The 57,339-nt window shown below is 43.9% G+C and carries 57 protein-coding genes (2 of these 57 running past the window's edge); 37 read left to right on the top strand and 20 right to left on the bottom strand.

Annotation, left to right across the window (positions count from 1 at the left end; all coding sequences use genetic code 11):
* On the top strand, positions 1–121 hold the 3' end of the coding sequence (locus NFU07_RS14770; RefSeq protein ID WP_251479394.1) for a YitT family protein. It extends 737 nt beyond the left edge of the window; 121 of the gene's 858 nt are visible here — the last part of the coding sequence; its start codon lies beyond the left edge, outside the window; its stop codon occupies positions 119–121.
* 355 nt (positions 122–476) lie between these two features.
* Here NFU07_RS14770 and NFU07_RS14765 read toward each other — a convergent pair whose 3' ends face one another.
* A complete protein-coding gene (locus NFU07_RS14765) occupies positions 477–1,841 on the bottom strand; it encodes a YjiH family protein (RefSeq protein ID WP_251479393.1) in 1,365 nt (454 codons plus the stop codon).
* Positions 1,842–2,021: 180 nt separating this feature from the next.
* On the opposite strand from NFU07_RS14765, the gene NFU07_RS14760 reads away from it, so the two are divergent.
* From NFU07_RS14760 to NFU07_RS14745, 4 genes are all read left to right on the top strand, one after another.
* Positions 2,022–2,519, top strand: a complete 498-nt coding sequence (locus NFU07_RS14760) for a pyridoxamine 5'-phosphate oxidase family protein (RefSeq protein ID WP_251479391.1) — start codon at positions 2,022–2,024, stop codon at positions 2,517–2,519.
* A 392-nt stretch (positions 2,520–2,911) separates the two neighbouring features.
* Positions 2,912–4,294: an NADP-specific glutamate dehydrogenase gene (gene gdhA, locus NFU07_RS14755; RefSeq protein ID WP_251479389.1), complete on the top strand. Its 1,383-nt coding sequence runs from the start codon at positions 2,912–2,914 to the stop codon at positions 4,292–4,294.
* 379 nt (positions 4,295–4,673) lie between these two features.
* Positions 4,674–5,411, top strand: a complete 738-nt coding sequence (locus tag NFU07_RS14750; protein WP_251479387.1) for a glycoside hydrolase family 16 protein — start codon at positions 4,674–4,676, stop codon at positions 5,409–5,411.
* 24 nt (positions 5,412–5,435) lie between these two features.
* Complete coding sequence (locus tag NFU07_RS14745) at positions 5,436–7,010, top strand: glycosyltransferase family 2 protein (RefSeq protein WP_251479385.1); 1,575 nt, start codon at positions 5,436–5,438, stop codon at positions 7,008–7,010.
* Between the two features lie 94 nt (positions 7,011–7,104).
* Here NFU07_RS14745 and NFU07_RS14740 read toward each other — a convergent pair whose 3' ends face one another.
* A complete protein-coding gene (locus NFU07_RS14740) occupies positions 7,105–7,611 on the bottom strand; it encodes a DUF2798 domain-containing protein (protein ID WP_251479383.1) in 507 nt (168 codons plus the stop codon).
* Between the two features lie 384 nt (positions 7,612–7,995).
* Between NFU07_RS14740 and NFU07_RS14735 the strand changes: the two genes are divergently transcribed.
* From NFU07_RS14735 to NFU07_RS14725, 3 genes are all read left to right on the top strand, one after another.
* Positions 7,996–9,195 (top strand): Bcr/CflA family efflux MFS transporter, encoded by a 1,200-nt coding sequence (locus NFU07_RS14735; RefSeq protein WP_251479382.1) that lies wholly within the window; start codon positions 7,996–7,998, stop codon positions 9,193–9,195.
* 86 nt (positions 9,196–9,281) lie between these two features.
* Entirely contained in the window at positions 9,282–10,244 is a 963-nt protein-coding gene (locus NFU07_RS14730; protein ID WP_251479380.1) for an Abi family protein, read from the top strand.
* Positions 10,245–10,264: 20 nt separating this feature from the next.
* Positions 10,265–10,813 carry a DUF1697 domain-containing protein gene (locus NFU07_RS14725; protein ID WP_251479378.1) on the top strand — a complete coding sequence of 183 codons (549 nt, stop codon included), beginning with the start codon at positions 10,265–10,267 and terminating at the stop codon, positions 10,811–10,813.
* Positions 10,814–10,990: 177 nt separating this feature from the next.
* Here NFU07_RS14725 and mug read toward each other — a convergent pair whose 3' ends face one another.
* On the bottom strand, positions 10,991–11,497 hold the full coding sequence (gene mug, locus NFU07_RS14720; RefSeq protein WP_251479376.1) for a G/U mismatch-specific DNA glycosylase: 507 nt from the start codon (positions 11,495–11,497) through the stop codon (positions 10,991–10,993).
* 160 nt (positions 11,498–11,657) lie between these two features.
* Between mug and NFU07_RS14715 the strand changes: the two genes are divergently transcribed.
* Positions 11,658–12,218: a DUF488 domain-containing protein gene (locus tag NFU07_RS14715; protein ID WP_251479375.1), complete on the top strand. Its 561-nt coding sequence runs from the start codon at positions 11,658–11,660 to the stop codon at positions 12,216–12,218.
* A gap of 47 nt (positions 12,219–12,265) precedes the next feature.
* On the opposite strand, the gene NFU07_RS14710 is transcribed toward NFU07_RS14715, so the two are convergent.
* Positions 12,266–13,015, bottom strand: a complete 750-nt coding sequence (locus NFU07_RS14710; protein ID WP_251479372.1) for an SDR family NAD(P)-dependent oxidoreductase — start codon at positions 13,013–13,015, stop codon at positions 12,266–12,268.
* Positions 13,016–13,200: 185 nt separating this feature from the next.
* On the opposite strand from NFU07_RS14710, the gene NFU07_RS14705 reads away from it, so the two are divergent.
* Positions 13,201–14,094: a macrolide 2'-phosphotransferase gene (locus tag NFU07_RS14705; protein ID WP_251479370.1), complete on the top strand. Its 894-nt coding sequence runs from the start codon at positions 13,201–13,203 to the stop codon at positions 14,092–14,094.
* Between the two features lie 47 nt (positions 14,095–14,141).
* On the opposite strand, the gene NFU07_RS17785 is transcribed toward NFU07_RS14705, so the two are convergent.
* On the bottom strand, positions 14,142–14,432 hold the full coding sequence (locus NFU07_RS17785) for a DUF3953 domain-containing protein (RefSeq protein WP_397443738.1): 291 nt from the start codon (positions 14,430–14,432) through the stop codon (positions 14,142–14,144).
* 139 nt (positions 14,433–14,571) lie between these two features.
* On the opposite strand from NFU07_RS17785, the gene NFU07_RS14700 reads away from it, so the two are divergent.
* A complete protein-coding gene (locus NFU07_RS14700; protein ID WP_251479368.1) occupies positions 14,572–15,933 on the top strand; it encodes a VWA domain-containing protein in 1,362 nt (453 codons plus the stop codon).
* 61 nt (positions 15,934–15,994) lie between these two features.
* Here NFU07_RS14700 and NFU07_RS14695 read toward each other — a convergent pair whose 3' ends face one another.
* Entirely contained in the window at positions 15,995–16,432 is a 438-nt protein-coding gene (locus NFU07_RS14695) for a VOC family protein (RefSeq protein ID WP_251479366.1), read from the bottom strand.
* 233 nt (positions 16,433–16,665) lie between these two features.
* Between NFU07_RS14695 and NFU07_RS14690 the strand changes: the two genes are divergently transcribed.
* Positions 16,666–17,541 (top strand): AraC family transcriptional regulator, encoded by an 876-nt coding sequence (locus NFU07_RS14690; RefSeq protein WP_251479364.1) that lies wholly within the window; start codon positions 16,666–16,668, stop codon positions 17,539–17,541.
* Between the two features lie 52 nt (positions 17,542–17,593).
* Here the strand turns inward: NFU07_RS14690 and NFU07_RS14685 are convergent, their stop codons facing one another.
* The gene (locus NFU07_RS14685; RefSeq protein ID WP_251479362.1) at positions 17,594–18,058 is read right to left on the bottom strand and encodes a BsuPI-related putative proteinase inhibitor; all 465 of its coding nucleotides are present in this window, start codon (positions 18,056–18,058) and stop codon (positions 17,594–17,596) included.
* Positions 18,059–18,481: 423 nt separating this feature from the next.
* Between NFU07_RS14685 and NFU07_RS14680 the strand changes: the two genes are divergently transcribed.
* Positions 18,482–19,081: a YdcF family protein gene (locus NFU07_RS14680; protein WP_251479360.1), complete on the top strand. Its 600-nt coding sequence runs from the start codon at positions 18,482–18,484 to the stop codon at positions 19,079–19,081.
* Positions 19,082–19,122: 41 nt separating this feature from the next.
* Here the strand turns inward: NFU07_RS14680 and NFU07_RS14675 are convergent, their stop codons facing one another.
* Entirely contained in the window at positions 19,123–20,025 is a 903-nt protein-coding gene (locus NFU07_RS14675; protein ID WP_251479358.1) for an oxidoreductase, read from the bottom strand.
* A 144-nt stretch (positions 20,026–20,169) separates the two neighbouring features.
* Here NFU07_RS14675 and NFU07_RS14670 point away from each other — a divergent pair, with 144 nt between their 5' ends.
* From NFU07_RS14670 to NFU07_RS14660, 3 genes are read left to right on the top strand one after another with little or no spacing between them, the layout of a single operon-like run.
* Positions 20,170–20,898, top strand: coding sequence for an ABC transporter ATP-binding protein (locus tag NFU07_RS14670; protein WP_251479356.1), 729 nt, complete (start codon positions 20,170–20,172; stop codon positions 20,896–20,898).
* Complete coding sequence (locus tag NFU07_RS14665) at positions 20,895–21,044, top strand: hypothetical protein (protein ID WP_251479354.1); 150 nt, start codon at positions 20,895–20,897, stop codon at positions 21,042–21,044. The genes NFU07_RS14670 and NFU07_RS14665 overlap by 4 nt, the downstream gene beginning before the upstream one ends.
* Before the next feature lie 15 nt (positions 21,045–21,059).
* Entirely contained in the window at positions 21,060–21,626 is a 567-nt protein-coding gene (locus NFU07_RS14660) for an ABC transporter permease (RefSeq protein ID WP_251479353.1), read from the top strand.
* Between the two features lie 45 nt (positions 21,627–21,671).
* On the opposite strand, the gene NFU07_RS14655 is transcribed toward NFU07_RS14660, so the two are convergent.
* Entirely contained in the window at positions 21,672–23,060 is a 1,389-nt protein-coding gene (locus NFU07_RS14655; RefSeq protein WP_251479351.1) for a bifunctional metallophosphatase/5'-nucleotidase, read from the bottom strand.
* 143 nt (positions 23,061–23,203) lie between these two features.
* Between NFU07_RS14655 and NFU07_RS14650 the strand changes: the two genes are divergently transcribed.
* Complete coding sequence (locus NFU07_RS14650; RefSeq protein WP_251479349.1) at positions 23,204–24,391, top strand: aminotransferase-like domain-containing protein; 1,188 nt, start codon at positions 23,204–23,206, stop codon at positions 24,389–24,391.
* Between the two features lie 54 nt (positions 24,392–24,445).
* Here the strand turns inward: NFU07_RS14650 and NFU07_RS14645 are convergent, their stop codons facing one another.
* Positions 24,446–25,336: a fructose bisphosphate aldolase gene (locus NFU07_RS14645; protein ID WP_251479347.1), complete on the bottom strand. Its 891-nt coding sequence runs from the start codon at positions 25,334–25,336 to the stop codon at positions 24,446–24,448.
* Between the two features lie 316 nt (positions 25,337–25,652).
* Between NFU07_RS14645 and xylE the strand changes: the two genes are divergently transcribed.
* Both xylE and NFU07_RS14635 read left to right on the top strand, forming a co-directional pair.
* Positions 25,653–27,089 carry a D-xylose transporter XylE gene (xylE, locus tag NFU07_RS14640; RefSeq protein WP_251479345.1) on the top strand — a complete coding sequence of 479 codons (1,437 nt, stop codon included), beginning with the start codon at positions 25,653–25,655 and terminating at the stop codon, positions 27,087–27,089.
* A gap of 180 nt (positions 27,090–27,269) precedes the next feature.
* Positions 27,270–27,773 (top strand): VOC family protein, encoded by a 504-nt coding sequence (locus NFU07_RS14635; RefSeq protein WP_251479343.1) that lies wholly within the window; start codon positions 27,270–27,272, stop codon positions 27,771–27,773.
* A 447-nt stretch (positions 27,774–28,220) separates the two neighbouring features.
* Here the strand turns inward: NFU07_RS14635 and NFU07_RS14630 are convergent, their stop codons facing one another.
* Positions 28,221–29,384: a hypothetical protein gene (locus NFU07_RS14630; protein ID WP_251479341.1), complete on the bottom strand. Its 1,164-nt coding sequence runs from the start codon at positions 29,382–29,384 to the stop codon at positions 28,221–28,223.
* Between the two features lie 144 nt (positions 29,385–29,528).
* Positions 29,529–30,434: an oxidoreductase gene (locus NFU07_RS14625; RefSeq protein ID WP_251479340.1), complete on the bottom strand. Its 906-nt coding sequence runs from the start codon at positions 30,432–30,434 to the stop codon at positions 29,529–29,531.
* Between the two features lie 198 nt (positions 30,435–30,632).
* Here NFU07_RS14625 and NFU07_RS14620 point away from each other — a divergent pair, with 198 nt between their 5' ends.
* The 8 genes from NFU07_RS14620 (at position 30,633) to NFU07_RS14585 (ending at position 38,610) form a co-directional block, all read left to right on the top strand.
* Positions 30,633–31,532 carry a 3-hydroxyacyl-CoA dehydrogenase gene (locus tag NFU07_RS14620; RefSeq protein ID WP_251479338.1) on the top strand — a complete coding sequence of 300 codons (900 nt, stop codon included), beginning with the start codon at positions 30,633–30,635 and terminating at the stop codon, positions 31,530–31,532.
* Between the two features lie 148 nt (positions 31,533–31,680).
* The gene (locus tag NFU07_RS14615) at positions 31,681–32,472 is read left to right on the top strand and encodes an alpha/beta fold hydrolase (protein WP_251479335.1); all 792 of its coding nucleotides are present in this window, start codon (positions 31,681–31,683) and stop codon (positions 32,470–32,472) included.
* Entirely contained in the window at positions 32,469–33,104 is a 636-nt protein-coding gene (locus NFU07_RS14610; protein WP_251479333.1) for a CPBP family intramembrane glutamic endopeptidase, read from the top strand. Before NFU07_RS14615 ends, NFU07_RS14610 begins: the two co-directional genes overlap by 4 nt.
* A 155-nt stretch (positions 33,105–33,259) precedes the next feature.
* Complete coding sequence (locus NFU07_RS14605; protein WP_251479331.1) at positions 33,260–33,820, top strand: MEDS domain-containing protein; 561 nt, start codon at positions 33,260–33,262, stop codon at positions 33,818–33,820.
* Between the two features lie 109 nt (positions 33,821–33,929).
* A complete protein-coding gene (locus NFU07_RS14600) occupies positions 33,930–34,619 on the top strand; it encodes a response regulator transcription factor (RefSeq protein ID WP_251479329.1) in 690 nt (229 codons plus the stop codon).
* Positions 34,612–35,628 carry a sensor histidine kinase gene (locus tag NFU07_RS14595; protein ID WP_251479327.1) on the top strand — a complete coding sequence of 339 codons (1,017 nt, stop codon included), beginning with the start codon at positions 34,612–34,614 and terminating at the stop codon, positions 35,626–35,628. The genes NFU07_RS14600 and NFU07_RS14595 overlap by 8 nt, the downstream gene beginning before the upstream one ends.
* A 245-nt stretch (positions 35,629–35,873) precedes the next feature.
* Positions 35,874–36,641, top strand: a complete 768-nt coding sequence (locus NFU07_RS14590) for an ABC transporter ATP-binding protein (protein ID WP_251479325.1) — start codon at positions 35,874–35,876, stop codon at positions 36,639–36,641.
* Positions 36,634–38,610 (top strand): FtsX-like permease family protein, encoded by a 1,977-nt coding sequence (locus NFU07_RS14585; protein WP_251479323.1) that lies wholly within the window; start codon positions 36,634–36,636, stop codon positions 38,608–38,610. Before NFU07_RS14590 ends, NFU07_RS14585 begins: the two co-directional genes overlap by 8 nt.
* A 50-nt stretch (positions 38,611–38,660) precedes the next feature.
* Here NFU07_RS14585 and msrB read toward each other — a convergent pair whose 3' ends face one another.
* Together msrB and NFU07_RS14575 are read right to left on the bottom strand one after the other, a co-directional pair.
* Positions 38,661–39,773: a peptide-methionine (R)-S-oxide reductase MsrB gene (gene msrB, locus NFU07_RS14580; protein ID WP_251479321.1), complete on the bottom strand. Its 1,113-nt coding sequence runs from the start codon at positions 39,771–39,773 to the stop codon at positions 38,661–38,663.
* 20 nt (positions 39,774–39,793) lie between these two features.
* Entirely contained in the window at positions 39,794–40,318 is a 525-nt protein-coding gene (locus NFU07_RS14575; protein WP_251479320.1) for a TlpA family protein disulfide reductase, read from the bottom strand.
* A gap of 380 nt (positions 40,319–40,698) precedes the next feature.
* Here NFU07_RS14575 and NFU07_RS14570 point away from each other — a divergent pair, with 380 nt between their 5' ends.
* Positions 40,699–41,820 carry an NADH-dependent flavin oxidoreductase gene (locus tag NFU07_RS14570; RefSeq protein WP_251479318.1) on the top strand — a complete coding sequence of 374 codons (1,122 nt, stop codon included), beginning with the start codon at positions 40,699–40,701 and terminating at the stop codon, positions 41,818–41,820.
* A gap of 130 nt (positions 41,821–41,950) precedes the next feature.
* On the opposite strand, the gene NFU07_RS14565 is transcribed toward NFU07_RS14570, so the two are convergent.
* The 6 genes from NFU07_RS14565 to NFU07_RS14540 form a co-directional block, all read right to left on the bottom strand.
* Positions 41,951–42,196 carry a hypothetical protein gene (locus tag NFU07_RS14565; RefSeq protein ID WP_251479316.1) on the bottom strand — a complete coding sequence of 82 codons (246 nt, stop codon included), beginning with the start codon at positions 42,194–42,196 and terminating at the stop codon, positions 41,951–41,953.
* On the bottom strand, positions 42,186–42,692 hold the full coding sequence (locus NFU07_RS14560) for an RNA polymerase sigma factor (protein WP_251479578.1): 507 nt from the start codon (positions 42,690–42,692) through the stop codon (positions 42,186–42,188). Before NFU07_RS14560 ends, NFU07_RS14565 begins: the two co-directional genes overlap by 11 nt.
* A gap of 10 nt (positions 42,693–42,702) precedes the next feature.
* Entirely contained in the window at positions 42,703–43,080 is a 378-nt protein-coding gene (locus tag NFU07_RS14555; RefSeq protein WP_251479315.1) for a group-specific protein, read from the bottom strand.
* A 252-nt stretch (positions 43,081–43,332) separates the two neighbouring features.
* Positions 43,333–44,253: a DMT family transporter gene (locus NFU07_RS14550; protein WP_251479313.1), complete on the bottom strand. Its 921-nt coding sequence runs from the start codon at positions 44,251–44,253 to the stop codon at positions 43,333–43,335.
* A gap of 111 nt (positions 44,254–44,364) precedes the next feature.
* Positions 44,365–45,282: an AEC family transporter gene (locus tag NFU07_RS14545; protein ID WP_251479311.1), complete on the bottom strand. Its 918-nt coding sequence runs from the start codon at positions 45,280–45,282 to the stop codon at positions 44,365–44,367.
* Positions 45,283–45,426: 144 nt separating this feature from the next.
* Entirely contained in the window at positions 45,427–47,259 is a 1,833-nt protein-coding gene (locus tag NFU07_RS14540; protein ID WP_251479309.1) for an LTA synthase family protein, read from the bottom strand.
* Between the two features lie 234 nt (positions 47,260–47,493).
* On the opposite strand from NFU07_RS14540, the gene NFU07_RS14535 reads away from it, so the two are divergent.
* From NFU07_RS14535 to NFU07_RS14495, 9 genes are all read left to right on the top strand, one after another.
* On the top strand, positions 47,494–47,940 hold the full coding sequence (locus NFU07_RS14535; protein WP_251479307.1) for a putative immunity protein: 447 nt from the start codon (positions 47,494–47,496) through the stop codon (positions 47,938–47,940).
* 192 nt (positions 47,941–48,132) lie between these two features.
* Positions 48,133–49,266 (top strand): sugar ABC transporter substrate-binding protein, encoded by a 1,134-nt coding sequence (locus NFU07_RS14530; RefSeq protein WP_251479306.1) that lies wholly within the window; start codon positions 48,133–48,135, stop codon positions 49,264–49,266.
* A gap of 88 nt (positions 49,267–49,354) precedes the next feature.
* Positions 49,355–50,875 (top strand): sugar ABC transporter ATP-binding protein, encoded by a 1,521-nt coding sequence (locus NFU07_RS14525; RefSeq protein ID WP_251479303.1) that lies wholly within the window; start codon positions 49,355–49,357, stop codon positions 50,873–50,875.
* A 12-nt stretch (positions 50,876–50,887) separates the two neighbouring features.
* A complete protein-coding gene (locus NFU07_RS14520) occupies positions 50,888–52,063 on the top strand; it encodes a sugar ABC transporter permease (RefSeq protein ID WP_251479301.1) in 1,176 nt (391 codons plus the stop codon).
* A 137-nt stretch (positions 52,064–52,200) separates the two neighbouring features.
* The gene (locus NFU07_RS14515; RefSeq protein ID WP_251479299.1) at positions 52,201–53,178 is read left to right on the top strand and encodes a sugar ABC transporter substrate-binding protein; all 978 of its coding nucleotides are present in this window, start codon (positions 52,201–52,203) and stop codon (positions 53,176–53,178) included.
* Positions 53,175–54,623, top strand: coding sequence for a sensor histidine kinase (locus NFU07_RS14510; protein ID WP_251479297.1), 1,449 nt, complete (start codon positions 53,175–53,177; stop codon positions 54,621–54,623). Before NFU07_RS14515 ends, NFU07_RS14510 begins: the two co-directional genes overlap by 4 nt.
* Positions 54,616–56,175 carry a response regulator gene (locus NFU07_RS14505; protein WP_251479295.1) on the top strand — a complete coding sequence of 520 codons (1,560 nt, stop codon included), beginning with the start codon at positions 54,616–54,618 and terminating at the stop codon, positions 56,173–56,175. The genes NFU07_RS14510 and NFU07_RS14505 overlap by 8 nt, the downstream gene beginning before the upstream one ends.
* Positions 56,176–56,193: 18 nt before the next feature.
* On the top strand, positions 56,194–57,282 hold the full coding sequence (gene xylF / locus NFU07_RS14500) for a D-xylose ABC transporter substrate-binding protein (protein WP_251479293.1): 1,089 nt from the start codon (positions 56,194–56,196) through the stop codon (positions 57,280–57,282).
* Positions 57,212–57,339, top strand: the 5' portion of a protein-coding gene (locus NFU07_RS14495) for a hypothetical protein (RefSeq protein ID WP_251479597.1). 367 nt of this gene lie beyond the right edge of the window; 128 of the gene's 495 nt are visible here — the first part of the coding sequence; the start codon lies at positions 57,212–57,214; the stop codon falls past the right edge of the window. The genes xylF and NFU07_RS14495 overlap by 71 nt, the downstream gene beginning before the upstream one ends.

Genomic DNA, 57,339 nt, shown 5'->3' with positions numbered 1-57,339 from the left:
GCTTATTAAAGAAGTCGATCCCGACGCATTTGTAAGCATCAGTGAGACAATGGAAGTCATGGGAAATTTCCGCAGAGACGATAACTTTAAGAAAGTTCCAGGACATCCTCAATCGATGTAAAATGTGTTCCTTTTAAATGCAGCTCCGGTCCAAATGGGTCGGAGCTATTATTTTTCTCCTTAAGAAACAGAATATTTAAAATATAATGGTTTGAACTTTAGCAATTAGGAGTTATGATATAAGAAAAAGGAGGGGAACGAAAATGGATGCCACCTTCGGCCTTGTGCCGATGCTTGTCATTTCCATCATCGTGGTCGCTCTCATTTTGGCCTATTTCGTCTTCCACAACTGGGCTAAATGAAGAAGCAGAAAAACCGCAGTGAGCAACTGCGGTTTTTCAATTTTGAAGCTTTTGTTAAGTGAACTCTGTACATAAAAAACGATCCATTTCCTTAAAAAAAATGGATCGTTTCATTTAGACGAATAAATGAGCGAACAACACAAGAATCGGTAGAGTGATGATCGTGCGCAAGATGAAAATTACGCCAAGTTCCCAAAACTTAACCGGGATGTTCGAACGCAAGATTAAAATCCCAATTTCAGACATGTAGATGATTTGAGTCAAAGAAACGCCAGCAAGAACAAAGCGCGTCAATTCACTTTCAATTCCGCTGCCAAGCACTGCAGGCAAGAACATATCAGCGAACCCGACAAGTAAAGTAGAGGCAGCTTCAGCCGCTTCAGGCAATCCGAACAATGTCAGCACAGGAATCAGTGGGTACGAGATAATTTTAAAGAGTGGCGTGTGTTCCGCTACTATCAAGGCTGCCGTCCCGAGTGCCATGACGAGCGGGATTAAAGCAAGCCAGATATCCAAAACGGTTTCAACTCCGGTTTGAACCAGTTTTTTCGGGCTTGCTGCACGGCTCGCTTTTATGCGGGCTTCGTCAAATCCCCATTTTACGAGTGATACACCTTCCGGAATCGTGTCATCCACTTGTTTGCCCACCGGCTCGTAGTAAATATCTTTTTTGCGGGACAAGGGTGGAATTCTCGGCATGATGACAGCGGCGACTATGCAAGCGACAGAAACAGCCAAGTAAAAAGGCAGGAATAAATGGCCGATGCCGACGACATTCGCCACGACCAAACTGAAAGCGACAGAAGCAATCGAGAACGTGGTAGCAATAACCGCGGCTTCGCGTTGCGTATAATTGCCTTCATCGTATTGCTTCATCGTCACCAATACACCCACTGGGGCAGCGCCCATCCATGAAGCCATGGCATCGATAGAAGAGCGTCCTGGCAGAGTAAAAACAGGGCGCATGAATTTATTGAGCAAAGCTCCGACGAATTCCATCAGGCCGAATTCGACGAGTAGAGGCAATAAGATTCCTGCGAACAAGAACCAGGTAAGCAAGACCGGTGCTAGATCATAAAGCACCACGCCGCCAGTCGCCCGGGAAGAAATCACTTCCGGACCGATTTCGTAAAAAGTCATCAGCCCAAAAACAAAAGCAAGCACGCGGACAATCAAACCAAAAGGCCCGTTAATAAAAGTAGCGCGAAGGAAAGGCGAGTTTTTCACAAATGCAGGTTTTAATGCAGTTGCTGCCAAACTCGCAATCGCTGAGAACCCAAGCAAGAACACGATGAATGCCGGAATCGCTTCGCCGAAAGTGGATTGGAGGAAAGATGCCAGAATGCCGACGCCGATGGTCACTTCGCCGTTATAGGAAATCGGGCATAAGAACAGCAAGGCTCCTATGAGGGAAGGAATTAAAAACTTCCAAGTGTCAGAAGGAGAAATCGTTTTTTTATTGTTTTGAATGAGAGCCATATGTCTTCCTCCTAGATGTCAGTTAAATCAGATGTATTTAATATACGACTAAATGCGTAATTATACAATAGCTTATTTTTTTAGAATACCTTGGGAAAGTTTAGGGTGCTGTTAAGAAGGGAATTTAATCTGTATTGCAACTTATTTAAATCTGGAAAATCTCAAGGAGGAATTTAATCAATGGAAAACGTTTCAACTCATGAAGAAGCAGTAAAAACAGTGAATGATTTGATCAAAGATGTGGAAGTCGCAATGTTGACAACCATTACAGATGGCAAAGCTGTATCGAGACCGATGCAGACCCAAGAGGCAGAATTTGACGGAGAGCTATGGTTCTTAACCTTAAAAGATACAGCAAAATATTTGGAGATTATCGCTAACCCTTCAGTAAACCTTGCTTATGCTGGAAAATCCTATGTTTCAATCAGCGGAACTGCTGAATTCTCAGAAGATCTTGAACGGAAAAAGGAATACTGGAATCCAATATTCGAAAAAATGCTCGAGACGACTTATGACGATCCAAACGTTGTGCTGATCAAAGTTACAGCTGATACGGCAGAGTATTGGGAATCGGGCAATAAATTAAAAGCAGTGAAAAAATTCGCGAAAAAGCTCACGAGCAATGAAAAAGTGGGCGATGATGAAGAGATGAATGAAACTGTAAAATTTAATAACTGAATCTGCAAGGAAGCAAGCGCAGCGATGCAACTCTTTTTCATGTCTCGAAGCTAGCGCAGCGATGCAGAGACAGAGACAGAGACTATTTCTCCTGCTTTTTATTAGAAACACGGGGCTGTCCCATAAGTCATTAATCGACTTATGGGACAGCCCTTTTTTGAAATGAGAAATTTTGCATAAAATACATGGCTGTGTAAGATGTGAATAAGCTTTCGCTGAAAATATTGAAGAGAAATAAACCAAAATAATAGAGACTTGTAACATATTTCTATACTTAATCCTTGTTTGCAACTTGGTGTTTCAATTTGTATAATGGAATTTAATATTGATTTTTTCGCATAATTATTCATAACTATTAGATCAATTAGTATGCAATCGAGGGGGAGAATAAAGTGAAAGCAGTAACCGAAAGCATTCAGACAAAGGAGCAATCCGCTCACGAATACATAAAAGCTATACACAAGAAAGTGAAAGACCGCAATCCAGGTGAGACAGAATTTCTGCAAGCGACATGGGAAGTTTTTTCTTCGCTGCAGCCAGTGTTTGAACAGCATCCGGAATATATAGAAGAAGGTATTTTAGAGCGAATTTCTGAACCGGAGCGATTTATTGCATTTCGGGTGACGTGGGAAGATGATCATGGAAATGTGCATGTAAATCGCGGCTACCGTGTGCAATTTAACAGTACGCTAGGGCCATTTAAAGGCGGCCTTCGTTTCCATCCGACCCTTACCGGAAGCGTTGTGAAATTTCTTGGATTTGAACAGATTTTCAAAAATGCTTTGACTGGTCTGCCAATCGGAGGCGGTAAAGGCGGCTCTGATTTCGATCCGAAAGGGCGTTCAGACCGCGAAATCATGCGCTTTTGCCAAAGTTTTATGACAGAACTAAGCCGCCATATCGGACCGGATATTGACGTGCCGGCTGGTGATATCGGTGTTGGAAAACGCGAAATCGGTTATTTATTCGGTCAATATAAGCGAATCCGCAATGCATTCGAAGCTGGGGTTTTTACAGGAAAAAACCCCGACAATGGGGGAAGTTTGATCCGGAAAGAAGCTACAGGCTATGGGACGGTCTATTTTGTGGAAGAAATGCTTAAAGACGAAGGGCTTTCATTTGAAGGCAGTAAAGTCATTGTTTCAGGATCTGGGAATGTCTCTATTTATGCGATGGAGAAAGCGATCGAGTTCGGTGCAACCGTAGTCGCTTGCAGCGATTCGGAAGGATATATTTATGATCCCGAAGGAATTGATGTAAATACAGTCAAACAGCTCAAAGAAGTGGAACGCAAACGAATCTATCATTATCTGGAGCATCATCCGAAAGCACGCTTTGGGAAGGATAAATCAGATATTTGGAAAATTCCTTGTGACATCGCACTTCCGTGTGCGACCCAAAATGAGATTGGCCGTGAAGATGCAGAGGCGTTGGTCGAGAATGGGGTGAAAGCCATTGGGGAAGGAGCCAATATGCCATGCAATGAAGAAGCTGTTCGCGTTCTGACGAATAACCAAGTATTGTTTGCTCCTGCAAAAGCTGCGAATGCAGGTGGAGTTGCTGTATCAGCTATGGAAATGTCCCAAAACAGCATGCGTTATTCTTGGACTTCTGAAGAAGTTGATGAAAAGTTGCATCAAGTCATGAAGAATATTTACAAAAACTGCATCGAAACTGCAGGGAAATATGGTGCACCTGGAAATTTAATTGCCGGCGCAAATATTGCCGGATTTAAAAAAGTGGCGGATGCCATGCTCGAACATGGATTAAACTAACTTAAATTTCATATTGCTTGCAAAAAACGCTTAGACAAAAAATGTCTAAGCGTTTTTTTATGGATTTTATCGCCATTGCCCCTGTTATTTATGTCTTCGATAATACCCATTTTTTAAGAAACTTTGTAAAAAAGCGGAATTCACATATTTTTAGCATAAAACATTCTAAATATTAAGAAAATTTAACTCAATTTTAACCTTAGAACTATATTGTAACCTCTATGACTCAGAAAATAAGGTTTAACTAGTCATATAGTATTAGATGTCAAAAATAAACAAGTTTTTTATTACTTTTAGGCAGGGTGATGGAATGAACGTTTTGAGCGGCACAATTTGTGCATTAATGGCGCTATTTTGTTTAGCGGGAGGAGGAACGTATATGGATTATTTGCCGCCGCCATCATCAGAATCTCCATTAGTGAATAACGGGGGAGTGTTGGAAGATCACAATACAGTACCCTGGAAGATCGTCTGGAATGAAGAGTTTGATGGGGAAGCGCTCGATCCAGCTCGTTGGAATGTATTGGACGATCCTTATGGATACGGAAACAGAAGCCAGCATTACAAGCCTGAAAATGTGGAGGTGAGTGCGGGCGATTTGAAAATCCACACAAAAAAGGAGATGTCTCAAGGATTTCCATATACGTCAGGGGCGGTCACAACAAAAGGAAAAGTCGTATTTAAATACGGGAAACTCGAGGTGAGAGCGAAATTTCCAGCAGGGACGGGATTGTTGCCTGCCATATGGCTTTGGAACAATGCTGGGAAGGCTTTTCCGGAAATCGATATCGTAGAAATACTCGGCCAACAGCCAGGGCAAGTTTGGAGCACAATCCATTATGAAGTGAACCGGATATATGGAAAGGATTATAACCTTTCGGATTTGCCGAATTTGACGACAGATTATCATACGTTCGGCATTGAATGGTATCCCGAAAAGATTACATTTTTTGTTGATGGAACGCCTCTGTATACAAGCACGACTTTTGTACCTGATGAAGAAATGTACTTATTCATCAATACGGGGGTGGGAGGCGATTGGGTCGGAGAACCGGATGAAACTACACCATTTCCAGCACAGCTGCTCGTCGACTGGATTAGATATTACCAAAAATAAAAATAGAGTTAAGGGGATGGAATTATGAGTGTGTTTTTAATCATATGTTTAATACCGTGGGCCGTATTCTTCACGATTCAATTATTGTACTTGGTTTTAGCGTTAAAAATGACGAAAAAAGATACGACCATCAGGAAAGATATAGAGGAATCGAAAATGTCGATTCTTGTGCCCGCCTATAACGAAGCAAAAGTTTTAGCGAGTTGCTTTACAGGTTTTCAAAATTTGGATTATAAGAATTTCGAATTGATTTTAATAAACGATGGTTCAGATGATGAAACAATGAAATTATTAGCGGATTTATTGGATTTGAAGGAAGAATTGCTCTTAGCAAAAGACAAATTGGCTTATAATCCAGTCATCCGTACCTTTGTTTCTGCCACTTATCCTCATGTAAAAGTGCTCGATAAGGTGAATGGAGGAAAGGCGGATGCATTGAATGCAGGAGCAGACTATGCTTCTGGCGACATCATCATTACTTTGGATGCGGATAGTATTTTACAAAAAAATGCCTTGACCCATATAAATGAAGCGATGCAAGATCCGAATGTAATCGCGGGAGGCGGTATGGTGCATGTTGGGCAAATGTATAAGGAATCGAAACCGTCTTTTAAAGGCAACGGACTGACTCGCTATCAATTGTCTGATTATATGCTGTCGTTTTACGTCAAACGATTTGTGCAATCAAAATTCGGAGTAGTTTCTGTCGTATCCGGAGCGTTTGGTGCATTTAAGGCTTTTGCTTTATATGAAGCGGGAGGATATAAAAAGACAATTGGAGAAGACATGGAAATCACGCTCAGAATGCAGCAATTGATCAAAAACACCTATACAAAAGGCAAGTTGGTTTTTGTGCCGAAAGCGGAATGTTATACAGAAGTGCCGGGCGACTTTAAAAGTTTATCCAAGCAGAGAGTTAGATGGCAAAAAGGCTTTATCGATGCTTTGAAGATGTATCATAAGGGGAAAGTGGAAAAGCTGGGCTTCAAACTCGTTTTCTTTATCTTTATTGATTCATTGCTTCCGGGAGTGGCTGGCATTTTCACAACGGCGTTTCTTGCTTACGGCTTCATAACAGCTACAGTGTCGGATTTGACACTTTTGTTATTAGCCATGACCGCAGTGCTTCAAATTACGCAGCGCGTCGGATCATATGTGGTTTCAAACAGATATGGGCATGCCTATCCGAAATTCGATTACTTCAAAATCACTTTATTTTCCGCTATCGAATTGGTTAGTTACCGTCTATTGGATGCTTATTATTTCTTATATGGTTCAATCGCATACGTACTTGAACGGGAACATACGTGGAACAAGCTAGAACGGACGGGAATCGTTTCCATCTATCCAACTGAACCTACTATCTCTACGCCGCTTCCGCTAGTTGGGGCTTTGCCGATTAAAGAAGTGGCGATGGAAATAGCAGCCGTCATTACTCCGACGCCTGATTTCCAAGAAGAGCCAGAAACGGTGCCTGAGTTGCTCCAAGAACTAGTCACGAAAACAGTGCTGGATCCGATCGAAGATTTAGTGGCAGAGGTAAGCCAAGAAAGTTTCCATGCGGCTCAGGGAGATGAACAACGCATGAATCTGCACTAAAATATCTGAAATTTCAGTTATCTATTATTGATTTTCTTTTATTTCTTCATGAATATAGAAAACTCCCGGACTTTTACAGTCTGGGAGTTTTTTATTATCCTGCAATTGAAGCTAGCGCTTTTTTATCTTGTGCGTCATGCATTTTAACCATCACGAAACGGGCGATCGGCTGAATGACTAAGCTTTCAGCAGCAAGGACAATCAGAAAATTGCGCGGCCAATACTGCAGCCAATTGCTGAAGATTTCAGCATGGAATCCATTTCCGACAAGGTCGCCAAGGAAAGTCATAGCCGCTGACATTCCGAGGACCGTGAAAAGGATGCGAAAAAGAATTTTTGAATTGAAGCTATCAGTGGGCTTAGTGAATTTAGCTGTCAATGCTTCAGCAAGGCGCCCAAAAATAGCAGGTTCGATAATCATTACGATGATCCACATGATGGGCACCATTTTTAAAATTGAAAAGGCGATGTCTCCGTTGAAAGTTCCGGCAAAATAGATCGTACTGAATGAGGTCATGAACAATACCGTCATCGTGGAAATCAAGGTGCCGTATAGCAAGCCTTCTTTCGGGTTTCTTGGCAGTCTTTTTTCTTGTTGCATGTTTTACTTCCTTTCAAAAATCATTTTTGACTGCATATTCCAGTAAGTCTTATCTAAATAAAGCATTCGTTCCGGCAATGGAAAAAAGCTTGAAGTGCATCAAAGGAAAAAAGCATAGAATAGAAAGTGAAATATTCTTGTTTGCATCCGCTATATTCACCATTGTTAACATACACTTTTGTGAACCTGGCAATCAGGAGCACACTCAATTTAAAGACATTAATTGGTTCAGTCTGTTTACTACAATACCAATATGGCTAGTTTCGAGGTAAGTGTCCATTTTGTGTCTTTTTAAGTTCCTGAAGAAAAATGAAGAAATTGCTGAAACTGTTCCTGTAATTCATGTATAGTTAATTAGATAATTTAGTGAGAGGTGTTTTATACATGCTGCATAATCCAAAAGGAAGAAAAAGATTGGGGCTCGCTTTGCTTCTCAGCATGCTCGGGGTATTGGCTCCTTTAAATATTGATATGTATTTGCCTGGTTTTCCTTTAATCGCACAAGATTTGGACGCTCATATATCATCAGTCCAGCTTAGTTTGACTGCTTGTTTGATTGGACTGGCGGCGGGGCAGATTGTGGTCGGGCCTTTGAGTGACGCCCATGGCAGAAGAAAACCGTTGATCATTTCGGTCATTCTCTTTGCGTTGTCATCGCTTCTTTGTGCTGTTGCTCCGACGATTGAGTTATTGATTGCCGCTCGTTTTCTGCAAGGTTTTACAGCTGCAGGAGGAGTGGTCTTATCAAGAGCTGTAGTCAGCGACGTTTTTACGGGAAGGGAAATGACGAAGTTCTTTGCTTTACTGATGGTCATCAATGCCGTTGCACCTATGGTGGCACCGATTGCAGGAGGAGGCATTCTTGCATTGCCCTTCGGAGGCTGGGAAAGCATTTTCTACTTTTTAAGTTTGCTTGGATTGATCATGGTTGTGATTGTCACACTGCGGCTGCCCGAAACCTTGCCCTCTGAGAAGAGGATGCCAAGTTCGATTGGAACTTCCATTCGGACAATGGGGAGTTTGTTCAAAGCGCGGCCTTTTATCGGCTATGCGCTTGTCGTCGGCCTGATTCATGGAGGAAGTTTTGCTTACGTGGCAGGGACGCCTTTTGTTTATCAGGAAATATACGGGGTCTCACCGCAAGTGTTCAGCGTGCTCTTCGGTATTAACGGTATCGCTATGATTTTAGGCAGCACAATCATCGGGAAGTTCGGCGGGATCGTCTCTGAACATCGCTTATTGCAAGGTGCTGCATGGGTTGCTGTTGCCGCGACATTGATATTATTCATTATGACGATCATCGAAGGTCCGCTCGCAGCACTTGTCATTTCGATTTTCATCTATATGATCGCAGTCGGCATGACGTTCACGAGTTCGTTTACACTCGCCATGCGAGACCAAGGCCACCGGGCAGGGAGTGCCAGTGCCGTTGTCGGCATGCTGCCGCTCGTTATCGGTTCGATTGTATCTCCGCTAGTCGGCATTAACGAATTATCAGCAGTTCCGATGGGAGCGATTCTATTTGGATCATCTGTTCTTGGACTGCTTGCATTTGCCGCGTTGACTGGAAAGCCTAAAGCGTAAAGGAGCCGCATTCATTGCGGCTCCTTTTTATGGTTTATTTCTTTGGCGCGCTCGATTAAAGTAAGAGAAAGAAGTATTTATAGAGGATGAGAATTGTGAAGTTTTTTGCAGACCATGATGAACAAATACAGATTTTGCGCGACCGGGGGTTGATCGTAAAAGACGTGGCCCGGGCGAAACGGATTTTGTCCCGTGAGAATTATTACGCCTTGATTGATGGCTACAAAGAACCGTTCATGGAACACGATGAGCGTTTAAATCCGTATGGGCAGGAGCGCTACCGGGAAGGGACGGAGTTCAGCCATATCTATGCGCTCTACCGTTTCGATCGGGAATTGCGCATCTTGATGCTGAACGAACTGCTGAAATTTGAAAAGAATATGAAATCAAAGATCGCTTATCGTTTCTCTGAGAAATTCCAGGGCAAGGATAGCTTTTTAGAGCCTGGAAATTATAGCGAAAACAGGGAGCATCACCACGAACGCGACCGCGTCATTTCGACGCTCGCGAACTTGATCAAAAGCCATAAAAAGCGCGATCGCGTGAGGTATCCAGCTATCCGAGATTTTTTCGACAAGCATCGAAATGTGCCGCTCTGGGTGCTCGTCAACTTTTTATCGCTCGGACAAATCATTAACTTTTATCAAGTAATCGATGAGGAGCTGCGGGAAAGGATTGCCCAGAACTTTGCGGAAGAATTCAGTGAAGAATACACAAACCTGCAGCTGAGCGCCTACGAGCTTGATGCCATTTTAGAAGTGGCATTTCCTTACCGCAATAAATCTGCGCATGAAGAAGTGATTTACCGTTTTCGGCTGCCGCATCCAGTTGACCTTAAGGAATTGGAAATCCGTCTGCAAAAAGAATCCGGAAGTTTAAGCCAAGGCACTGTGTATTCAGTTGCCGCTTTACTAAAGCTTGTACTGGCGAAGGAAGAGTACGATATTTTTTCCGCTGAATTGGCTCGATTAATAGATGAGTTGAAAGAAAATGTCCAAAGCCGGGCTTTCGGCATCATTATGAAAGACGCAGGTTTTTATTCACTTTAATTGAATGGGAGAGTGGAGTAATGGACAATACTTACGTAGCGCTGCTCAGAGGGATTAACGTTGGCGGCAATAATAAAATCGATATGAAAGCCTTAAAGCAAGCGTTTGAACAAGCAGGGTTGGAATCGGTTAAGACCTATATCAATTCGGGAAACATCCTTTTTAAAAGTGATCATGCATCAAAAAAGGAACTGGGGCCAATCACGGAAAAAGCCATCCAAGAGCAATTCGGTTTGAAGATCAAAGTCCTGATTTATACTGCAGATGAATTCATCTCCATCGCGAAAGCACTTCCTGAAAATTGGTTGAATGACAAAGAGATGAAAAGCGATGTCTTATTCCTTTGGGAAGAAGTGGATCATGAAAATGTAAGGGAACTGCTTCATCTGAAACCGGAAATTGACCAAGTCATTTATGTCCCCGGGGCTATTCTTTGGTCGGTTGCGAGAGAAAACGTTACTAAAAGCGGTATGGTGAAAATTGTTGGAACGGATATTTACCGCAAAGTCACCATCCGCAATGTCAATACGGTCCGTAAACTTGTGAGCTTGATCGAAAGCTTGGAATAATCACAAAAGAGCCGTCCTTTCGTGGAAAGGACGGCCGTTTTTATTGAGAAGCGTATTTTAAGGATTACTGGGCGTATTTTAGCATCAATGGTGCATATTTTTCACTCAACTGGGCGTATTTCACAAAAACTGAATAAATCCGGTTAAAATGACCATAGCCAGAAAACCTGGAGATATTCAGACGTAGCGCTTTAAGTCCTCATAGATTTGGACGATTTCATCGAATTTCATGCGCACAAGGCCGCTTGATGAAGGGGCGACGTATTCGATGACTCCAGGAAGTACCGGCTCTTCCTGCAGGCCCCATGGAATTTGGCGCATTTTGCTGTATTCCTGATAGACGCCTTTTCCGACAAAGCAGACAGCGGTCGGTTTGAATTTCAGGATTTTTTCTTGGAGCAATGCCGCGCCTTCTTTGTATTCTGCTTTCGTTATCTCGGCCGCTTCTTTTGTGGGGCGGGCGACAATATTCGTTAAGCCGAACCCTAAATCGAGAAGCTTGCTGTTTTCTTCTGGTGCAAACTTCCATGGAGTTAGGCCTGCTTGATATAGGATTTTCCAGAATCGGTTCGTTGGGTTGGCATAGTGGTAGCCGGTTTCTGAAGAGCGGATGCTCGGATTAAAGCCGACAAAAAGAATTTTTAAATTTTCTTTTAGATGATCGGAAATCGGTTCGAGTTGCAAAAACGGATGCCTCCTTTATTGGGTAATTCATGGTTGCTCGCTTTACCGTATTGTAGCATCCTTTCACGTACAGAAAAAACTGTGGGTACTGCATGGTTTAATTTGAGGCAGAGCAAGGAATAGGAGAAGCAAGCGAATAATGAAACGAGGAGAGCTTGCAATGATCATTTACACCATCGGGCATTCCAGCCATTCAAAAGAATTTTTCCATAAGATGCTGAAAGAACAGGAGATCGAATTATTGGCCGATGTCCGGGCATTCCCTGGCAGCAAAAAATGGCCGCAGTTTTCGAAAGGCGTTTTTCCTGAATGGCTTTCAGCGGAAGGCATCATTTATGAACACTTCGGCAAACTTGGCGGCAGGCGAAGAAAATCGAAAGAAGTGGACGAGGAAGTGAACGCGGGCTGGCGCAACCGTTCTTTCCAGAATTATGCGGACTATACTTTAAGTGAAGAATTTCAGCAAGGAATTGAGGAATTGCTGGAAAAAGCTTCTCAAAAACGCGTGGCTTATTGTTGTTCAGAACGCCACCCATCCCGCTGCCACCGTTTGTTGATCAGCAACTGGCTCGTGGCAAACGGACACGAAGTCCAGCATATTATTGACGGGAAAGGCGAGACAGTAGAGCTTGTGCCGCACGAGGTCGGGATATGGGGAGCGCGAGCTGAAGTCAAAGAAGACGGTTCGGTCATTTATCCGAAAGAAGAGCCGCCTGCATAAAAAAGGCAAACCTCTCAATGAAGGAGGTTTGCCTTTTTCGCTATTTCTTATTTTACGTTCGTGAACCCGCCATCGATGCTGATGACTTCGCCGTTGATGTATCGTGCTTTAGACGTTAATAGGAAAGCGACCAGTTCAGCCACTTCTTCCGCTGTCCCTAAACGTTTTTGCGGAATGCCGGCTGTTGCATTGGCTTTCATTTCCGGGTTCGCTTCGTAGAAAGCTTTAACCATTGGCGTTTCGGTTGGACCTGGAGCGATTGCATTGACGCGCAACCCGTCTTTCGCATATTCCGCTACCATGCTTTTCGTCAAACCGACGATGCCGTGCTTCGTTGCAGAATAAGTGACAACTGAATCCTGCCCAATGACGCCAGCGCTAGATGCCGTATTGACGATAGAGCCTCCGCCATTTTTCAGCATAGCTTCCGCTACATAGCGAACACCGTACAATGCGCCCATCAAGTTAATGCCGACGATTTGTTCGATTTCTTTGATTTCTGTTTCCATGAAGTATTTTCCGCTGCCAGAAATGCCGGCATTGTTGAAGAAGTACTCAATGGAACCAAAATGCGCTAGTGTTTGATCCACGTAGTTTTTGACATCTTCCGATTTTGAAACATCCGCTTTGATGAAAAAAGCGTCTGGTCCAAGCTCTTTTACCATCTCAACCGTTTCGTTGCCGCCTTTTTCGTTCACGTCAACAATTGCGATGTTGATGCCATCTTTTGCTAAACGAAGTGCAGTAGCTTGTCCTAAGCCACTTCCGCCTCCGGTAATAATTGCAGCTCCACTCATGAAAATCATCCTCCGTTTTTTGTTAAAAAGATTTGTTCGTCCTATACCTTTTTAACTATACCCCTTAAAAAATTTTAAAAAACAATGATGTGCTCACGCTTCGAAAATCCGGAATTATCAATAAAATAAAGGGATTTCCGATACAATGAAGAAAAGATTACAAAAGTCTTGAAAGGCGGAGAGCCATGAAAAAAGAAGAAATAAAAGCGTTGGCAAATAAGTACGGATTTGATCTGGAAGCGGGAGAATGGCAAGTGAACGAATCCGGCCTTGATTTCTTAGTAGTCCTTTTTAAAGACGCAGCACATATTTCTTGGGTTCTGCGAATTCCGAGAAGAACAGATGTGCAAAAGGAAATTGAAAAAGAACAGAAGATACTGAGACTGGTGCAGCCGAATCTCAGCGTACAATCGCCAAAATGGAAAGTAGCTTCAAATGATCTGATTGTTTACCGGGCATTGGACGGGTTGCCTGCAGGGACGATCAATAAGGAAGAACAGCGCTATGATTGGGTAATTGACCCGGAAAAGTTGCCAACGATTTATATCGAATCGCTGGCAAAAGGGCTGGTGTCGCTTCACTCCATTCCTTTAGAGAAAATTCGAGACCATGGATTGAGCGCACCAACTATAGACCAAATCAAAGAAGCGTTGCAAAAGCGAATGGACAAAGTAAAAAGGGAAATGGGCGTCAGCGAAAAATTATGGGCGCGCTGGCAGAAGTGGATGAATGAGGAATCTATGTGGCCAAAGCATACGGGATTTATCCACGGAGACTTGCATCCAGGCCATATTTTAATCGGTGCTAACGAAGAAATGACCGGGTTTATAGACTGGACTGAAGGGAAAGTGGCAGACGTTTCTACTGATTTCATCGGTCATTTGCGCACCCATGGTGAGCGTGAATTGAGCAGGCTGATTCAAGCGTATGAGCAGGCAGGCGGCATCGTTTGGCCAAAGATGAATGAGCATGTTATGGAGCTTGCGGCCACTTATCCAATTGATATTGCTGAATTTGCCATTAAGTCACAGAGCGAAGAATATATAGAGATGGCGAGAGCGGCACTGAATGAAGCGTAAGGCGCCATATATGTCTTGAGCCATTCAGCTGATCAGTTGGATGGCTGTTAAGATGCATAAAAGTCGAAACTGATTGTAAATAGCAGAAAGACTGAGAAGGAAAAGTACGCAAAAGCCATTCGTTTATTTTGCTTCTGGAATTGTTCAAGGCCAATAAAACCGACCAATAAAGCAAGTAACGCAAATATCCCATTAATAGGAATTCGCCAGCTGTCGATGAAAAAATCTGAAACGAAAATGATGATGGCAAGAGTGGCTATGATTTGAGTGAGTTTTTCTATCGTTAATTTCTCCTTTCGGATTATTTTTGGTAATTTAATACATTTCAAGTTTAACATATCTCTTTCAAATAAACTTCGAATTAACTAATCGAATGGGAATAAAGCAGTTCGTAAGAACCAAAAATGTTGGGAAATGAAACTTCCGTCAGCGAAAGGCGTAAATGACTCATCACATAAGCAAAATGGAGGAAGCAAAATGAAAAATGCTAGATGGCTATTGGCAATTGGGTTAGTGTTCGCATTTCTTCTTGTTGGCTGTTCTGAAGAAAAGAGTACCAGTGCAGAAGAAAAGCCAGCGGCTGAAAAAGAAGCAGCCGAGCCGAAAAAAGAAAAAGACACGGAATTAGACATACCGGAAGCGGCTATACATAATGTTGAAGAAATCGTGAAAGAAAAAGGAAAGTATGATACCCAAGAGTTAACCGAAGAAAATCAACAAGAGATTTTGCAAGAAATCGAAACTTTGCCGGACAATTTGACGGGAGAGGAAGCTTATTCAATCGCCGTTTCTTTGTTTGCAGCGGATATTGAAGAGGAAGCCCGGAAATTCGAGGAGTTGGATCCGACCATTCAAATCGATTCTTCGACGCCTGAAGATGAAATTGAGATTCCGGAACAAGAAACGGTCAATGTCGCGATCTTACTGGATGCAAGCGGCAGCATGGCAGGGGAAGTAGCCGGCGGGCAAAAGATGAAGCTGGCCAAGCAGGCGATTCAGCAATATGCATCTGATCTGCCGGAGGGGTCCAATGTGATGCTTCGTGTTTATGGCCATAAAGGGACAGGAACGGAAGAAGCAAAAGAAATGTCGTGCAAGAGCAACGAAGTGGTGTATGAATTATCGCCTTATGAAGAATCAGGGTTCACTGCGGCATTGGAAAAGTTCGATCCGGCCGGCTGGACTCCTTTGGCAGGAGCTATCCAAGCGGCTGAGCAAGATCTGAAGCAGCAGACCGGCGAAAATGTGCGCAATGTCATTTACGTCGTCAGTGACGGCATTGAAACATGCGGAGGCGATCCAGTAGCAGCAGCGTCGTCCTTGGCAGCTTCAAATATCCAGGCTGAAGTAAATATTATCGGCTTCGATGTGGACAATGAAGGGCAGGAGCAATTAGAAGCTGTGGCAAAAGCGGGCAATGGGCAATACAAATCGGTGTATTCGGAAAATGAATTGAATGACTATTTAAAGCAGGAATACAGCCGGCTTTACTGGGAATGGCTCGCTTGGGGAAATGACCGTTCTTTCGATATCCTGGCCCAAAGCAACGACATCTATTTCGAGCTGTTGGCGCTCAATAATGACATTTCGTTTAAAATCCTGTCAGCCAAAAATGAAATGCATAGTTTGCGCTACGATTTAAAGGAACTGGATAAGTTCAAGGATGAAGAAGCGGTCAAGCGATATCTCGAGCTGATTAATATTCGCCACGATACGGTCAATCATTACTTCGACCAGGAAAAAGAACGGAAAGACAGCATCCGAAAAGAAATGAAAGCAGCCCTCGAGAAGAAAGTGGATGAAATGAAAGAAGAAAAGCAAGAGACTTATAAACAATAAAGAAGTTTAAAAAGGGGGTTGTCCCAAAGGTAATTTGGGACAACCCCCTTTTTCTATGAGGTCATTCGGTATTGGCATCCACTGAGATCTGCCATTCAATGCCGTACTTATCTGTCAGGCTGCCGTATAATGGACTCCAAAACGTTTCCTGCAAATCCATCATGACAACTCCGCCATCAGCCAGTTTGCCGAACATTCGCCGGGCTTCTTCCATATCGTCCATAGTGACAGTCAATGAAACATTATTGCCTTTCCGAAAAGACATGCCCATTCCTGGAGGGACATCGGAAATCATTAAAGTATCCCCATTTTTCAAATCCAGCTGCGCATTCATCACCAAATCCCTTGCTTCTTCCGGTATCCCTTCCATACTGCCTTCGTTGGCTTCGCCATACGTCGTTATTCCGGCCAACTCGGCATCCAAAACATCAACATAATAATGGGTTGCTTCTTGGCCATTGCCGTCAAAATTCAAGTAAGGAAACAATTTCGTAATCATCCTAACCCTTCTTTCTATATTTTTTGCCCGAAGGCATTTGATGCTGGAGAATTTGAAAACTTTCCAAGATGCCACGACACTCGTTATGATTAGAGTATAACAGTTTTAAAGGAATAAATGATCTTGTTTATTGAATATTTAATCTTTTTGGCAGGCGATATTTTCCGTATAGAAAATATCGGTCAGACCGGAAAACAGTCCGCTAAAATGGAGACAGAAGGGAGGTTGAAGGCATGGATATGCTGAAAGAGATGAATGAAGCGTTGTCGTACATTGAAAGCCAACTGGACGGGCAAATCGATTTTGGCAAAGTCGCTAGAATTTCAGGCGTTTCAGAATTTCATTTCCGGAGGATGTTTTCCTATTTGTCCGGAATGAGTTTAGGGGTCTATATCCGAAATCGGCGCCTGTCAAAAGCGGCAATGGAGCTCCAGCAAGGAAAAGAGCGAATCATGGATTTGGCGGTAAAATACGGGTATGAGTCAGCGGATGGCTTTAGCCGGGCTTTTCGCGATTGGTCAGGCATGAGTCCTTCTGATGTGAAAAACAGTTCCTCTTTCAAGGTGTTTCCGCGCCTGACTTTCCAATTAACGATTCAAGGAGGAATGGATATGGAATATCGCATTGAAGAAAAAGAAAGTTTTAAATTGGTCGGCTTGAAAAAACGGGTGCCGATCGTCTTTGAAGGCCAGAATCCGGAGATTATGAAAATGGTCCAATCGCTTACTGCACAGCAGCGGAAGATGCTTGGGGCTTTTCGAAATATGGAAGTGAAAACGGTCGTCAACGCATCCTTCCATTTTGATGAAGGTCGGTTTGAAGAGAAAGGGGAGCTCGACCATCTGATCGGCTCGATGACAACACTCGATGGCGATTTCGGTGAATTTGATGTGGTAGAAGTGCCAGCTGGTGAGTGGGCAATCTTTAAGGTCTCTGGACCATTTCCGCATACGCTGCAAGATGCATGGGGAAAGATTTTCTCGGAATGGCTGCCGTCGTCAAATTATGAGCTGGTCGAAGGGCCGGAAATTTCCTTTAACGGCAACTTTGAAGACATGCAGAATGTAGAAAGTGAAATCTGGATTCCGGTTAAGAGAATGAAAAACTAAAAAAAGCCGCATTCGAAAAAAACGAATGCGGCTTTCCTATTGCTATAGACGTTTATTGGACTTTGTATTCGGTTTTCGCTTCAAATGCAGGTCCTTCTTCAGGCGTCAACCAAGCTTCAAGCGTATACGTGCCAGGTTCTAAATCAAGTTCAGGCACTTCTAAATCGTAGCTCAGTTTATCGCCTGCTGCGACAGTTTCTTCACCCAGTGCTTGAGTGAACATGCTGACAGAAGAAAAAAGGAATACTTGATCACCCGTTTCATTTGACAAGGCAAAGTCAAAACGCTGCCCACTTGTGAAATCGAACTTTACATCTTCGCTTGTTTGATTGTCGAGTGTATAGCGGAAAGTTCCATCTTCTTCTTTTACGGCGGGCTTCATTTCTCCAGCCTCCTCATTTTCTGCGTTTTCCTTATTGCCTTCTGAGCCTGACCCCGCATCAGTAGTGCCGCATGCAGTCAAGATGAAGCAGAACGCGATGAATGCCAGAAAAAGAAAACTTTTTTTTAATTTCATCGGAATTTCCTCCTTTATGCCATTTCGAGTAGATGGAAATGTACTTATACATGAGAACGTTCACGTTCACGAAAAGTTACAAAGTTTATCGGCAAAGGCAGCCAAAAAATTGTGGAACGTGATACAGTGGAAGCAAGAGAATCAAAGAGATAGGTTGTGGAAAAATGGGAAGTTCGCTAATTGTCGTCGGAATTGTTTTAGCCATCATGATATCCGTTCCGCTTGTACTGGTATTCCTCGTTTGGAAAAATATGAAAAAAGGATAAAGGATTCACAAGGCCGGCATCGCTGAAGATGCGGCTCTTTTTATTTCAACTATATTGTTTTTGTGACTATTTAATGTTTTTTTAGGATAAAGTCTTTCCAATCGTTTTCTATCGGTAGATAATGAGGGGAATAGAAGAATTGTAAAGGATGAACAGATTGACGAAAAAGATTTCCCGTAAATTGATTGCTGCCGCGCTTTTGTCTTTGGTTTTATTTACTGGTTTTTCAGCCTTCAGCATCTGGACTTACGCTGCTGAAAATGAAACGACGCATGCTGATGCTGCAATCGTATTAGGCACAAAAGTTATTGACGGCGAACCTTCGCCTGCTCTGAGGGAACGGATCCGCCATGCGGTTTCTCTTTATGAAGAAGGTTTTGTAGAAAAGCTAATTTTCACGGGCGGCAAAACGGACGGTTCGGATGTTGCGGAATCGGAAGTCTCGAGAGATTATGCGATGCAGCTAAATGTGCCGGAAGAAGCGATCTTGATCGAGACGGAATCGATGGTAACAGAAGAAAATTTCCTGTATGCCCATGAAATAGCGGATGAATATGGAATGGATGATTTTTTGGTGGTCAGTGATCCCTTACATATGAAACGCGCATTGCTGATGGCTAAACTGGCAGGCATCGAAGCGCATTCCTCGCCTACTGAAACCTCTATATTCAATGACATCAAAAGCAAATTGCCCTTTTTCGCTAGAGAAACGGTCTGTTACGTCGGCTATGTGCTGTCTAAAGCGATTCAATTTTAATTATACAAAAGGCATTTCCACTCCTAGGTGGAAATGCCTTTTTAATTTTTTTGGAAGTCAAAAACGACGCCTGTCAGTCTTTCGGAAACGGCCCATAACCTTAGGGAAACGGCTGCATCTTGTGCAATCGCATGGGGCGTATCAAGCGCGGGATAGCCGCGTATCCGGCCAGGACCATCGGGGCCAATATATTCACCGCCCTTAAGCGATTCTTCAGTAGCTGCATAGATTGTCGGCAAGGCACCGAGTTCCGGAGGCTGAAGAAAGCGATTTGCTAAGTTTCGGACTGCTGGCGGTGCAGATCGATTGCCGAATTTAAAGATATTGGTCACTGAAATTCCAGGATGGCAAGCGATGCTTCGAACCGGCAATCCATTTTGTTTCAAGCGTTTATCAAGTTCGAGTGCAAAATAAAGGTTGGCTAATTTGCTTTGATTGTAAAACTTCTTTGCTTTATAGCCTTTTGCACCATCCAAGTTTTCGAAATGGATCTGGCCTCTGTCATGGGCGCGGCTGCTCACGGTAATGATGCGCGATCCAGGCGTGTTTATGAGAAGCGGCAATAAGAGGCCGGATAAAGCGAAATGCCCCAAATGATTGCTGCCGAATTGAAGTTCGAAGCCGTCTTTTGTATAAGACAACGGCGGCATCATAATGCCCGCATTATTGATCAGTAAATCCAATTGGTTAAAGCGCTTCTGAAAACCGGCAGAAAATGCATGGATACTCGCTAAATCCGCCAAATCAAGCGGCATCACATCGATTACCGCCTCGGGGGTCCCGTGAAGAATCGCTTCTTTTGCGATGCTCCCTTTTTCTAAATTTCTCACTGCCAGCACAATGGATGCGCCGCAGCTGGCAAGGATTTTAGCAGTCTCTAATCCGATTCCGCTGTTGGCACCTGTAATCACAATAGTCTTTCCTGATAAGTTTGGCGTTTCCATGGCATCAGCTCCTAATGTCTCTATTATGCTCGATGTAAAAGTGGTTCTCAATACTTTTGGCGTTTCTCATCCTGCCAATCGGGAAGACTGTAATAAAAGCTGCTGCGGCATGAAACCGAGCTGCGGTTATTAGGGGAATGTCCAATGGTGATTGAAATCAAGGAATTGACGAAAAAATTTAACGGTGAGCTGGTAGTTGACCGTCTATCGCTGACAATTGAACAAGGCGAGTTTTTCGCGCTGCTAGGAGAAAATGGGGCGGGAAAAACGACTACGATTAAAATGTTGAGCTGTTTACTAGCGCCTACGAGCGGAGATGCATTGATGCTGGGCGACAGCATCGTTGGAAATTCACTTGCAGTGAAGAAGAAGATGAATCTGTCGCCGCAGGAAACAGCCATTGCACGCAATCTTTCCGTCAAAGAGAATTTAGAATTTATTGCGAAAATCTATGGCAGCAGCAAGCAAGAGACGAAGCGGAAAACAGAGGAACTGATCAGAAAGTTTGGCCTTGAAGACTATGCAGGCAAAAAAGCAAAAAACCTGTCAGGAGGCTGGCAGCGCCGGCTCAGCATTGCCATGGCGATGATATCAGAACCGGAGATCATCTTTTTGGATGAACCGACAGTCGGCTTGGATGTCCGGGCACGTATCGATTTATGGGAGATTTTGCTGAAATTAAAGGGGGACATCACCATCATTTTAACAACGCATTATTTAGAGGAAGTGGAAGCGCTCGCCGACCGCATCGGCATTATGCAAGGCGGGCAGCTGCGTGCACTAGGTACACTCGAGGATCTGCAAGAGAGAACCGGCCTCAAGAAACTTCAGGATATTTTCATCAAATTGACTGAAGAGGAGGAGCGCACATGAAAGCTTTGGCATTTGCGGGACGTAACCGCAAAGAGATTCTGCGGGATCCGTTGACACTTCTCCTCGGTGTGGTCATGCCCGTTGCGATGCTGTGGCTGTTTTCCTCTTTGGAAGGGATTATGCCGCTCGACCTTTTCACAATTTAGAAATTAACGCCTGGCATGATAGTGTTCAGTTTCTCATTTATCACCTTATTTTCCGGAATGCTGCTTGGGCGGGATAAAACCACGTCGTTTCTTATGCGGATATTCGCTTCCCCGATGAAGGCAGGCGAATACTTAATCGGCTATGCCATACCGCTGCTGCCGGTTGCCCTTTTTCAGATTGTGGTCTGTTACGGAGCCGGTGTATTATTAGGATTTCCAGTCGATAGCCACGCCATATCGGGATTCGGCATACTGCTCGTGGTTTCACTTCTTTACATCGGTTCCGGGTTGGCGCTCGGTACCTATTTTACAGATCGCCAAGTGGGCGGCATATTCGCTATTTTCGTCAATATCACCACCTGGCTTAGCGGCATCTGGTTTTCGCCTTCCATGATTGGCGGCGGCTTTGAACAGGTCGCGGGTCTCTTGCCTTTTGTTCATGCTGTTGATGCGGCAAGAGCTGCGTTTTCAGGCGACTATACGCAATTGCTGGAACCGCTTCTTTGGGTAATCAGCTATACCATCGTCATTTTTGTGTTGGCGATTGTCGGATTTAGAAAGAAAATGAAAGGCAGCAAATAATAGAAGCAGGCTATGGATTGAAACCCATAGCCTGCTTTTATTATTTTACACAATGGTGGTTGATCCGATTTTCCAGCGTTTTTCTTGAGCCTGTTCAGTGAATTGGCGCTGATTGCCGTAAAGGCGAATCACATCTTTGATTTCTTCCGCCCGGTATTTCACATTTCGGTTGTGGGCAAGAGAAGGGTAGCCGGAGCCGCGCTGCAAATAATCGGAGCTTGCAACCGAATACCACCGTTCAAGTTCCAATGCTTCGCCCTGAATTCGTATTTCTTCGATGCGGATTCCATCATGAAGAACTTCTGCGCCCGAAAGGTGGAGGCTGCCGACGAATTTACCTCTGAACCCCGGACCTCTTCCATCGGCCAGGCAACTTTGTGCATCCAGCGATTGTTCGACTGCTGCCAGTAAATCACTGCCTTTAATATCAAATGAGGTCGGATTTAATGGAGAAGGGCAAATCTCGATTAATTTTTTTCTGGAAAGGTGGCCGAAAGCGCCTGCATTTACAATGCCGCTATTGATCAATCCGATTTCGCAGCCCATCATATCGCGCAAGCCATCGGCAATCAGGTTGCTGATCGGATTTTCCTCGATGACATCGTGCCATAAAGGGTACTCAAGTTGATAAAGAGGTTCACTCAACACAGCAACCGCTTTTGCTTTATTGGCTTTCAGTAAATCCAGGATTTCGGGATCTGGTTCAACATCAGCTGTTGGCAAAGTTTCGGAATGGAGCAACCGGATGCAGCCATCGATCACTTCTATTTCGACAATACCAACATGCTCACCGTAATTGCCGGCGCTATTGATAATCGTGCCTTCAATGATTTTCGCTTCTTTAAACAGTTTGTGGTCGTGCGCAGAAATAATCAGGTCGATTTCCGGTATTTTAGCAGCTAGCGGCTCATCGGCAAACGTGCCGACATGGCTAAGGAGAAGACAAAGGTCATACTGGCCCTTGTTCCGCTCGATTTCTTCTTTGATACTGTCTTCGTAGGATGAAATCTTTACGCCCAGTCCGTCATTAAATTCTCCAAGGTCAGGAGAAGAGCCGGTAATGAGAATGCGCAATCCGTTCTTTTCTAAAATCACGCTTTTATGGACGCCTTGGATTTTCGTTTCTTCTTTTTTCATTAAATTATTGCTGATGAACGGAATGGGGCTTGATGAAGCCATATACTCAAGTGTTTCAATGCCGTTGAACATTTCATTGTTTCCGATCGTCAGCGCATCATAGCCGACATTTTGCAGAAGCTCAATCGCTGCAAGTCCACGTGTTCCTTGAAGTTCGATGCTTTTGAAATCGGCAAAATCGCCACCATCAAGTATAAGGCTGTTTTCATCTTTCAGTTGCTTCATGACCGTTGCGGCTTTCGCGAAATTTTCGTAATGACTATGGACGTCGTTCGTGTTGATAATTTTTAATCGCATGTCAATTTCCCCCAATGATTCCTTTGTTTGTTTCTCTTTTTATTTTAACGAATAAATTTGCAGAATGCTTAATAAATTTCAATGCGGTAGAATGAAATAAAAGAATCGAGAATGCCGGGTTTATTGCAGAAAGGATGAAGACAATGAAATCAAAAATCCCTTATTCCAAAGAAATTCAGCTCGCATTAAAAAACGATCCGCCGGGACAGTGGATGGCGGCATTTCCTCCAGGCGCTATCCGACTGAATTCAGGATATCCGGACCCAAGTTTAGTGCCTTCAATGGAAATCAAACAAGCAGCGGCACGTTTGCTGGATGAGGAAAAAGATTTGCCGCTCCATTACATTGGCAGCCCAAGAATTCCGCAGCTCGAAAAATTCATCTGCCAGCGCATGTCGGAAAGAGGAGCTGCGGCTTCTAGCGAAGAGCTATTAATCACTTCGGGTGCTTGCCAAGCCATTGATTTGGTCGCACGCGTCCTATTGGATGATGAAGCGGTTGTAGCGATTGAATCGCCGACTTATATGGAAGCGTTGGAAATCTTCCGAAACTATACCGATAAATACATAAGCATCCCGGTAGATGATGAGGGTTTGAGAACAGCGGAACTTGAACAAATCTTATCTGAACGGAAAGAAAGGGGAGAGGCGCTTCCGCGTATCCTCTATACCATTCCGACTTTTCAAAACCCGACCGGGACCACTTTATCGCTTGAACGGCGAAAGCATCTCTTAGAGCTCGCTGAACAATTTGATTTTCTCATAGTGGAAGACGATGCATACGGCGAACTGGGTTTTGAAGAAAGCCCACAATTATTAAAAGCATTGGACCAAAGAGAACGGGTCATCTATATCGGGTCATTTTCGAAAGTGGTGGCACCCGGCATGAGAATTGGCTGGGTCACGGGACCGAAAGAGTTGATCGAAGTAGTTGGTTGGTTTAAAAAAGATTTGGGCCATCCATTTGCACAAGCGACATTGTCCGCTTATTTGGAAACGATCGACTTTGACAGCCATCTAAAAAAACTGGTGGCTGTCTATCAAGCGAAAGCTCGGGTGATGGTGGAAGCGCTCGAAGAATTTATGCCGGAATCAGCTGCCTGGTTTTTGCCGAATGGAGGATATTTCCTTTGGCTTCGAGTTCCAGGAGTCGACACAGGTGAACTTTTGGCCAAAGCGCATGAAGCGGGGCTTGCCTATGTCCCTGGCCGTTTTTTCTTCCTGGACCAGCAAGAAGGGCTCGAGTTTCTTCGCCTGTCCTTTAGCTACACCAGTGAAGAAAGGATTCGTGAAGGCATTCGTTTACTTGGCAAAGTGTTAGAAGAGAATTAAAAAAAGGAGTTCCCATCAACCGGTAAAGTTGGCGGGAACTCCTTTTTAATTAGCTCATGTAATGGATGCTTCGTAAATTGTTTTAATGGAGTCTGCAATCGATTCGTTAAACTCTTCGTCTGATTGGCTCGCACTGACGCCTTCAGACAAGCCTCTTGAGAAGCTTGCGATCAACCCGTTATTAGCTGCTAATTTTTCGTTGGCTTCACTGCGCGTATATCCTCCAGAAAGAGCCACAACTCGCAAGACTTTCGGATGGTCGATCAATTCTTTATAAAAATTATTGACAGTTGGAATGGTCAATTTCAACATCACCGGTTCGTTTTCCGGCAAGCTTTCCAATTGCTTTAAGATCTCATCTTTTAAAATACGCTCAATTTCTTCTTTGTCGCTGCTGTGGATGTCCACTTCAGGTTCGATAATCGGCATCAAGCCGGCACCGATAATCTGTTTGCCGACTTCAAATTGCTGCTCGACCACTTTACGTATGCCTTCTGGATTTGCTTCTTTGATGACAGAACGCATCTTTGTGCCAAAGATATTCCGTTCAGTTGCACGCTGCAGCAAAGCATCAAGCTCCGGCATCGGTTTCATCAACTGGACGCCGTCTTCCAGTTCAGCTAATCCTTTATCAACTTTCAGGAAAGGCACAACGCCTTTTTGTTCCCAAAGATAGTCAGGGGTATACTGGCCTTCAACCTCCCGGTCCATCGTCTGCTCAAACAGAATGGCACCAAGAATCGAATCCGAATTGAATGCAGGAGCCGTCATGACACGTGTCCGCATTTTATGGATCAGGTCGTACATTTCTTCTTCACCTGAATATGAATCTTCTGGCACACCATACAAAGCCAGTGCTTTTGGCGTACTGCCGCCGCTTTGATCAAGCGCTGCGATAAATCCTTTTCCATTCTTCACGAGTTCGAATTGTTGTTGTTTAGACATTGCTCCAGCTCCTTAGATAAATTTTTTGTAAATGATGCGATAAAAAATTTAAGCTAAAAGTAACCCTTACACAGAATAGTTTAACAATAAAAGATTTAAACTACAAAAGAATTATGGGATAGGATTAGCTTTTCTTCTTATGCTTTCCCTCTTTTGGACTATATTAATCTTCTGAAATAATAGTTCAATTCTATAAAATGACGAAAAAGTTTGTTTATTGAATGTACAAAGTTTAAAAATGCTGATATTATGTATGATAACGTTTACAAAAAGAAAGGAGGATAGAGTAGGAAAGTTATTCTGCTCTAACATTCACATGAAAAATAACAAAATCCTGTATATAACGGCTATTACCTTAGTGGCCACTCTCGGGGGTCTTTTATTCGGTTATGATACCGCTGTCATTTCCGGTGCAGAAGGATCCTTGCAGACTTATTTCACAGATAGTCTAGGTTTGAGCTCATTCGTTCACGGTTTAACGGTATCAAGCGCTTTGATTGGCTGTATCATCGGGGGCTTGCTGTCGGGGATCATTTCTTCCCGAATCGGCAGAAAATATTCATTGATTGCTGCAGCTTTCCTATTCATCTTTTCAGCATTAGGGTCTGCGTATCCTGAAATGTTCTTTTTCACGGTTGGTGAACCAACCATGTCATTATTAGTAACTTTCAATATTTATCGCATTATTGGCGGAATCGGAGTAGGTCTAGCTTCGGCTGTCGCACCGATGTATATTGGTGAAATTGCACCTCCGCATTTGAGGGGGCGCCTTGTATCGCTTAACCAGTTCGCCATCATTTTCGGGATGCTCGTCGTCTATTTCGTCAACTGGGGAATTGCGCAAGGTGAAACACTGGAATGGATCAATGATGTAGGCTGGAGATATATGTTCGCTTCAGAACTGATTCCAGCTGTATTATTCTTAATCCTGCTTTTCTTTGTGCCGGAAACGCCGCGCTATCTCATTTCCAGAAACCAGGAAGCGAAAGCGATGGCCATCTTAGAGAAAACCTATGACACTACAATGGCAAAAGCGACATTGTATGAAATCAAACAATCATTCGACCATCGCAAGGAAAAATTATTCACTTACGGAAAAACGATTGTCATCGTTGGAATCGTGCTCTCGATCTTCCAACAATTTGTCGGCATCAACGTTGCGCTTTACTATGCTCCGCGTATTTTTGAAAGCATGGGCGCCGCACGTGATGCTTCATTCCTTCAAACGATTATCATGGGCTTAGTGAATGTCATCTTTACCATTATCGCAATTGTCACAGTTGATAAATTTGGACGGAAGCCGTTGTTGATCATCGGTTCTATCGGGATGACAGTCGGAATGTTCGGCGTCGCTGGCCTTGCATACTTTGAACAGATCGGCGTCGCGACTTTAGTGTTCATCATCGTTTACACAGCTTCGTTCATGATGTCTTGGGGCCCAGTCGTTTGGGTTCTGCTTTCTGAAATCTTCCCGAATAAAATTCGGGGGCAGGCACTTGCAATTGCCGTTGCAGCGCAATGGGCGGCCAACTATTTCATTTCTTCGACTTATCCAATGATGATGGAAGTAAGCGGAGCGATGACTTACTCATTCTATGGCATCATGAGTTTGTTATCGGCACTGTTTGTTTGGAAATTCATCCCTGAAACAAAAGGGAAGTCGTTGGAAGAGCTTGAAATCATTTTGAAAAAATCACAAGCAACTAAAAAAGCAGAAAGCCTTAAAAACCGTTCTGCAATGAACAAAGCTTAATAAAACAAGCCTGTGGGAAGCAATTCTCACAGGCTTGTTTTTGCTTAAAATTAATTGAAAGAATAGTTGAATAAATAGAACATGAGTTCTATAATGGTGGTAATAGAAAGTCGGATACATAGATGCCCTTGCCTTAGGTTTCTGAAGCCATGGCAAATCTTTTTGGAAAGGAAGACAACCATGAATAAGAAAATCCAAAAGATCACCACTAATTTTTGGTTTGACCAGAATGCGGAAGAGGCTGTAAATTACTATGTTTCCATTTTCAATGATTCAAAGATCGGACGCGTAACCCATTACACTTCAATTGGAAAAGAAGAGCATGGCATGGAAGAAGGGCAGGTTATGACTATTGAGTTTCAATTGGAAGGCCAGCAATTTCTCGCATTGAATGGAGGTCCCCATTTCAAATTTACGGAAGCTATTTCATTTATCATCAATTGCGAATCCCAAGAAGAAATCGATTATTATTGGGGTAAGTTGACGGATGGCGGCGATGAAAAAGCGCAAATCTGCGGATGGCTTAAAGACAAATTCGGTGTTTCCTGGCAAGTCTCTCCTGTGGAATTGGATGACATGCTGGCCACGGGAAGCAAAGACCAGGTTGAACGCGTCATGCAAGAACTCTTCAAAATGAAGAAGTTGGATTTAGAAGTATTCCGAAAAGCTTTTAACGAAGTATAAAAGAAGGGCAAGCTAATGGGAAAATAGAAAAGGCGCAATCAGACATCCGCTCGGATACTGATTGCGCCTTTAAGTATAGTTTGGAATGCATGCCTGACGAATCTAAACGGACGCTTCCGCTTTTCTTTGTCCAGACTCCGGCAGCCAGATTCTCGGGACATAAGCCAGCCCAGCTATGTGGCAAAGAACGCCACTTCGCTGTTCCGTCTTATGCCTGTCGAATCTAGATGGCTGCTTCCGCTTTTCTTTCTGTCCAGCTCCAGCGTCCAGCCCCTCGGGGTCTTAAATCCCTTCACTACGGAAATCAGCAAAGAGCGAAGATATGCTCCTGCATCGCTTCGCTAGCTTCGTCGCAAAGACAGTGGCCACAATGCTGCCGGCCACTGTCTTTCCTGCGTGAAGGGATTTAAGCCTGACGGGGCTAAACGGACGCTTCCGCTTTTCTTGCTACCAAGCGGCGTCTTTTGGCTTGCTGCCTGGAGCAGGCTGCGGCATTTTTTTGATGGCTACGTATGGAATCCAGATGAACGCCGGGAAGAGCAGCGAAGCCGATCCAATTCCTAAGGCTAGTGCACCTTCTGTCTCCGCTGCGATAAAGCTGATGAATCCAAGAAACAGGACCATTGCATAATAGGTGAGCATGTAATGCCAGCGGAGATGATTTTTTAACAGAAAAAAGAAAAGAAATCCGCCTAACAGAAAAATAGTAATTCCAGGCAATACATTGGCTGATTGAACATTATAGGATTGGCCAAGCTGCGTAACCATGAACATTAAAATCCCCATTAGCTGCAGAGGGAGCACGATGGAAATGATCCATTTCCGGAACGAATGTTTTTGGCGGGCTTCTTTTAAAACGGGGTCTTTTGCTTCTGCTCTTTCCTGTTTCTGAGTTTCGATTTTTTGCCATGCTGCTAATGCGGAAGGTTCATCTTTCAGCCAAGAAGTTTGAAATGGAAACGCTACATTTTCATCAGTTGACAGCAAATATTCTAGGCGCTTTTCATCGCTTAAGATGGGCGTGTCGGTCCTGAACATCTGCCGTGCATTATATAGAAGGGGAATTTTGTTTTCTGTAAAATGCCTGAACCATAGATTGATTCCTTCATCGCCGTGATTTGGAAAAAGCACATTTTGTATTTGTTTGCCTTCTTCAGTCGTATAAATGATGTAAAACATCGGTGCATTTTCAATGCTGCCGTCGTTTATCAGTCCTTGGGGAAGAATTTCCCTTACGATGTAATAAGAGGCAACCACTGAAACGATATTTTCAAAATGAATCGTTCGCTCCTGGGGCACCGATTTGGAAGGCTGTGGCCACTCCAAGGTTTCAATTCGATTTTCGTATAGGTCATAACGTGCACGGTGCCGTTGTTTCCATAGGGTGGTTTTCCATAAACGCAAAAGGCTCCCATTCAAGAAGATTCCTGCGATGAAAAATGGAATTGTAAATAGCACCCACCATGTCTGGTACTCTAATAGAATAAGAAACGGCACAACGACCATTGAAAGGCCGAGCAGCAGCATGAACCCTGTGATGAACCAAAATACGATCCGCCAGAATCCTTTCGTTTCCGGTTCGGTATATGTATGGATTAATTTACTAGTCATATGGCCTCCTCGACGGCGTGAAATAATGCAGAGAAAATGATCTCATCTTTTATTGTACGATAGGGACTGGGAATTGTTTCAAATTTTTTCTCTAGCTTTTCAGGAACATAAGAAAACGCCTCCCAATAAGGAAGACGTTAAAGATTATTCAGAAGTTGAAAATGAAAACGTAACGCCGGTGAGTTGTTCCGAGACTTCCCAAAGTTTGGCTGAAACGGCTTCATCGTTCGCAGAAGCATGTGGTGTATCAATCGCCGGGTAGCCTTTTCGCTGCCCTTTGCCTTCTGGACCGATATATTCTCCGCCTTTTAGATCCGGATTGATCGCTGCATAGACGGTCGGAAGTGCGCCCATTGCAGGTGGCTGCAAGAAACGGTGCATCAAGGTCTTCATCCAGCCCGGCGCATCCGATTTGCCGAATTTAAAAAGATTTGTGGCAGATATCCCGGGATGGCAAGCAAGGCTGATAGTGGGAAAGCCATGCTGTTTCAGGCGCTTATCCAATTCTTGTGCGAATAAAAGATTAGCGAGCTTGCTTTGGCCGTAAAACTTCATGGCTTTATAGCCTTTCGAGCCGTCTAAATTGTCGAAGTCAATCGCTGCTCCTTTATGCGCCAAGCTGCTCAAACTCACCACACGAGAGCCTTCTGTCTGAAGTAGTAAGGGCAAAAGAAGTCCGGTCAACGCAAAATGGCCGAGATGATTGCCGCCAAATTGCATTTCAAATCCATCTTTCGTTTTTGAATAAGGAGGCGTCATCACTCCGGCATTATTAATAAGAAGATCTACTGTTGGAAGCTTTGCTTTCACCTCTTCAGCAAATGTCCGGACGCTTGATAAGTCAGCCAAGTCTAAATGCATAATATCGATTTTCGCTTCCGGATGCCGAGCTAAGATTTTGTTTTTTTCTGCTCGGGCTTTTTCTTCGTTTCGGACAGCCATGATTACTGCTGCACCTTCATTTACAAAAACTTTCATCGCTTCTAATCCAATGCCGCTATTGGCACCGGTGATGATGGCCGTTTTTCCTTTCAAATGCTTTAGAGCCATTTTCTCCAACTCCCTTTTAGAAATATCTTTTCTGTCCTCATTTTCTATTCCCAAAATAACATAACTCAACCTTAGTACCAACTATTCAGATTAGCATAAGACTTTATGAGCAGATAAATAGCATTCTATAAAAAATCGGCATAAACTACAAAATGTAGGGAAATTATTTATTAATACGAGGAATAGAGGAGAATGGATATGAATTACAAAAACGTAACAGTAGCAGGAAGCGGTGTGCTTGGAAGCCAGATCGCTTATCAAACGGCTTTTAAAGGATTTGATGTGACTGTCTATGATATTAATGATGCCGCAATCGAAGCTTCGAAAGAAAGAATTGCTAAGCTTCAGGAAAATTATAAAAAAGATTTGAATGCAAGCGACGAAGAAGTGAAAGCCGCATTTGAGCGTATGGATTTCCATACTGATTTGGCAGCAGCCGTGGCGGATGCAGATCTTGTCATCGAAGCAATTCCGGAAGTGGTTGCCATCAAAACCGAATTCTATACAAATTTAGGCAAAGTGGCACCGGAAAAAACGATTTTTGCCACAAACTCATCAACTTTATTGCCTAGCCAGTTTGCGGATGCAACTGGACGCCCTGAAAAATTCTTGGCGCTTCACTTCGCCAACACGATCTGGTTGAACAATACGGCTGAAATCATGAAGCATGCGGGAACCGATATGCAGGTATTTGATGATGTGGTTGAATTTGCAAAAGCGATCGGCATGGTGGCATTGCCATTGCATAAAGAACAGCCAGGCTATATTTTGAATTCTTTGTTGGTGCCGCTGCTTGACGCGGCTGAATTGCTCTTAGTGAATGAAGTGTCAGATGCTGAAACGATCGATAAAACGTGGATGATCGCAACTAAAGCACCGATGGGTCCTTTTGCGATTTTAGACGTAGTCGGCATCAATACAGCTTACAATATTGTATCAGCGAAAGCTGCAGCAACTGGCCGTGAAGATTACAAAAAGCTCGCTGCCATGCTGAAAACCGACTATATCGACCAAGGGAAATTAGGGAAAGCGACAGGGGAAGGGTTCTATAAATATCCGAACCCGAATTATTTGAATCCTGATTTTTTGACTAACTAAGGGTGATACTTTAAAGCCATCCTCAGCAATTGCTGAGGATGGCTTTTTCAATAGCGTTTTGTTCAAGGGTGGATTAGGGTATTCTCTACTACTGGCAATATGCCGGGAGTATTCAATGGACGCCATCTTTGAAGGAGTGAACAAATAGATGCCATATGCCAAAATCGATGAATCTTTATCGCTTTATTATTATACGAAAGGACAAGGGCTTCCGATTGTCTTTATCCATCCCTTTGTTATGGGGCATAATGTTTTTATGCACCAGGAAAGCCTTGATGAAAATTATCGGCTGATTTTCTATGATTTGGCCGGCCATGGACAAAGCACAAATGGCGATACTTCTCTGACTATCGAACTTCTCGCGAATCATTTGAAAATATTATTGGATCATCTCGAGGTGGAGAAAGCAGTAATCTGCGGCTATTCCCACGGAGGGTTGATAGCCCAAGAATTCGCGCTGCAGTATCCCGAACGGACGTCTGCTTTGATTTTAGCTGGAGGCTATTCGGAATTGAATAATTTTACGCCGAAATTTTTTATCAAATCCGTCATGTACATGGCGAAATTGCGCCAAATTCCTTTAGCTGCCAAACTTCAGGCAAAACTGAATAAATATTTTCCGGAAGATGAACAGAAGATTTATGAGTATGCCAAGCATACCGATGCGGTGCGGGCTTTTGAATTCTGCAAGACGGGTCTTCACTACAAATCCACGTATTCCCTTTATCGTTTAAAGATGCCGATCCTGCTTGTCTATGGGGAGATGGAAAAACCGATGCATCATTACCGCTTCCCGTTTGAAAAGGCTGCTCCCCAAACGCAAGTGGTGTTTGTCAAAAAAGGAACCCATCAAGTACCGCCTCAATTTTTCATGGAATTCAATGGAGCAATTAATGGATTTTTGAAATCATTAACTGATGGAAGGCAGGAAATACGATGAAAAATGCCATCCGCTTGATTGGGCCGACGATTATGATCTTTATCGGGCTGTGGATTTTTGAAAACGTCGTTATCACATTTCTTCTTTTCTATAGCTGGCTCCTGTTTTTACCGATGATTGACAAAGCGTTTCCAAAAGAGCAGTTAAAGTTAAATAAGAAATCAGCTATGTTAGGGATCATCAGCGGCCTGGTTTTCTTCCTTTTCATTTACGGAGGCTTGGAATGGCTTCATGTGTATTTATTGGATATTGACAGCTTGAGGGTTCTATTATTGGAGTGGGGATTTTCAGGAGCTGGTGAAATCGGGCTCGTTTTAGTTCTGCTGCTTGCCAACCCAATCTTAGAAGAAGTTTATTGGCGGGGCTATATGTTCAATCAGCTTCGGCAGAAAGGGACAGCATTTTCAGCCATCACGCTAACTGCTCTTTTTTATACCTTATATCATCTCCTGTCGATCATTCCTATATTTGCAGCGGGATACAGCTTTGCCGCTGTTATTCCCGTATTGGTTGCCGGTTTGTTCTGGGGATTTATCCGAGAAAGGACCGGTTCCATTTCAGCGACAATGATTGGCCATGTCTTGGCGGATTTCGGGATTATGTGTGTCTATTGGTTTATCATTAGAGGATGAGTTTATCCATACAAAAATAATGAGAGCTTAGGACATATTTTTAGTTATGTATATCGTTCGGCCTATTTTATTCGTTGGAAATTAAAGGGTATATTAGAGAGAGAAAATACAAGAAATCAACGCGCAGGAAAATGCGAATAGGGGGTAGGCCGTTCATGAGAGAAACAAGTGTCGAATTGGCAAAGCAAATTGGCCAAACTAAAGGTGCCCATGTTTTTTATAGTTACAACCAATTGGAATCGTATATTGAAAATGCGGTATCGTTTATTGTCCAAGGGCTGGCACAAGGAGAGCGTGTGCTGTTTGTCGAAAATAGACGCATTTCTCCAATGGTCTTTAAAGAGCTGCAAAATTCATTGTCTGAAAAAGAGATGGAAGGCATCCATTTTATCAATAACTTTGATTTCTATTGGCGCAATGGGAATTTCCATCCTCCGACTATTTTGGCCCATTTTAAAAAAGCGACCGATGTTTTTGTTGAGAATGACTTGGCTTTCCGGACATGGGGGCATATTGAGTGGGGACACGAGCAAGACATTCTAAACGAAATTGAACTTTATGAAAAAAATGTAGGCAGCGAAGTGGAAGAGCGAAATGCGATTTCTGTCTGTGCTTACAATGCTTCCCATGTCTCTGATGATTTAAGGCGGCGGCTGATTGCTTGCCACGGCTATTTAATGACAGACGACTCGATTACCTCTTTGACTGCGAAATAATAAATGCGTTTCAGGAAATTCAATTCCTGGAACGCTTTTTGCTGTCTGCAAGAACTTCGGCTAAACTAGAAGGAGCATTTGGAATCTACTAAATGATTGGACTGAGAGCATGTTTAAAATCATGATTGTTGAAGATGATTTAACGATTGCAGGCGTTTTGAATGAAGAATTGCAGAAATGGAATTATGAAGCTTTCATTGTGGAGGATTTCGGCAAAGTGATGGAGGAATTTGCAGAAAAGAATCCTCAGCTTGTGCTGATGGATATCCAATTGCCGAGTTTTAATGGCTATTATTGGTGCCAGGAAATCCGCAAAGTTTCCCAAGTCCCGATCATTTTCATTTCTTCGCGCAATGAAAACATGGATATTGTCATGGCGATCCAGATGGGGGCGGATGATTTTATCAGTAAGCCTTTCGATCTGACGGTCGCGATTGCCAAAACCCAAGCGCTTCTCAGAAGGACTTATGATTTCAATGAAAGCGATAATTTCCTGAACTTTAATCGTGCGGTGTTAAAACCTTCGGAATCGAAATTGTATTATGCCGAACAAGAAGTGGATTTGACCCGGACGGAATTCGGAATTTTGGAATTGCTGTTTTTACATAAAGGCGATTACGTCGCAAGAGAAGAAATCATGGTTAAATTATGGGAAGATGAGTCGTTTATCGATGACAATACCTTGGCTGTGAATGTGGCCAGACTGCGGAAAAAATTGACGCAAGTCGGCCTGTCGGATTTAATTGTCACGAAAAAAGGAGTGGGTTATGCGCTCAATAAAGAGGCCGCCCATGCGTAGTTCTTCTAATCGGACCATCGCACGGAATTTTCTCTCGGCGATACGCGGACAACTTCTGGTCTTTTTTGGCATGCTATTCATTTTCGGGCTCGTTTATGTTTTAGGGAAATTGCCAATCGGCCTTTTTCTTTATAGCGCGGAACTCTCGGCTTTTCTTTTTGGCATTTATTTAATCATTCGTTATATCCAGTATGCTGAGCGATACAAAACGATTGAAGCTTTTCATACAGCTGACATCTCAAGAGTGGTTGAGCTTTCAGAAGCGGTGCATTCCACGGATCGATTGTATCTGCAGAAAATCGCTTTTTTGCTGGAAGAACTGAAAGAGAAAGAACAGACCCATCTCGTGCGGCAAGCCGATCAGCTCGATTATTTCACCCTTTGGCTCCACCAGATTAAAACGCCGATTTCAGCGATCAGTTTGTTGACGCAAAGTTCAATGGCGAAAGAAGCCAAGCAAATTTCGCAGGAATTGCTGCGGCTTGAAGATTATACCCATATGGCGCTGAATTATGTGAAATTGGAAGAAACCGGTGCAGAGATGGATTTGGCTTTAGTGGATTTAGACGAAGTGATTAAAAGAGCCGTCAAGAAATATTCCATCCTCTTTATCTACAATGGCATCAAACTCAATTACGAGCCGCTTCAGCTGAAAGTGCTGTCCGATGGGAAATGGCTGCAGAACTTAATCGAGCAAATCTTGTCGAACAGCTTAAAATACACGGCGAGCGGCTCCATCTCCATTTATGTGGATCCGTCCCATCCGCAAACCCTGCTCATTGAAGATACAGGCATCGGCATCCGGCCGGAAGATTTGCCGAAAGTTTTCAATAAAGGCTATTCAGGATTTAATGGCCGCCTTCACGAAAAATCAACGGGGCTCGGGCTATTTCTCGGTCAGAAAATTGCTGAGCGTCTGGGCCACACGCTCAGCATCCAGTCTGAGCTTGGCAAAGGAACACGTGTGTCGACCCAGATGGCGAGAGAAGAATACACAGACTTTGACTGACGGCGCTTTCGCTTTTCTCGTTGTCCAGACTTCAACAGCCAGGTTCTCGGGTCATAAGCCAGCCCAGCTGTGCGGCAAAGAACGCCGCTTCGCTGTTCCGTCTTATGCCTGTCGAACCTAAGCGGCTGTTTCCGCTTTTCTCAATCATTCTTACGAAATCGTTAGATACGTTTTGTCTTTGTAAGAATAGGTACAGGCACCCCGTTTTCGAATGGCCTATGATTAAAAGCAAGGAGGGGTTCGCAATGGCCTTATTGGAAATCAAAAATCTTAAAAAAATATATACAGCCCGTTTTTCTGCTCAGCAGACAGAGGCGTTATCAACAGTCAATTTTTCGGTGGAAAAAGGGGAATTCGTTTCCATTATGGGGGAATCGGGTTCCGGGAAAACCACTTTATTGAATATCATCTCAACTTTGGACGATGCCACATCAGGGGAAGTTTACCTTGACGGCAATCCTTTATCCAAAATTAAAGACAAAGAGGTTTCAGCATTCCGCCGCAACACTTTAGGATTTGTGTTCCAGGATTTTAATTTGCTCGATAACTTCTCGATCAAGGACAATATTTTATTGCCTTTAGTGTTATCGAAAACGCCAATTGATGAAATGGAGGCCCGGTTGACGCCGATTGTCCGGAATCTTGGAATCGAAGCGCATATCGATAAATATCCGTACGAAATTTCAGGCGGCCAAAAGCAGCGGGTAGCGGTGGCACGCGCTTTGATTACACAGCCCAAAATAATTCTGGCGGATGAACCAACAGGAGCCCTCGATTCGAAAGCTTCTCAAAACTTGATGGAAATCTTAAAAGGCATCAATGAGGAAGGGCAGACGATTTTAATGGTGACTCACAGTACGCGTGCTGCGAGCTTTTCAAAACGGGTGCTGTTTATCCGGGACGGATCGGTTTACCACGAAAATTACCGGGGAGACCAAACGGCAGATGAATTCATGGATCGCATTTCGCAATCATTGACGGTGTTATCGAGCCGGGGTGAAGGGCATGAATAACCGTTTCTTTTCATCGTTAGCGCTGCGGAATATCAAGTCGAATAAAACCTTATACATTCCGTATTTGCTATCATCCATCGCAATCATCATGATGTTTTATTTGATGGCATCGTTGTTGGCGAATCAATTTGTGCAGCAACGTTCTTCTGCTTTGCCTACTCTGTTTTCGCTTGGTGTCATCGTCATCGCGATTTTTTCAGTCATTTTCATTCTTTATACGAATAGCTTCGTCATCAAGAAAAGAAAAAAAGAAATCGGCCTTTACGGAATCTTGGGTCTGGAGAAAAGGCATGTCGCGAAAATCTTATTGTTCGAAACAATGTTTACAAGCTTGACCAGCATTTTGACAGGACTGGTGGCAGGACTTGTTTTTGGCCGCCTTTTCTTCATGCTGTTGAATTATTTACTGAAGCTGCCAACGGATATCGCCTATGTCGTAGCCATCAATCCGATGCTTTGGACCATCCTGCTGTTTTTGGCAATCTTTGCGATTACTTATATTTATAACGTGAGCCAATTCACTTTCTCGAATCCGATTAAGTTATTGAAAGGCAAGACGGAAGGGGAAAAGGAACCGAAAGGATCAATCATCCTCTTTATTTTGGCACTTGTGTTCCTTGGCTGGGGATATGGAATTTCGTTGACGATTCCTGACCCGATCAGCGCCATTTCAAAATTCTTCTTGGCCGTATTTCTTGTGATTATCGGCACCTATCTGTTATTCATCTCGGGATCGATTTTCATTTTAAAAGCGCTGAAGAAAAACAAGCGAATTTATTATCGTCCAAGTGCATTCATCTCCATTTCCGGGATGCTGTACCGAATGAAACAGAATGCAGTAGGCTTAGCGAATATTTGTATTTTAGCTTCCATGGTCATCATTGCGCTGTCGACGACTTTGACGATTTTTATCGGCAGCGAAGAAACTTTGGAAAATCGTTATCCCTTTGAAAACAATATGAGTTTATTCGGCGATCCGGAACAGCCGGAACTCATCGAACAGCAATTCACTGAGCTGCAGGCGCATTACTTGCAGGAAACGGAAAAGTTGGGGCTTGAAGTGACTGAGATGGAGGCACTGCGTTTCCAGTCCATCTATGGCTCGCTTGACAATAATCGCTTTAATTTTACAGAGGCTTTTGATGGCTTAGAGCTCAATGTGTTTGGGCAAGTCATCCCGTTAGAAGATTATAATGGAATGACCGGCAAAAACATTGAACTGGCGGAAGATGAAGCTTTGTTTTTCCATTCAAATGGAAAGTATACGAAGGATGAACTGATTATCGGCGACCGTCTTTACCAGTTGACGCCGATTGAAAATGATTTCAGCTCTGAAACGGGACTGACGGAAACCATTGTCCTGGTTGTTCCCGATATGTCTCATATTGAGGGCATGATGGCGGCTTATCAACAGCAATTCCCGGATGCGCCTATTGTCGGTCTTTCGGCAGACATCGGCTGGAATACGACAGGCACGGAAGAAGAAAAGAAAGCATACGGCGATCACATCCGCATGCAATCCTACTCGGTCGAAAGTGCACGTTATGAATCACGGGACCTTCAGCGTGAGGATTGGTATAGCACAAATGGCGGATTCCTGTTTCTTGGCATTTTCCTCGGGCTGCTATTTACCATCGGAACGGTATTGATCACGTACTTCAAACAAGTTTCAGAAGGATTCGATGACCGGGAGAAATTCCAAATCATGCAGAAAGTCGGACTGGATAAAGAAATGATTCAGGATTCGACCAAATCCCAGATTATATGGATGTTCCTTTTGCCGATTGTGGTTGCTACAATCCATGTCATCTTCGCGTATCCCATCGTCAGCAAATTATTGACGCTCTTTGGCATCACGAACGAAAAAACGTGGCTGCTATCCTTTATCGGTGTCGTTATCGCTTTTGCTGCCATCTATTGGATCATTTACCGCGTTACGTCTAAAGTCTATTACAGCATCGTGAAATAAAAACAGCCGCTCTGCCGAAAGAAAATCCCGGTTGAGCGGCTATTTTTGTTTTATAGTTTTCCTTCCAAGTAACCGTAGCCTTTTTCAGCCATGTCTTCCTGTGGAATAAAGAGGATGGATGCGCTATTGATGCAATAGCGGAGTCCGCCTTTGTCTTTTGGACCGTCATTGAAGACATGCCCAAGGTGGCTGTCGCCTGCCCGGCTCCGTACTTCGATGCGGACCATATTATAGCTGGTATCTTCATGCTCCGTTACAACTTCCGGTTCAATTGGCTTGGTAAAACTCGGCCAGCCGCATTTGGAATCGTATTTGTCAGCCGAAGAGAAAAGCGGTTCGCCGGTCGCTACATCCACGTAGATGCCGGGCTCGTAATTGTCCCAGTATTCATTGGAATAAGCCGTTTCCGTATCGTTTTCCTGTGTCACTTTGTACTGGGCTTCGGTCAATGTCGCTTTCAATTCTTCGTCGCTCGGCTTCGGATAAAGGGAAGCGTCGATAAGCGACGGAACGTCTTGATCTTCAAGTGAATCGAATTCCACATGGCAATAGCCGTTCGGATTTTTCTCGAGGTAATCTTGGTGGTACTCTTCCGCCAAATAATAATGCTCGAGCGGTTCCACTTCAGTCACGATCGGATCATCGTATTTGGATTCTTCTGCAGCCATCACGTTTTCAATCACAGCGCGGTCCGCTTCGTTTTCATAATAGATGCCGGTGCGGTATTGTTCTCCGCGGTCGTTGCCTTGCTGGTTCAGCAGTGTAGGATCGATGATCATGAAATAATGGCCGAGCAGCTTTTCGAGGTCGACACGTTCCGGATCGTAGCGGACATGAACGGTTTCAGCGTGTCCGCTATTTTCTTTTGTCACTTCTTCGTAAGTCGGATTTTCCGTCTTGCCGTTTGCGTAGCCGGACGTCACATCATAGACGCCGTAAACACGTGCCATATAAGCCTCGACTCCCCAGAAGCAGCCGCCTGCAAGCCAGATGTCTTCCAGTTGATTTTCATCAAATTGCAACCCTTCATTCGGGTTGTCAGGAAATTTGGATTCTGCCTCAGCTGAACTTGAGCCTGCCGCATTCAAATTCAATTGCGAACATCCTGCTGCGAGGAGCAGCAATAATAGCGCAAGCAGTAAACCCACTTTTTTCGTTGCCATCATTGTAAGCCGCCTTTCTTTTAGTTGATCGATTCGAAGGTTTCTTTAATTTCTGCGTTGCTGAAATGCCCGGGAGAGCTTTTCACAAGAGTTCCGTCAGAGCCGATATAGGCAGAGGTCGGGTAGGCAAGAACTCCATACTCATCGAAGAACGTACCGCCTTCGTCCAATAACACTTGGATATTTTCGGTGTTTTCGACGCCTTTAAACCATTTCTTAAACGATTCGCTGTCTTTCTCTGCATTTGAGCTTGGCGAAACGATGGACAATACGACAAAATCATTTTCTTCTCCAGCAAGCGTATTCAATTCTTCCATGCCGGCCAGGCAAATCGAACACCAGGAAGCCCAGAATTTCACGTATACTTTTTTGCCTGCGTATTCGGACAAATCATGGGTCTTGCCTTCTAAATCAGTGAGTTCGAAAACAGGAGCCGGTTTGCCCGGATTGGATTGCTCGGCATTTGCTACAGACTCTTCATTAGAACAAGCGCTTACTATTAAAATGAGCGACATCAGCAAGATTAGGGGGGCAATCGCTTTCATTCGGATCATCCTTTCCTGTGTAGTTTTCTTAATTATTTTGGCAAATCTCTCTCTTTCCATCATATAGCGCTTTTCAAGGAAATGATAACGAATGGACTTGATGGAAAACGGAAAAATGATAGATAAGTCAATAAAATATCAAAAGGGAATATTTCGTATAACGTGCTTCTATCTTTTGATAGGGAAATTGGAAAAAAGTTCTTTCATTTTAAAAAGGCATTCTGTTTCAGCCAAAAGACTGAATTATGATGAGATGAAAGCATTTATCTATAATTTCGATTTTCTATCCTTTAAGATGAGTAAGGAGACAACCGTTTTAGAATATCCGGGAAGGGTATTTAACATACAACGAGTAATCATCGACTTGAGGAGGAATTGGGATGGCGATAAAGATTGACAGCATATTTGAACCATATACATTTACCGCAGGATTAAAAGTGAAAAATCGCGTCATGATGGCGCCGATGACGACTTCTTCATCGGATGCAAACGGAGATGTGACAGAAGATGAATTGAAATACTATCGTCGCCGCGCGAAAAGTGGCCTGGGTGCTATCATTACCGCATGTGCACATGTCGAGCCGCTTGGGATCGGCTTTCCGAATGCGTTCGGTGCAGATTCCGACGAACGGATTGGCAGCCTGACGCGATTGGCAGATGCCATTCACGAAGGTGGAGCAAAAGCGATTTTACAGATTTACCATGCTGGCCGCATGTCGAACTCGAAATTATTGAATGGTGAACAGCCGATTTCAGCGAGCGACATTCCGTCCGTCCGCCCGAATGCTGAAACACCGCGTGAAATGTCGGAAGCCGAAATCGAAGAGTCCATCAAAGCTTTCGGAGAAGCGACGCGGCGCGCTATCGAAGCAGGCTTCGACGGCGTGGAAATCCACGGCGCCAATACGTATTTGATCCAGCAATTTTTCTCTCCACATTCCAATCGCCGGACGGATAAATGGGGCGGGGACGTGATGGAACGCATGGCATTCCCGCTCGCAGTAGTGGAATCGATCCAAGAAGCGGTAGCAAAATATGCTGAAAAGCCTTTTGTCGTCGGTTATCGGGTCAGCCCGGAAGAACGTGAAGAGCCGGGTATCACGATGGACGATACGTTAAAATTCGCTGCGGCGTTAGCCGATAAAGGAATCGATTATTTGCACGCTTCCGTCGGCAAATTCTTCGGCGGTTCGATCCGCGAAGAAGATAACCGTTCACGTGTCGTAATGCTCCAGGAGCATGTGGGCGACCGTGTTCCAGTCATTGGAGTTGGCGGTTTGCAGACGATCGACCAAGTGAAAGAAGCATTGGATGTCACTCCATTTGTTTCACTTGGACACGCGTTGATCATGGATCCCGATTGGCTGCTAAAAGTGAAGAAAAGCCAAGAGCATGAGATTTACCAAGCGCTCTATTTGAGCAAAAAAGACGAATTGGATATTCCGGAAGACCTTTGGAACACCATCGTCAACATTCCAGGCTGGTTCAAGATCGAAGATTGAGAAAAAGCTGCTCTACAAGAGGCATTCATTAGCGGATGCCTCTTTATTTGCGCTTCAGGAGAGTTTATTTGCGCTCAACAAAATAACCATTCAAAAAAGCCGGTTGCACACATGCGCAACCGGCTTTATCTTATAGGAGAAATAAAAACTGGGCAGCGACTAATGCTGCACCCCCAGCAGCAGGGAGGATTTTTAAGGAAATGATGCCCGATTTTGTCGCAACAAGCGGTTCAAATGGATCCTGTGCAGGAGAACCTAAATAGTGAAGGAACCGGTTCCACTTGCTTGCTTTCATGGGAAAGTCCGGAACTTCCACCAAGTCTTCCTGCAGCTGTGCCAGCAAAAGCGGGTCTTTATCGAATGGCTTATGATTCATCGTAAAATCCCTCCAAATCGTTTTTCAGTTGTTTCGTCGCACGGTGCAGCCGCGATTTCACGGTTCCTTTTGGAATGCCGAGAATCTGTGCCATTTCTTCTTGGGATAAATCATGGAAATAAAATAAGAGAATGACTGCGCGTTCCGTTTCAGGAAGATTGGCCACCGCGTCCCTCACTGTCATCTGTTCCGGCGGAGACAACTCTTCTTTAGAGCGGGGCACCAAAAACGGCAGAAGGGACGACAGTTTTTTGCGCCGGTTTAATTTATTGACCATTAACCGGTACGCAATTTGAAAAAGGAAACTTTTGAGCGTCCCTTTCTGTGGGTCGAACTTTTGTTTATGGTCCTGCAGCTTCATGAACGTATCCTGAGCAATATCAATGCTCAGCTGCTCATCTCGGGTATAACGGAAAATGAACGAATACAGCGGCTTTTGCATCAAGCGATAAATGCTGTCTAAAGCATTGGCATCACCTTGTTGGTAAGCCGTCATCAACTGCTCTTCAGATTTCTCCACTTCCGTCTCCCCACCGTTCTTTAATGGTTTTCAATGTAATGGAAACGCGGCTGATCAAATAGATGATGGTGACGAGCGACCAGACTTGGGATTGATTCGTAAAAAATTGCACATAAGGGTTTTCGACAGATTGCCCCGTGGAAATCAGCAGATTCAACGCTTGTATACAAATGATCGTATAAATCGCCAGTGCTAAAGTCAAGCTATCAAAAACATTCCAGCGCAAATAAACCGTTGTTTTTTTATAATTGATCTTTCGGTTCTCCCTCACAATATACTTTCTATCCATTGGTATGGCGATGCCTAAAATGACCGTCATCATTACAGCGACTACGATTAATGAAACAATCCATCCTGTTCCCATTATTTCCACTTCCTTTTTGTATGATTACTTACTATACAAATGAAAAGGGGAAAAGGTTCACCTAGATCGCTTTTTTTAGCGATGCGCGCGTTCATCCGAGAATGCGCGCGTTCAAATCAATTTATGCGCGCTCATATGAAAATGCGCGCGCCTGCAACAAAATGCGCGCGTTCAGAGAAAATTAAGCGCGTTCAGCAAATTCATTTCATAAAAAAAGCCATTTGCAAGGTGCAAATGACTTTTTCTGCCAGATCAAGCCGACGATTCAGCAGCTTGATCCGAAAGGCGCCGCTGCTTTTCTTGCCGCTTTCCAAGGAAATTGACAATAAGGACGCCGCTAATGGCGATGACGCCGCCCACGAGTGAAAGTGCAGATGGAAGTTCATGGAGCCACATCCAAGCGACGACTATCGCAACCGCAGGTTCCAAGTAAATCAAGCTGGAAACGGAGCTCGCATTCGCAAGCGATAAAGCGGTTGCCCATGTGACGTAAGCGATTGCGGCAGGGAAGATGCCGACATAAAGCGTAGACAGATGAGCTTCGATGGTGGCATTTTGTAAAGCTGAGAAAATGCCGGGTGAAAAAATCAGGAAAGGCAACGTGCCGGCCCACGTAAAGTAAGCGGTCAGCTCAATAGCAGAATAACGGGTCAACAGCGGTTTCTGGAAAACGAAAAACACGGCAGAAGCGCATGCTGCAATCAAGACCAGGACAGCACCGTTCGTCAACGTCAAGGAAGCATCGGCAGAACCGAATGCAATGAATAGAATTCCGACAAACCCGATTCCGAGGCCGATCCAACCGATTCCGGTCAATCGCTCTTTTAAAAAGAAAGCCGCGATGAGCGCCGTGAATATCGGTCCGGATCCGACGAGCATGCCGGCGGTTCCTGCAGAAATGGTCTCCATGCCGAACGTAACGAAAATATGGTAGAGGCTGATGCCGATCCAGCCAAGCAGCAAGATTCTTAAAAGATCGCTTTTTTGCGGCAGGCGGAATTTCCTTCCCGGCCATAAAGCATAAATTAGAAAAAGAATGGAAGCGACCATGAAGCGGACCAGGACATTTTGGCCGGCATCATAGCCGCCTTGCAAACTGACCCGGATGGCAGCAAATGAAGAGCCCCAAATTAGGACAGAAAATAAGGCTAATGAAAAAGCTTTCGAATTCAAAAAATCTCCTCCGGTACCGATCAATTATTGTATTTTCCTTTTCATAAAAAAGAGGAACGTTTTTACAGACAGCTTCTATTATATTCGCTAATTGTTGAAATGTCTTTGGTTTTACATTAAGGCTACAAGCATTATGGGAATTGTAATTAAGCTCGCGACTGTGCTGACGAACATCGCACTGGATACCATATCCGGGTTCATCTTAAAGTTAATGGCTAACAGTGTGGTGGTAGCAGCGGCTGGAGTGGCAGCAGAAAGCAAAAGCACCCGTGTTTCAAGGGAAGCAGCCGGATAAAGCAATAACAGCAGAAGATAGGCAATCAACGGAAAAATCGCCAATTTCAAAACGGTTGCGGTCGCAATGAACTTGATGACATTTTTGATTTGGATGGAAGCCAATGTCACGCCAAGCAGCGTCAGCATCGTTGGAATCGCCGCTTGGCCCAATAAGCCTGAAGCATTTTCAATCGATTGCGGTACAGGAATCTGAACCAGTTTCAAGAAAAGCGCTGTTAAAATGGCGATAAAGCCCGGCATCCGGATGATGGTCCGGAAAATATCTTTTTGGGAAGTTTTGTCGTTGCTTGAAGCATAGTAAATACCGGCGGAATTCATCAGAAAAGATTGCGTGACGACATAAATGATCGCGATGGCCACACCTTCATCTCCGAAGGCGAAGAGCACGATCGGCAGCCCGTAATTTCCGGTATTGGGAAATCCGCTCGCCAGCATCATGGTATTTTTATAAGCCAGTTCCCATTTGAATACAAATGCTGCAATTTGGATGAATACCGCATAACAGGCAAATAAAAGCAGTGCGAAACCGGCAATTTTGGCTAAGTCGTTCAATTCCAAAGAAGAAACCGTCACGGAATGGAAGAAAAGTGCCGGACTGAAAACATAAATGCAAAGGTCCGAAATGGATTTGGAATGAAGCGTCATGTATTTCCCGATAAAAAAGCCGATGCCCAGCAAAAGAAAAACAGGAAGGATTACATTGAGGATTTCTGCAATTACCAAAACAATCATCTCCAATAACTCATCAATCAAATTTATTTGTATGTTTATTATCATAACGTAAATTTCTAGGCGCAAACGGATAATCGAGATGATTATTCAATTGAAAAATAAAAACAAGCTTCAGGAGAAATGGAGTCCCTGAAGCTTGTTTCATTAAGGGCGGCTGGACTGCCGCAATTCATCCAAAGCGTTTTCTTGGATGATCGTATCTGAAACTTGAAGCTGTTTAGCCGCCTTGCTGATTTGTGGTTTACATCGATCAAACGGAATTTCCTCTTCCGTTTCAATGGAATAACAGGTGCCAGATCCAACCGACTCTGTGAGATCGGGCAAATAATAGACATCTTCATAGCGGAAAGAACCGTCGCGGAAGACCGTTAGATTTTCTTCCTCGTCCATCAAAGACTGCCCAAGCACATAAGGCTGGCTAATGCCAAGAATGGCTAAAATGGTCGGTGTGATATCGATTTGGCCGCCGCTTTTATCGACAGTCTCACCTTGGGCAAGCTTTGGCGGCTTGATGAATAATGGCACTTGCCGGCTGAGTTCAAACTGGTCGACCCTGGACTCGACTTCTAATTCCTTGGCCATTTCACTGCCGTTTTTTTGAAGGCCGCTGTCATGGTCGCCATAGAAGACAACGAGCGCATCATCCCAGATGTCTTTGTCTTTCAACTCTTGGACCATGGCCCCAACAGATCCATCCACATAATGGATGGTCTGGTAATAGCCTTTTAATAGCGGATCCTCGTAGCTGGATAAATCAAGGCCCCGGTCTTCTTCCGGAATTTCATACGGGATATGGCTCGTCAATGCGACAAGAAAAGCAAAAAACGGCTGTTCCAACCTTTCCATATGGCTAATGGAAGTCGTAAAGAATTCCGTATCATTCACCGCCATCCCAATTTTCTTTTCTTCCGGGTAATCTTCTTTGCTGAAAAACTGATCAAAACCGATATTTTGATAGAAGCTGTCCCGATTCCAGAAATCTTTTTCGTAAGCATGCATGGCGGCAGTGGTGTAGCCGTTTTCCTTTAAAGCTGCCGGCAGCGAATCGAATTCATTTTTTTCGTACTGCGTATAGACTGAGCCAGAACGCAGGGGCTGCAACGAAGTATTCACGATAAACTCAGCATCGGATGTTCTTCCTTCATGCGTCTGGTGATAGAAGGACGGGAAGTACAGCATTTCTTCAGTGAGCTTATTTAAATTTGGCGTCAATTCCTGGCCGTCCACTTCGTGGTGAATGACACTGCTCTGGAAAGACTCAAGCTGCACGAGGATGACATTCGGCTGCTCTTCGACAGCTTCGGTATTTTCTCCACCTTTATTGGCTTTTCGAATGAGTGATTCTTCTTCCGCTGTTACGCGATTTTCTTTGCTGAGGAGATCGATTCCGCCTTTGGCGAGATCAAGCCCATGATATCCCCAAAACCCAAATTGATAATAATCCTGCATATCGGCGATAGTGGGGTCGAGTGGTGAAGCACCTTTTACAAAATAATCCGTCAGCATCGGCACTGCGTATAATCCAATGCCGGCAGCTAACACAATACCGGCATATTTTTTCCGATTCACATTTTGGATAGAAGCATGGCGTTTTCTTGAAAACCAAATGACTGCGCCAAATAAGAGCAAGTCTGCAAAAAAGAAAAAGTCAGTAGCTTGGATCAACGTTAAAAATCCACCGCTAACATCATTTATTTGTGTGATATCAGACAGCAAGGAGATGGAGAGGAAATCTTCAAAATAACGGTAATACCATAAGTCGGAAATTAATAAAGTGCTGTGGAGAAAGAGCAGAAACAGAAGGATCCATTGCCTTGTTTTTACTTTCAATAGCAAGGTCCAGCAGGAGAGAATCAGGACAGTGGCGAGATTCAAGAGGAAAAAGCCAAATTCGAATTCAGTTCCGCTTAAAGAGCTGAATAAATAGATTTTGGAAATGGACAATATAACGTAAACGATGTAATCAAAAAAAAACATGAGAATCCCTCCGCAGCATTAACTTTCAAATTGTTGTCTTCCTCCTTACCTCTTTTAAAGGAGACAAAAACCTTTTCGGCAGAGAGATTTAGTTTTAGAGCTTAAAGGATAAGGTATAAAGAAGGGAAGAACTCTTAAAGAAACAGAGTCGCCATGGAAAAAACGATTTTATATTGAATTTTCTCCATTGGAAAATAAGCTTCAAACTATAATTCAGAAAGGACCGGTGTGAAAATGGCATCGCAACACTTTGTAGATTCCGACATCAAAGAAAAAATCGAAGAACAGCTAAGGAAAATCGATCATTTTACAGCGGTGCGCTGGGCAGCTGATTGTGCGGAGCATGTGCTTTCCTATTATGAGAAATTATTTCCGAAGGATCAGCGTTTGCATAAAGCTATAGAAGCAGCTCATTTATGGACAAAAGGTGAGTTGAAAGTAAGGGAAGCGCGCAAAGCAGCATTCGAAGCCCATGCTGCAGCAAGAGAAACGGCAGATGAGGCGGCCGCCTCAGCAGCAAGAGCTGCCGGACAAGCAGTGTCAACTGCCCATATGGCTGAACACGCAATCCATGCTTCCACCTATGCGGTCAAATCAGTCGCTTTTGCAAAAGATTTTAACGAGGATGCAGTAGCGGAAGAACGGAAATGGCAATACCAGCGGCTCCTGGAAATGGAGTGAAAGCAGATTCAGCGTAAAACCGAGAGGAGACTCTCGGTTTTTTTGTTTTTATGGACTATTTTTTCATTTATTTTTCGAACATTGAAAAAGTATAGATGAAATTAAAAGAGTGCTAGTGATAGCGCTTACATCGTTCTGTTTCCTAGCTATACTGAAAAAGAAGACGAACAAAAGATTGAAAGGGGAATGGCAATGAAAACTAAGGGGAAAAAGTTTACATTATTTCTTGTCTTGATGATCTTTGCATTGATTACTGCAGCTTGCGGTGATGAAGGCGGAGATTCAGGCAGCGGCGGAAGCAGCAACGGGCAAGTGGATGTTGGGATTGTCTTGCCGACAAAAGATGAACCAAGATGGGTTCAGGATGAGCAGCGTTTCAAAGATGCATTGGCAGAAACAGATTATTCAACTGAAATTCTATTCAGCCAAGGGTCATCTGCAAAAGAAAAAGAGAACGTTGATATTTTATTGAATAAAGGGATTAAGGTATTGATCATCAGCCCGCACGACGGGGCAGCGGCTGCAGCAGCGGTTGAATCGGCGAAGCAGGATGATGTGACAGTCATCGCTTATGACCGATTGATCACAGATACAGATGCAGTAGATTATTATGTAACATTCGACAGCTTGGCAGTTGGTGCTGCACAAGGGCAATACTTAATCGACAACGCTGAAGGCTCAGGTGTTCCTTTATACCTTTATGCAGGAGCTTCTTCTGATAACAATGCTTTCTTATTCTTCCAAGGCGCTTGGAGCGTATTGCAGCCGAAAATTGCAGATGGCACATTTAAAATTGCCAACTCAAGCGAAGCGGAAGCACTAAAAGATACAGCGGAATTATCGCGTGACCAATTGAGCAAAATTCTTGGACAAGTTACGACAAACTGGGATCCAAATGAAGCGAAGAACAAAGCACAAACTCATTTAACGGGTGTAGCTGCTGATATGAAAGGCGATGTATCCATTTTAGCGCCGAACGATGGAACAGCACGTTCGATTGCGGATGTTTTCTCTTCTGATGGAGACATCACAAATTACACGATTACTGGACAAGATGCAGAAAAAGCGTCTATTCAATACGTGATTGATGAAAAGCAATCGATGACTGTGTTCAAAGATGTCCGCACACTCGTAAAAGATGCAATCGACATGGCAGTTACGGTTCTTGATGATGGAACTCCAGAAACAACGGGTTCTTACAATAACGGAACGGCTGACATTAAAGCGAAGCAAACAGATGTTATCGTTGTCGATAAAGAAAATGTTAAACAGGAATTGATCGATTCAGAGTACTACGAAGCAAGCGAATTCACGGGGCTCGAATAGAATTGAAAAGGCAATAGCGAAATAGTGATAGAGCCCTCTATCACTATTTCGCCTTTCTGCTAATTGTTTGCTTAAAGGAGGATTATCAATGAGCGAATACATTTTGGAAATGAAAGGGATTTCCAAGGAATTTACAGGAGTTAAAGCGCTCAGCAACGTGAATTTCAAAGTGAAAAAAGGCGAAATCCATTGCTTGATCGGCGAGAATGGAGCCGGCAAATCGACGCTTATGAAAGTGCTCAGCGGCGTTTATCCTCATGGAAATTACGAAGGGGACATTATCTACGAAGGAGAAGTCCAGAAGTTCAGCAATATTAGCGATAGTGTAAAAGCGGGCATTTCCATTATCCACCAGGAACTGGCTTTGTTTCCGGATTTGACAGTATATGAAAATATTTTTGCTGGCAACGAAGTGAAGCGCGGCGCATTTGTAGACTGGAACCAGACCGTCGTTGAAGCCCAAAAAATGTTAAAAAAAGTCAATTTAAGAGTGAATCCGGAAACCTTGGTAAAGGATTTAAGCGTCGGGAGACAGCAATTGGTTGAAATTGCAAAAGCTTTGAGCAAAGAGGTTAAATTGCTTATCTTGGATGAACCGACTGCCGCTTTGAATGAAGACGACAGTGAAAATCTATTGGAATTATTGAAAGGCCTGAAACAGGAAGGCATCACGTGCATCATGATTTCGCATAAGCTGAAAGAAGTCATCTCTATTGCAGATAAAGCGACCGTCCTGCGAGATGGACAAACGATTTGTACGCTGGATGCTGCAGATGGACCGATTTCAGAAAGCATCATTATTCAAAACATGGTAGGACGCGAAATTAAAGACATTTATCCGAAACGGGCGAACAAGAATATCGGCGATAAGATTTTGGAATTGAAAAATTGGAGCGCTTATGATGTTGAATTGGGCCGCGAAGTGGTAAAAGATGTGGATTTCCATATTAAAAAAGGGGAAATTGTCGGCATTGCCGGGTTAATGGGTGCGGGGCGAACTGAACTAGCCTTGAGCATTTTCGGCAACCCGAAATCGTATAAAGTTCAAGGCGATCTTTTGCTGAATGGGAAGAAGCGGAAGTTCACCCATACAAAAGATGCGATTAAGGCAGGCATTGCTTACGTCACCGAAGACCGCAAAGGCAATGGGCTTTTCCTTCTTCAGGATATTAAAAGCAATGTTTCAGCAGCAAACTTGAAAGGCATTTCTTCAAACGGCATTTTAAACGGCAACGAAGAAATCAAAGTAGCGACAGAATACAAAAAATCCATCAACATCAAAGCATCTTCTGTCGAACAAAATGTCGGAAATTTAAGCGGCGGAAATCAGCAGAAAGTATCACTTGGAAAATGGCTGTTTGTCGGTCCAAAATTATTGATCCTGGATGAACCGACGCGCGGCATCGATGTCGGCGCGAAGTTTGAAATATACACCATCATGAATCAGATGATCAACGAAGGCTTGAGCATCATCATGATTTCTTCGGAGCTTGGAGAAGTGCTTGGCATGAGCGACCGGGTTTATGTAATGGGCGAAGGGCGGATCAAAGGCGAAATGGCCATTGAAGAAGCGAGCCAAGAAAAAATAATGCAACTTGCAACGCATTAGGAGGTAGAGTCAGTGGGTTTTATTACAGAATTCAAAACATTAATTAAAGATAATATCCGTGATTATGGAATGTATATTGCGCTTGTGGTCATTTTGCTGACCTTTACCATTATGACGGATGGTCTCTTCATGTCGTCGCGGAATATCAGTAACTTATTGGATTCTGCTGGATACATTGCCGTACTGGCAGTCGGGATGACATTGGTCATCGTTATCCGGCATATCGATTTATCTGTCGGTTTTGCTGCCGGCTTTCTTGGCGCAATCGCAGCCATTTTCCTGACGCAGATGGGGGTCTCGGTTTATATCACAGTACCGGCCATTTTGATCTTCGGTATCGTTGCCGGATTGTTCAATGGATTTCTCATCGCCCAGCTCGGCATTCCAGCTTTTGTCGCGACTTTGGCTGCGATGCTCATTTTCCGAGGCGCTTTGCTGCGGGTTACAGAGCAGACGGGAACAATCATTGTCAATGATGATAAATTCAATGCCCTCGGGAATGGATTTATCCCTTCGCTTATGGAAGTGAATGGACTGCATCTTCTTTCGCTGATCGTCGGATTAATCGGTGTTTTGCTGTATGTATACAGCGAATTCTCTAATCGGCGCAATAAAGTGAAATATAAATTTGATGTGCCGTCGAAAGGCATCTTCGCTTTAAAACTCATTTTAGTTTCAGCGGTCATCGCTTATATCACCTGGATCTTAGCAGGATATAATGGATTCTCCTGGACGGTCGTTATCATGCTGGTCGTTGTAATCATCTACCATTTCATGACGACGAAGACGGTGCTTGGCCGCCATATTTATGCGGTCGGAAGCAATCCTGAAGCAGCGCATTTAAGCGGGATCAATGTAAAGAAAATCACGTACATCGTCTTCGGTTCGATGGGGATGCTCGCTGCTTTATCCGGAATCCTGTTTACATCAAGGCTTCAATCGGCTACAACTACAGCTGGTACGTTATTTGAACTTGATGCCATCGCGGCAGCTTATGTCGGCGGTGTTTCTTCAGCCGGCGGTGTCGGGAAAGTTACCGGTGCGATCATCGGTGCCATCGTAATGGCTTCTCTGACCAACGGCATGAACTTGCTCGGTGTCGGCATTTCGTATCAATACATCATCCGCGGCGGTGTTTTGGCAGCTGCCGTAATCTTCGATGTCATGACGCGCAGAAAACGAGGTTAACTTTTAAGAGGGGCTTTTAAAGCCTCTCTTTTTGCCATCTGTCGACCCATACTTTTTGAAGAAAACCGAGTATTGTGCATCATTTCTTATGTGGTATGATAAAAAATATTGACTATTCAAAAAAGGGGATATTTCCCGTGCGAAAATTCGGCTTGGCTCTAATCGGTCTCTTATGCATCGTCTTATGTTATTTCACCTTGTTGTCAGCGGAAAAAGTTTTTCGTACGAATGGGCAATTGCCGGCCGCCGCTGGATCAGCGGAAGGCAAACCGCGCCTCATTTTAATCACTAAAAATTTGGATACACCGTTCTGGGATCAAATTGCGAAAGGCGCTCTCGAACAAGCGGAAAAAGAAGGGGCAGATCTTGAAGTATGGGGAAGCTACGGCAATAACCAGGAAGATTTCTTAGAGAAAATTGAAGTGGCTCTTTATTCAAAAGTGGATGGAATTATAGTGCAAGGATCGGATTCCGAAGAATTCAATGACTTGACGAAAGTCAAAGCCTCTTTCCATGGAATTCCCATTATTACGGTCGCAAACGATGTACCGAAAGAAAAAAGCCTGCGGAAAACCTATGTGGGATCCGATCAGTTCTTAGCCGGCAAAATGATTGCAGAGCAATTGGTGTCGGATATGGGTGCTGCCGGCAAGGTAGTGGTGATGGCCAATATGCGCCATGAATATTATCAAGACCAGCGGCTTGAAGGGCTTCGTTCCGTGCTTGACGGTTATCCTGATATTGACCTGATCCTTTCTGAAACAACGGAAGTGCGAAAAGATATCCTTGCAAAAACACAGCAAATTTTAAATGACTATCCAGATTTAGATGGGTTTATCGCTTTAAATGCTGATTTTGCGTCACCGATGATCCAGGAAATAAGCAAGCGTTCTCAAGTGGAACCTTATTATATTTATTCTTTTGATGACGGCCTGGAATCTTTGGCGTTATTCGAACAAGAAAAATTGGACGGCATTATTAAGCAAGCACCGGATACTATGGGGCGCACGAGCGTCAGTTTATTAATGGACTGGTTAAAGGATGAGGCTTTGCCGCTTGATATGGACGGCTACCTTACTGATATCCGCATGTTGAAAGTGAAGGATCAGCGATGAATAAAATACAAAAAAAAGTTTGGATGCTCGCACTCGTCGTTTTGTTTATCATGTCTGCTATCTGGATCACTTTAACTTATTACAATCAAAAGACGCAAAGCCAATACAATGATGTGCTTCAGCGCTATTTAAGTTTGAATGAAGTGACCGTCATAAGCCAACAGCTGGTGACCGATTTAAATAATTATTTGATCAAGCCAACACCGGACAATCTGGAAAAGCTGGATGCCAGCAAAAAACAGATCCATGAAGCGAAAGATGAAATTTTTGATTTGCGCAACGAAGAAAATGAATTCGCGCTGACAAATTACACGAATCTCTTAGAGAGTTTAGTTGAAACGACAGACCGCTCTCTGATGCTGCAATCCCAGCAAGAAGCAGAAGGGTCAAACGAAGAATTTTCGGAAGCCACCCGCATTTCCACTTATATTTCCGAGATGACTTTGACGATCATTGATACGGAACTGAAAACGTATGAACGCTTCTATCGGAGCATTATCGAACAATCCGAAGAGTTGAAGCAGCTGGGCATTTGGCTGCTTTTGCTGATTACGTTCGTGCTCCTTCTTTTGACTTATTGGTTTTCCATCAGCATCACGAAGCCTGTCCAGATATTGACTCAATCGGCAAATGAACTATCAAAAGGCCGGTTTGACCTCGAGATAAAAGTGGATTCCAATGATGAAATATCCTTCTTGGCTCAAACGTTTGACCGGATGCGGATCAATATCAATAACCTCATCATCGAAATTCAAGAAAAAGCGCAATTGGAGCGGGAATTGCAGCAAAATAAGCTTTTATTGCAGGAAAGCCAGCTATTGGGGCTGCAAAGCCAGATCAATCCTCATTTTCTATTTAATACCTTGAATATCTTATCGAAAAAAGCGTACCTGGAAGGAGCCGAAGAAACCAGCGATTTGCTTGTGAGTGTAGCAGGGCTGCTCCGCTATAATTTAAAGCGCTTGGACCGGCCAGTAACGCTTTACGAAGAGCTGATTGTCTTGAAGCAATACATCGAAATTCAGCAAGCCCGCTTTACCGATCGTTTAAATGTGCATATGGAAGTGGACGAATCTTGTTTGAATGTGAAGATTCCAGGCCTTACCTTGCAGCCGATTATTGAAAACGCTGTCATCCATGCAATTGAACCCGAAGAAGACGGGGGACATATTTGGTTCCGAGTCAAGGATAGAGGAGATGCGGTAGTCATTGAAATTGAAGATGATGGAAAAGGCATGTCCCGGGAAAAGATTAATCAGCTATTAGGTGAACAAAAAGTGCCGGCTGAAGGGCATTCTACAGGAATTGGCTTTGCCAATGTCGTTCAGCGTCTACGGATTTTCTATCGTGCCGAAAACGTTCTAGGCATCGAAAGTGAAGAGGGCAAGGGAACGAAAGTGATCATGACTTTGCCAAAAATGGGGGAGGAAAAACAGTATGGCTAAGCTTTTGATTGTCGACGATGAGCAGATTGAACGAGAAGGACTTGAAGCGATTTTGTCGAGGGCTTATCCGGAATTGGCAATTGAACAAGCGAAAAACGGCAGCGAAGCGGTTCGGCTGGCGGAAGAGTTTCATCCGGATTTGATCTTAATGGACATTAAGATGCCGGGGATGAGTGGATTGGAAGCCATTGAAATAATCAGCGGAAAGCATCCATCGATGAAGTTTGTCATGGTCACAGCTTTTGATACTTTCGATTATGCACGGCAAGCCATCAAACTGGGCGTCAAAGATTATCTTTTAAAACCGAGCAAAGCCAGTGAAATTGTAGCAACGGTCGGAAAAGTGCTTGCCCAAACAGAAGAAGAGCGAAAAGTCATGGCCACGAGCGAATTTCAACAAAATGCCATGCAGCAAGCTTTGACACTGGTTGAAACGGATGTGGTTACGCAATTATTATTTGACCATGTCCATGAAGTGCATTTGGATATGCTTGTTGAAATGCTCGATATACGGTCAACCAATGAAAAATTTGTCATGAGTGTTTTATTGCCTGCCGGATCGGGAGATCAATATTCAGCAATTAAAGAAAAAGTGAGAATGACGAAAAGCGGATGGGTTGGTGCATTATACGGCAGGCAGCTTCCGATTATCGTATTTAGGGAACCGGAGAAATCGTACCGTTCTCAAGCAATTTCATTGGCTCAGGAAATCCTGTCTTTGCGGAAAACAGAAGCAGAAGCCGGGTGGTTTATCGGAATTGGACAAGTTTGCGGTTCGCTGGACCAAATACGCCAATCCTATCAGGAGTCGCTGATTGCGACCATGGATTCGACATTGCCGGTCAAATACCGGTTTTATTCGGATGTGCCGATTCTAAGTGATGGGTTTAGCCCTCAATTGGCGAAACACGGCGAGAAGAAGCTGTTTGACCATATCCGTTTAGGGCAATGGGAAGATGTCAGCTATTATGCACTCGATCTCATTCAAGTCTATGAGAACGGGAGAGCGGACCTTCTGCAAATTCAACAGCGGGTGTTGGAACTGATGTGGGTCATTTCGCGGGTCATGAGCGAAGTGGGAGTTGAGACAGACACGCCGCTGTATTCTTTCCAGGCGCAAGATTGCCGGCAGCTGCGGTCAGAAACCAGCTATTTGCTGGACCGCATGAAAGAATCCTATACAAAACATTATGGGAAGTTGGAAGCGGATGCCATTCAGCAGATCAAGGTCTACATCAGCGAGCATTCGAATGAAGACATTTCTTTGGACGTCTTAGGCCAAAGAGTAGGATTGAGCCCAATTTACATCAGTAAAATGTTCAAAGAAAAATTAGGCATCAATTATATTGATTTTTTGACGGAATGCCGGATTGATAAAGCGAAGAAACTTTTGGCGGATCCCGAGAAAAGCATCAAGGAAATCACTTTTGAAGTGGGGTACCACGAACCGAATTATTTCAGTAAGGTGTTTAAGAAAAACACAGCCGTTTCACCGAAAGAATACCGTAAATCGTTATTCGGGAAAAAAGGGTTAGCGGCAACAAAGAGCTGATCTTAAGGAGAGAAATCGATGAAGCTGTCCATTTATCAAGTGCTGTCCCTTTTTCTCTTGTCGGTTTTGTGTATGGTGTGCGTTTCTGCTTGTGTGGAAGAGACGCCGGAAGAAGAGCTCTTGGCAGAAAAGGAAATGCCGGTGGAAGAATCTGATCAGATAAAGCCGGTTGAACAGCCGATTAAAATCGGATTTTCGATGGATACGCTGCTAGAAGAGCGTTGGTTGAAGGACCGGGATCTGTTTAAGGAATCTGTAGAAGAGCTCGGAGCAGAAGTGGAAATCTTGGCAGCAAACGGCAATGATGCCCTGCAGATCTTACAGGCTGAAAAACTGATCAGCGAAGGGGTCGACTTGCTGGTTATTGTTCCACATAATGCGGAGGCAACAGCAGCAGTGGTCAATAAAGCACACCAAGCGGGCATCAAAGTCGTTGCCTATGACCGGCTCGTAAAAAATGCTGAAATTGATCTGTATATTTCTTTTGATAATGAAAAAGTGGGAGAGCTCCAAGCGAAAGCCATGCTAGAAAAGGCGCCGAAAGGAAATTACGTCTATCTAGGCGGAGCAGAGACAGATAACAACGCCCATTTGATGAAAAAAGGGGTTTATAATGTATTGCAGCCATTGATAGATAAAGGCGATATAAAAATTGTCTATGATCAATGGACTCAGGACTGGGCTCCGGAAAATGCAAAGGAAAATATGGCGGCGGCTTTATCCGCTAACGGCGGAAAGGTCGATGCCGTCATCGCTGCAAATGATGCAACGGCAGGCGGTGCCATCGAAGCGCTGGAAGCCTATGGCCTGGCTAGAGAAATTCCGGTTGCGGGGCAAGATGCAGAACTTGCGGGGATTCAACGGCTCGTACAAGGCACCCAGACAATGACCGTCTACAAACCGATCAAGACATTGGCGAAAGAAACGGCTGAATTGGTCGTAGCACTCGCAAAAGGAGAGGAAGTGGCGGTCAACCGGAAAGTCCATAACGGGAAAGCAGAAGTGCCGGCAGTATTTTTATACCCTTTAAGAGTAGATGAAACCAATTTGGAAGATACCGTTATCGCTGACGGCTTCCATTCAGAAAAAGATATTTACGGACCGTAACAATAAACAAAAAACCCTCGCATTATCCAGAACGAATGGAGAATGCGAGGGTTTCTG

Source organism: Planococcus sp. NCCP-2050 (assembly GCF_023708025.1).
Lineage (GTDB): Bacteria > Bacillota > Bacilli > Bacillales_A > Planococcaceae > Planococcus.
Note: the sequence above shows the minus strand (reverse complement) of the source record. Positions and strands in the feature narration are given on the sequence as shown.

What these genes read in the sequence shown, in the direction of transcription:
- NFU07_RS14670 (WP_251479356.1), top strand. Translation starts at nt 20,170, where the DNA reads ATGGTGATTGAAATCAAGGAATTGACGAAAAAATTTAACGGTGAGCTG.
- NFU07_RS14685 (WP_251479362.1), bottom strand. Translation starts at nt 18,058, where the DNA reads ATGAAATTAAAAAAAAGTTTTCTTTTTCTGGCATTCATCGCGTTCTGC.
- xylE (WP_251479345.1), top strand. Translation starts at nt 25,653, where the DNA reads ATGAAAAATAACAAAATCCTGTATATAACGGCTATTACCTTAGTGGCC.
- NFU07_RS14625 (WP_251479340.1), bottom strand. Translation starts at nt 30,434, where the DNA reads ATGGCTCTAAAGCATTTGAAAGGAAAAACGGCCATCATCACCGGTGCC.
- NFU07_RS14510 (WP_251479297.1), top strand. Translation starts at nt 53,175, where the DNA reads ATGAATAAAATACAAAAAAAAGTTTGGATGCTCGCACTCGTCGTTTTG.
- NFU07_RS14675 (WP_251479358.1), bottom strand. Translation starts at nt 20,025, where the DNA reads ATGGAAACGCCAAACTTATCAGGAAAGACTATTGTGATTACAGGTGCC.
- NFU07_RS14725 (WP_251479378.1), top strand. Translation starts at nt 10,265, where the DNA reads ATGGACAATACTTACGTAGCGCTGCTCAGAGGGATTAACGTTGGCGGC.
- NFU07_RS14665 (WP_251479354.1), top strand. Translation starts at nt 20,895, where the DNA reads ATGAAAGCTTTGGCATTTGCGGGACGTAACCGCAAAGAGATTCTGCGG.
- NFU07_RS14595 (WP_251479327.1), top strand. Translation starts at nt 34,612, where the DNA reads ATGCGTAGTTCTTCTAATCGGACCATCGCACGGAATTTTCTCTCGGCG.
- NFU07_RS14705 (WP_251479370.1), top strand. Translation starts at nt 13,201, where the DNA reads ATGAAAAAAGAAGAAATAAAAGCGTTGGCAAATAAGTACGGATTTGAT.
- NFU07_RS14555 (WP_251479315.1), bottom strand. Translation starts at nt 43,080, where the DNA reads ATGGGAACAGGATGGATTGTTTCATTAATCGTAGTCGCTGTAATGATG.
- NFU07_RS14660 (WP_251479353.1), top strand. Translation starts at nt 21,060, where the DNA reads ATGATAGTGTTCAGTTTCTCATTTATCACCTTATTTTCCGGAATGCTG.
- NFU07_RS14620 (WP_251479338.1), top strand. Translation starts at nt 30,633, where the DNA reads ATGAATTACAAAAACGTAACAGTAGCAGGAAGCGGTGTGCTTGGAAGC.
- NFU07_RS14530 (WP_251479306.1), top strand. Translation starts at nt 48,133, where the DNA reads ATGAAAACTAAGGGGAAAAAGTTTACATTATTTCTTGTCTTGATGATC.
- NFU07_RS14605 (WP_251479331.1), top strand. Translation starts at nt 33,260, where the DNA reads ATGAGAGAAACAAGTGTCGAATTGGCAAAGCAAATTGGCCAAACTAAA.
- NFU07_RS17785 (WP_397443738.1), bottom strand. Translation starts at nt 14,432, where the DNA reads ATGTTAAACTTGAAATGTATTAAATTACCAAAAATAATCCGAAAGGAG.
- NFU07_RS14525 (WP_251479303.1), top strand. Translation starts at nt 49,355, where the DNA reads ATGAGCGAATACATTTTGGAAATGAAAGGGATTTCCAAGGAATTTACA.
- NFU07_RS14575 (WP_251479320.1), bottom strand. Translation starts at nt 40,318, where the DNA reads ATGAAAGCGATTGCCCCCCTAATCTTGCTGATGTCGCTCATTTTAATA.
- NFU07_RS14565 (WP_251479316.1), bottom strand. Translation starts at nt 42,196, where the DNA reads ATGAATCATAAGCCATTCGATAAAGACCCGCTTTTGCTGGCACAGCTG.
- NFU07_RS14655 (WP_251479351.1), bottom strand. Translation starts at nt 23,060, where the DNA reads ATGCGATTAAAAATTATCAACACGAACGACGTCCATAGTCATTACGAA.
- NFU07_RS14650 (WP_251479349.1), top strand. Translation starts at nt 23,204, where the DNA reads ATGAAATCAAAAATCCCTTATTCCAAAGAAATTCAGCTCGCATTAAAA.
- NFU07_RS14615 (WP_251479335.1), top strand. Translation starts at nt 31,681, where the DNA reads ATGCCATATGCCAAAATCGATGAATCTTTATCGCTTTATTATTATACG.
- NFU07_RS14585 (WP_251479323.1), top strand. Translation starts at nt 36,634, where the DNA reads ATGAATAACCGTTTCTTTTCATCGTTAGCGCTGCGGAATATCAAGTCG.
- NFU07_RS14630 (WP_251479341.1), bottom strand. Translation starts at nt 29,384, where the DNA reads ATGACTAGTAAATTAATCCATACATATACCGAACCGGAAACGAAAGGA.
- NFU07_RS14730 (WP_251479380.1), top strand. Translation starts at nt 9,282, where the DNA reads ATGAGAATTGTGAAGTTTTTTGCAGACCATGATGAACAAATACAGATT.
- NFU07_RS14735 (WP_251479382.1), top strand. Translation starts at nt 7,996, where the DNA reads ATGCTGCATAATCCAAAAGGAAGAAAAAGATTGGGGCTCGCTTTGCTT.
- NFU07_RS14645 (WP_251479347.1), bottom strand. Translation starts at nt 25,336, where the DNA reads ATGTCTAAACAACAACAATTCGAACTCGTGAAGAATGGAAAAGGATTT.
- NFU07_RS14570 (WP_251479318.1), top strand. Translation starts at nt 40,699, where the DNA reads ATGGCGATAAAGATTGACAGCATATTTGAACCATATACATTTACCGCA.
- NFU07_RS14610 (WP_251479333.1), top strand. Translation starts at nt 32,469, where the DNA reads ATGAAAAATGCCATCCGCTTGATTGGGCCGACGATTATGATCTTTATC.
- xylF (WP_251479293.1), top strand. Translation starts at nt 56,194, where the DNA reads ATGAAGCTGTCCATTTATCAAGTGCTGTCCCTTTTTCTCTTGTCGGTT.
- NFU07_RS14695 (WP_251479366.1), bottom strand. Translation starts at nt 16,432, where the DNA reads ATGATTACGAAATTGTTTCCTTACTTGAATTTTGACGGCAATGGCCAA.
- NFU07_RS14540 (WP_251479309.1), bottom strand. Translation starts at nt 47,259, where the DNA reads ATGTTTTTTTTTGATTACATCGTTTACGTTATATTGTCCATTTCCAAA.
- NFU07_RS14505 (WP_251479295.1), top strand. Translation starts at nt 54,616, where the DNA reads ATGGCTAAGCTTTTGATTGTCGACGATGAGCAGATTGAACGAGAAGGA.
- NFU07_RS14635 (WP_251479343.1), top strand. Translation starts at nt 27,270, where the DNA reads ATGAATAAGAAAATCCAAAAGATCACCACTAATTTTTGGTTTGACCAG.
- NFU07_RS14710 (WP_251479372.1), bottom strand. Translation starts at nt 13,015, where the DNA reads ATGAGTGGAGCTGCAATTATTACCGGAGGCGGAAGTGGCTTAGGACAA.
- msrB (WP_251479321.1), bottom strand. Translation starts at nt 39,773, where the DNA reads ATGGCAACGAAAAAAGTGGGTTTACTGCTTGCGCTATTATTGCTGCTC.
- NFU07_RS14740 (WP_251479383.1), bottom strand. Translation starts at nt 7,611, where the DNA reads ATGCAACAAGAAAAAAGACTGCCAAGAAACCCGAAAGAAGGCTTGCTA.
- NFU07_RS14545 (WP_251479311.1), bottom strand. Translation starts at nt 45,282, where the DNA reads ATGATTGTTTTGGTAATTGCAGAAATCCTCAATGTAATCCTTCCTGTT.
- NFU07_RS14590 (WP_251479325.1), top strand. Translation starts at nt 35,874, where the DNA reads ATGGCCTTATTGGAAATCAAAAATCTTAAAAAAATATATACAGCCCGT.
- NFU07_RS14765 (WP_251479393.1), bottom strand. Translation starts at nt 1,841, where the DNA reads ATGGCTCTCATTCAAAACAATAAAAAAACGATTTCTCCTTCTGACACT.
- NFU07_RS14760 (WP_251479391.1), top strand. Translation starts at nt 2,022, where the DNA reads ATGGAAAACGTTTCAACTCATGAAGAAGCAGTAAAAACAGTGAATGAT.
- NFU07_RS14715 (WP_251479375.1), top strand. Translation starts at nt 11,658, where the DNA reads ATGATCATTTACACCATCGGGCATTCCAGCCATTCAAAAGAATTTTTC.
- NFU07_RS14690 (WP_251479364.1), top strand. Translation starts at nt 16,666, where the DNA reads ATGGATATGCTGAAAGAGATGAATGAAGCGTTGTCGTACATTGAAAGC.
- NFU07_RS14700 (WP_251479368.1), top strand. Translation starts at nt 14,572, where the DNA reads ATGAAAAATGCTAGATGGCTATTGGCAATTGGGTTAGTGTTCGCATTT.
- NFU07_RS14600 (WP_251479329.1), top strand. Translation starts at nt 33,930, where the DNA reads ATGTTTAAAATCATGATTGTTGAAGATGATTTAACGATTGCAGGCGTT.
- NFU07_RS14560 (WP_251479578.1), bottom strand. Translation starts at nt 42,692, where the DNA reads ATGACGGCTTACCAACAAGGTGATGCCAATGCTTTAGACAGCATTTAT.
- NFU07_RS14535 (WP_251479307.1), top strand. Translation starts at nt 47,494, where the DNA reads ATGGCATCGCAACACTTTGTAGATTCCGACATCAAAGAAAAAATCGAA.
- NFU07_RS14750 (WP_251479387.1), top strand. Translation starts at nt 4,674, where the DNA reads ATGGATTATTTGCCGCCGCCATCATCAGAATCTCCATTAGTGAATAAC.
- NFU07_RS14745 (WP_251479385.1), top strand. Translation starts at nt 5,436, where the DNA reads ATGAGTGTGTTTTTAATCATATGTTTAATACCGTGGGCCGTATTCTTC.